This is a genomic window from Burkholderia sp. S171 (genome assembly GCF_009766085.1).
In the GTDB taxonomy this organism is placed as follows: Bacteria; Pseudomonadota; Gammaproteobacteria; order Burkholderiales; family Burkholderiaceae; genus Caballeronia.
The window spans coordinates 7835-62181 of record NZ_LMUF01000061.1; the positions used below are offsets into that span (position 1 = coordinate 7835).

At 59.1% G+C, this 54347-nt stretch carries 60 protein-coding genes and 1 pseudogene; 38 read left to right on the forward strand and 23 right to left on the reverse strand.

The window, feature by feature from the left end:
* Window positions 1-709, reverse strand: a 709-nt coding sequence (locus tag GSQ93_RS38460) for a DUF2891 domain-containing protein (RefSeq protein ID WP_254074200.1), incomplete at its 3' end; no start/stop codon positions are given.
* A 449-nt stretch (window positions 710-1158) separates the two neighbouring features.
* Between GSQ93_RS38460 and GSQ93_RS33295 the strand changes: the two genes are divergently transcribed.
* Window positions 1159-2454: an MFS family transporter gene (locus GSQ93_RS33295; RefSeq protein ID WP_158940184.1), complete on the forward strand. Its 1296-nt coding sequence runs from the start codon at window positions 1159-1161 to the stop codon at window positions 2452-2454.
* Between the two features lie 47 nt (window positions 2455-2501).
* Here the strand turns inward: GSQ93_RS33295 and GSQ93_RS33300 are convergent, their stop codons facing one another.
* Window positions 2502-3854: a type II toxin-antitoxin system HipA family toxin gene (locus tag GSQ93_RS33300; RefSeq protein ID WP_158940185.1), complete on the reverse strand. Its 1353-nt coding sequence runs from the start codon at window positions 3852-3854 to the stop codon at window positions 2502-2504.
* The gene (locus GSQ93_RS33305) at window positions 3854-4111 is read right to left on the reverse strand and encodes a helix-turn-helix domain-containing protein (RefSeq protein WP_158940186.1); all 258 of its coding nucleotides are present in this window, start codon (window positions 4109-4111) and stop codon (window positions 3854-3856) included. Before GSQ93_RS33305 ends, GSQ93_RS33300 begins: the two co-directional genes overlap by 1 nt.
* A 462-nt stretch (window positions 4112-4573) precedes the next feature.
* Here GSQ93_RS33305 and GSQ93_RS33310 point away from each other — a divergent pair, with 462 nt between their 5' ends.
* Window positions 4574-5230, forward strand: a complete 657-nt coding sequence (locus tag GSQ93_RS33310; protein WP_158940187.1) for a hypothetical protein — start codon at window positions 4574-4576, stop codon at window positions 5228-5230.
* Window positions 5231-5236: 6 nt separating this feature from the next.
* On the opposite strand, the gene GSQ93_RS33315 is transcribed toward GSQ93_RS33310, so the two are convergent.
* Both GSQ93_RS33315 and GSQ93_RS33320 read right to left on the reverse strand, forming a co-directional pair.
* On the reverse strand, window positions 5237-5434 hold the full coding sequence (locus tag GSQ93_RS33315) for a hypothetical protein (protein ID WP_158940188.1): 198 nt from the start codon (window positions 5432-5434) through the stop codon (window positions 5237-5239).
* 61 nt (window positions 5435-5495) lie between these two features.
* A complete protein-coding gene (locus tag GSQ93_RS33320) occupies window positions 5496-6605 on the reverse strand; it encodes an AraC family transcriptional regulator (protein WP_254074201.1) in 1110 nt (369 codons plus the stop codon).
* Window positions 6606-6840: 235 nt separating this feature from the next.
* Here GSQ93_RS33320 and GSQ93_RS33325 point away from each other — a divergent pair, with 235 nt between their 5' ends.
* The 13 genes and pseudogenes from GSQ93_RS33325 to hfq all read left to right on the forward strand — a co-directional run.
* Window positions 6841-7974, forward strand: a complete 1134-nt coding sequence (locus tag GSQ93_RS33325) for an acyl-CoA dehydrogenase family protein (protein ID WP_158940369.1) — start codon at window positions 6841-6843, stop codon at window positions 7972-7974.
* Window positions 7975-8444: 470 nt separating this feature from the next.
* Window positions 8445-9188 carry an IclR family transcriptional regulator gene (locus tag GSQ93_RS33330; RefSeq protein ID WP_158940190.1) on the forward strand — a complete coding sequence of 248 codons (744 nt, stop codon included), beginning with the start codon at window positions 8445-8447 and terminating at the stop codon, window positions 9186-9188.
* A 56-nt stretch (window positions 9189-9244) separates the two neighbouring features.
* Entirely contained in the window at window positions 9245-10321 is a 1077-nt protein-coding gene (locus tag GSQ93_RS33335) for a cyclase family protein (RefSeq protein WP_158940191.1), read from the forward strand.
* Window positions 10322-10339: 18 nt separating this feature from the next.
* The gene (locus GSQ93_RS33340) at window positions 10340-11041 is read left to right on the forward strand and encodes an SDR family oxidoreductase (protein WP_158940192.1); all 702 of its coding nucleotides are present in this window, start codon (window positions 10340-10342) and stop codon (window positions 11039-11041) included.
* Between the two features lies 1 nt (window position 11042).
* A complete protein-coding gene (locus GSQ93_RS33345; protein WP_158940193.1) occupies window positions 11043-12002 on the forward strand; it encodes a 3-hydroxyacyl-CoA dehydrogenase in 960 nt (319 codons plus the stop codon).
* A gap of 80 nt (window positions 12003-12082) precedes the next feature.
* Entirely contained in the window at window positions 12083-13417 is a 1335-nt protein-coding gene (locus GSQ93_RS33350; RefSeq protein ID WP_158940194.1) for a short-chain fatty acid transporter, read from the forward strand.
* 30 nt (window positions 13418-13447) lie between these two features.
* Complete coding sequence (gene catC / locus GSQ93_RS33355; RefSeq protein WP_158940195.1) at window positions 13448-13732, forward strand: muconolactone Delta-isomerase; 285 nt, start codon at window positions 13448-13450, stop codon at window positions 13730-13732.
* 19 nt (window positions 13733-13751) lie between these two features.
* Entirely contained in the window at window positions 13752-14048 is a 297-nt protein-coding gene (locus GSQ93_RS33360; protein WP_158940196.1) for a YciI family protein, read from the forward strand.
* A gap of 286 nt (window positions 14049-14334) precedes the next feature.
* Window positions 14335-14718, forward strand: a complete 384-nt coding sequence (locus GSQ93_RS33365; RefSeq protein WP_158940197.1) for a DUF427 domain-containing protein — start codon at window positions 14335-14337, stop codon at window positions 14716-14718.
* Between the two features lie 201 nt (window positions 14719-14919).
* On the forward strand, window positions 14920-16248 hold the full coding sequence (locus GSQ93_RS33370) for an LLM class flavin-dependent oxidoreductase (RefSeq protein WP_158940198.1): 1329 nt from the start codon (window positions 14920-14922) through the stop codon (window positions 16246-16248).
* A gap of 242 nt (window positions 16249-16490) precedes the next feature.
* Complete coding sequence (locus tag GSQ93_RS33375; RefSeq protein WP_158940199.1) at window positions 16491-17060, forward strand: TetR/AcrR family transcriptional regulator; 570 nt, start codon at window positions 16491-16493, stop codon at window positions 17058-17060.
* Window positions 17061-17249: 189 nt separating this feature from the next.
* Window positions 17250-17486 (forward strand): hypothetical protein, encoded by a 237-nt coding sequence (locus GSQ93_RS33380; protein WP_158940200.1) that lies wholly within the window; start codon window positions 17250-17252, stop codon window positions 17484-17486.
* Between the two features lie 612 nt (window positions 17487-18098).
* Window positions 18099-18305 (forward strand): annotated as a pseudogene (gene hfq / locus GSQ93_RS38465) (RNA chaperone Hfq); the annotation flags it as partial.
* Window positions 18306-18691: 386 nt separating this feature from the next.
* Here the strand turns inward: hfq and GSQ93_RS33390 are convergent.
* A complete protein-coding gene (locus GSQ93_RS33390; protein ID WP_158940202.1) occupies window positions 18692-19240 on the reverse strand; it encodes a DUF6572 domain-containing protein in 549 nt (182 codons plus the stop codon).
* A 324-nt stretch (window positions 19241-19564) separates the two neighbouring features.
* On the opposite strand from GSQ93_RS33390, the gene GSQ93_RS33395 reads away from it, so the two are divergent.
* The 5 genes from GSQ93_RS33395 to GSQ93_RS33415 all read left to right on the forward strand — a co-directional run bounded on the left by GSQ93_RS33395 (window position 19565) and on the right by GSQ93_RS33415 (window position 24272).
* Window positions 19565-20083: a hypothetical protein gene (locus tag GSQ93_RS33395; protein WP_158940203.1), complete on the forward strand. Its 519-nt coding sequence runs from the start codon at window positions 19565-19567 to the stop codon at window positions 20081-20083.
* 483 nt (window positions 20084-20566) lie between these two features.
* The gene (locus tag GSQ93_RS33400; RefSeq protein ID WP_158940204.1) at window positions 20567-21259 is read left to right on the forward strand and encodes a nitroreductase; all 693 of its coding nucleotides are present in this window, start codon (window positions 20567-20569) and stop codon (window positions 21257-21259) included.
* A 199-nt stretch (window positions 21260-21458) separates the two neighbouring features.
* Window positions 21459-21815, forward strand: a complete 357-nt coding sequence (locus GSQ93_RS33405; protein ID WP_367889798.1) for a DUF4148 domain-containing protein — start codon at window positions 21459-21461, stop codon at window positions 21813-21815.
* A gap of 397 nt (window positions 21816-22212) precedes the next feature.
* Window positions 22213-23385: a metallophosphoesterase gene (locus tag GSQ93_RS33410; RefSeq protein ID WP_158940205.1), complete on the forward strand. Its 1173-nt coding sequence runs from the start codon at window positions 22213-22215 to the stop codon at window positions 23383-23385.
* Between the two features lie 299 nt (window positions 23386-23684).
* The gene (locus GSQ93_RS33415) at window positions 23685-24272 is read left to right on the forward strand and encodes a hypothetical protein (RefSeq protein WP_158940206.1); all 588 of its coding nucleotides are present in this window, start codon (window positions 23685-23687) and stop codon (window positions 24270-24272) included.
* 35 nt (window positions 24273-24307) lie between these two features.
* On the opposite strand, the gene GSQ93_RS33420 is transcribed toward GSQ93_RS33415, so the two are convergent.
* The 3 genes from GSQ93_RS33420 to GSQ93_RS33430 all read right to left on the reverse strand — a co-directional run bounded on the left by GSQ93_RS33420 (window position 24308) and on the right by GSQ93_RS33430 (window position 26496).
* Complete coding sequence (locus GSQ93_RS33420) at window positions 24308-25144, reverse strand: DMT family transporter (RefSeq protein ID WP_158940371.1); 837 nt, start codon at window positions 25142-25144, stop codon at window positions 24308-24310.
* 499 nt (window positions 25145-25643) lie between these two features.
* The gene (locus GSQ93_RS33425; RefSeq protein WP_158940372.1) at window positions 25644-26111 is read right to left on the reverse strand and encodes a CBS domain-containing protein; all 468 of its coding nucleotides are present in this window, start codon (window positions 26109-26111) and stop codon (window positions 25644-25646) included.
* Window positions 26112-26175: 64 nt separating this feature from the next.
* On the reverse strand, window positions 26176-26496 hold the full coding sequence (locus tag GSQ93_RS33430) for a zf-TFIIB domain-containing protein (protein WP_158940207.1): 321 nt from the start codon (window positions 26494-26496) through the stop codon (window positions 26176-26178).
* 141 nt (window positions 26497-26637) lie between these two features.
* On the opposite strand from GSQ93_RS33430, the gene nhaR reads away from it, so the two are divergent.
* Complete coding sequence (gene nhaR, locus GSQ93_RS33435; RefSeq protein ID WP_158940208.1) at window positions 26638-27531, forward strand: transcriptional activator NhaR; 894 nt, start codon at window positions 26638-26640, stop codon at window positions 27529-27531.
* Window positions 27532-27885: 354 nt separating this feature from the next.
* Window positions 27886-29190 (forward strand): oxalate/formate MFS antiporter, encoded by a 1305-nt coding sequence (gene oxlT, locus GSQ93_RS33440; protein WP_158940209.1) that lies wholly within the window; start codon window positions 27886-27888, stop codon window positions 29188-29190.
* An 84-nt stretch (window positions 29191-29274) separates the two neighbouring features.
* On the opposite strand, the gene GSQ93_RS33445 is transcribed toward oxlT, so the two are convergent.
* From GSQ93_RS33445 to GSQ93_RS33455, 3 genes are all read right to left on the reverse strand, one after another.
* Window positions 29275-29541, reverse strand: coding sequence for a cupin domain-containing protein (locus GSQ93_RS33445; protein ID WP_158940210.1), 267 nt, complete (start codon window positions 29539-29541; stop codon window positions 29275-29277).
* A gap of 80 nt (window positions 29542-29621) precedes the next feature.
* Complete coding sequence (locus tag GSQ93_RS33450) at window positions 29622-30590, reverse strand: bile acid:sodium symporter family protein (RefSeq protein WP_158940211.1); 969 nt, start codon at window positions 30588-30590, stop codon at window positions 29622-29624.
* Between the two features lie 244 nt (window positions 30591-30834).
* The gene (locus tag GSQ93_RS33455) at window positions 30835-31257 is read right to left on the reverse strand and encodes a DUF1810 domain-containing protein (RefSeq protein ID WP_158940212.1); all 423 of its coding nucleotides are present in this window, start codon (window positions 31255-31257) and stop codon (window positions 30835-30837) included.
* Between the two features lie 157 nt (window positions 31258-31414).
* Between GSQ93_RS33455 and GSQ93_RS33460 the strand changes: the two genes are divergently transcribed.
* The 3 genes from GSQ93_RS33460 to GSQ93_RS33470 are packed head-to-tail and all read left to right on the forward strand — an operon-like array spanning window position 31415 to window position 33630.
* A complete protein-coding gene (locus GSQ93_RS33460) occupies window positions 31415-32341 on the forward strand; it encodes an ABC transporter ATP-binding protein (protein ID WP_158940373.1) in 927 nt (308 codons plus the stop codon).
* On the forward strand, window positions 32338-33099 hold the full coding sequence (locus GSQ93_RS33465; protein WP_158940213.1) for an ABC transporter permease: 762 nt from the start codon (window positions 32338-32340) through the stop codon (window positions 33097-33099). Before GSQ93_RS33460 ends, GSQ93_RS33465 begins: the two co-directional genes overlap by 4 nt.
* Window positions 33100-33111: 12 nt before the next feature.
* Window positions 33112-33630, forward strand: coding sequence for a cupin domain-containing protein (locus GSQ93_RS33470; protein ID WP_158940214.1), 519 nt, complete (start codon window positions 33112-33114; stop codon window positions 33628-33630).
* 98 nt (window positions 33631-33728) lie between these two features.
* Here GSQ93_RS33470 and GSQ93_RS33475 read toward each other — a convergent pair whose 3' ends face one another.
* Both GSQ93_RS33475 and GSQ93_RS33480 read right to left on the reverse strand, forming a co-directional pair.
* Window positions 33729-33932, reverse strand: coding sequence for a hypothetical protein (locus GSQ93_RS33475; protein WP_158940215.1), 204 nt, complete (start codon window positions 33930-33932; stop codon window positions 33729-33731).
* 497 nt (window positions 33933-34429) lie between these two features.
* Window positions 34430-34906: a DUF3331 domain-containing protein gene (locus tag GSQ93_RS33480; protein ID WP_158940216.1), complete on the reverse strand. Its 477-nt coding sequence runs from the start codon at window positions 34904-34906 to the stop codon at window positions 34430-34432.
* Window positions 34907-35253: 347 nt separating this feature from the next.
* Here GSQ93_RS33480 and GSQ93_RS33485 point away from each other — a divergent pair, with 347 nt between their 5' ends.
* Complete coding sequence (locus GSQ93_RS33485) at window positions 35254-35778, forward strand: RcnB family protein (protein WP_254074202.1); 525 nt, start codon at window positions 35254-35256, stop codon at window positions 35776-35778.
* Between the two features lie 150 nt (window positions 35779-35928).
* On the opposite strand, the gene GSQ93_RS33490 is transcribed toward GSQ93_RS33485, so the two are convergent.
* The gene (locus GSQ93_RS33490; RefSeq protein ID WP_158940217.1) at window positions 35929-36513 is read right to left on the reverse strand and encodes a TetR/AcrR family transcriptional regulator; all 585 of its coding nucleotides are present in this window, start codon (window positions 36511-36513) and stop codon (window positions 35929-35931) included.
* Window positions 36514-36658: 145 nt separating this feature from the next.
* Between GSQ93_RS33490 and GSQ93_RS33495 the strand changes: the two genes are divergently transcribed.
* On the forward strand, window positions 36659-37126 hold the full coding sequence (locus tag GSQ93_RS33495) for a nuclear transport factor 2 family protein (RefSeq protein ID WP_158940218.1): 468 nt from the start codon (window positions 36659-36661) through the stop codon (window positions 37124-37126).
* A gap of 54 nt (window positions 37127-37180) precedes the next feature.
* On the opposite strand, the gene GSQ93_RS33500 is transcribed toward GSQ93_RS33495, so the two are convergent.
* Window positions 37181-38224 (reverse strand): transporter, encoded by a 1044-nt coding sequence (locus GSQ93_RS33500; RefSeq protein WP_158940219.1) that lies wholly within the window; start codon window positions 38222-38224, stop codon window positions 37181-37183.
* Between the two features lie 227 nt (window positions 38225-38451).
* Here GSQ93_RS33500 and GSQ93_RS33505 point away from each other — a divergent pair, with 227 nt between their 5' ends.
* From GSQ93_RS33505 to GSQ93_RS33515, 3 genes are all read left to right on the forward strand, one after another.
* Entirely contained in the window at window positions 38452-38784 is a 333-nt protein-coding gene (locus GSQ93_RS33505) for a hypothetical protein (RefSeq protein WP_158940220.1), read from the forward strand.
* 177 nt (window positions 38785-38961) lie between these two features.
* The gene (locus GSQ93_RS33510) at window positions 38962-39399 is read left to right on the forward strand and encodes a response regulator (protein ID WP_158940221.1); all 438 of its coding nucleotides are present in this window, start codon (window positions 38962-38964) and stop codon (window positions 39397-39399) included.
* A gap of 303 nt (window positions 39400-39702) precedes the next feature.
* On the forward strand, window positions 39703-39969 hold the full coding sequence (locus tag GSQ93_RS33515) for a hypothetical protein (RefSeq protein ID WP_158940222.1): 267 nt from the start codon (window positions 39703-39705) through the stop codon (window positions 39967-39969).
* Between the two features lie 154 nt (window positions 39970-40123).
* On the opposite strand, the gene GSQ93_RS33520 is transcribed toward GSQ93_RS33515, so the two are convergent.
* Window positions 40124-41086, reverse strand: coding sequence for a chemotaxis protein (locus GSQ93_RS33520; protein WP_158940223.1), 963 nt, complete (start codon window positions 41084-41086; stop codon window positions 40124-40126).
* Window positions 41087-41470: 384 nt separating this feature from the next.
* Between GSQ93_RS33520 and GSQ93_RS33525 the strand changes: the two genes are divergently transcribed.
* The 5 genes from GSQ93_RS33525 (at window position 41471) to GSQ93_RS33545 (ending at window position 45463) form a co-directional block, all read left to right on the forward strand.
* On the forward strand, window positions 41471-41911 hold the full coding sequence (locus GSQ93_RS33525; protein ID WP_089160034.1) for a CBS domain-containing protein: 441 nt from the start codon (window positions 41471-41473) through the stop codon (window positions 41909-41911).
* A 165-nt stretch (window positions 41912-42076) separates the two neighbouring features.
* Window positions 42077-42961: a hypothetical protein gene (locus GSQ93_RS33530; protein ID WP_158940224.1), complete on the forward strand. Its 885-nt coding sequence runs from the start codon at window positions 42077-42079 to the stop codon at window positions 42959-42961.
* A 404-nt stretch (window positions 42962-43365) separates the two neighbouring features.
* Entirely contained in the window at window positions 43366-43566 is a 201-nt protein-coding gene (locus tag GSQ93_RS33535) for a hypothetical protein (RefSeq protein WP_158940225.1), read from the forward strand.
* Between the two features lie 209 nt (window positions 43567-43775).
* Complete coding sequence (locus tag GSQ93_RS33540) at window positions 43776-44630, forward strand: metallophosphoesterase (RefSeq protein WP_158940226.1); 855 nt, start codon at window positions 43776-43778, stop codon at window positions 44628-44630.
* On the forward strand, window positions 44627-45463 hold the full coding sequence (locus tag GSQ93_RS33545; protein WP_158940227.1) for a phosphatase PAP2 family protein: 837 nt from the start codon (window positions 44627-44629) through the stop codon (window positions 45461-45463). The genes GSQ93_RS33540 and GSQ93_RS33545 overlap by 4 nt, the downstream gene beginning before the upstream one ends.
* Here GSQ93_RS33545 and GSQ93_RS33550 read toward each other — a convergent pair.
* Window positions 45454-45855, reverse strand: coding sequence for a PPC domain-containing DNA-binding protein (locus GSQ93_RS33550; protein ID WP_158940228.1), 402 nt, complete (start codon window positions 45853-45855; stop codon window positions 45454-45456). The two genes, GSQ93_RS33545 and GSQ93_RS33550, sit on opposite strands and share 10 nt — an antisense overlap.
* 89 nt (window positions 45856-45944) lie before the next feature.
* Here GSQ93_RS33550 and GSQ93_RS33555 point away from each other — a divergent pair, with 89 nt between their 5' ends.
* Window positions 45945-46334 carry an MAPEG family protein gene (locus tag GSQ93_RS33555; protein WP_158940229.1) on the forward strand — a complete coding sequence of 130 codons (390 nt, stop codon included), beginning with the start codon at window positions 45945-45947 and terminating at the stop codon, window positions 46332-46334.
* A gap of 26 nt (window positions 46335-46360) precedes the next feature.
* Window positions 46361-47035: an alpha/beta hydrolase gene (locus GSQ93_RS33560; RefSeq protein ID WP_158940230.1), complete on the forward strand. Its 675-nt coding sequence runs from the start codon at window positions 46361-46363 to the stop codon at window positions 47033-47035.
* On the opposite strand, the gene GSQ93_RS33565 is transcribed toward GSQ93_RS33560, so the two are convergent.
* The 4 genes from GSQ93_RS33565 to GSQ93_RS33580 all read right to left on the reverse strand — a co-directional run bounded on the left by GSQ93_RS33565 (window position 47032) and on the right by GSQ93_RS33580 (window position 51355).
* Window positions 47032-47997 carry a nucleoside hydrolase gene (locus GSQ93_RS33565; RefSeq protein WP_158940231.1) on the reverse strand — a complete coding sequence of 322 codons (966 nt, stop codon included), beginning with the start codon at window positions 47995-47997 and terminating at the stop codon, window positions 47032-47034. The genes GSQ93_RS33560 and GSQ93_RS33565 overlap by 4 nt on opposite strands.
* Window positions 47994-48383, reverse strand: coding sequence for a cytidine deaminase (locus tag GSQ93_RS33570; RefSeq protein WP_158940232.1), 390 nt, complete (start codon window positions 48381-48383; stop codon window positions 47994-47996). Before GSQ93_RS33570 ends, GSQ93_RS33565 begins: the two co-directional genes overlap by 4 nt.
* A 10-nt stretch (window positions 48384-48393) precedes the next feature.
* Window positions 48394-49671, reverse strand: coding sequence for a NupC/NupG family nucleoside CNT transporter (locus tag GSQ93_RS33575; RefSeq protein WP_158940233.1), 1278 nt, complete (start codon window positions 49669-49671; stop codon window positions 48394-48396).
* Between the two features lie 1000 nt (window positions 49672-50671).
* Complete coding sequence (locus GSQ93_RS33580) at window positions 50672-51355, reverse strand: HAD family phosphatase (protein ID WP_158940234.1); 684 nt, start codon at window positions 51353-51355, stop codon at window positions 50672-50674.
* Between the two features lie 206 nt (window positions 51356-51561).
* On the opposite strand from GSQ93_RS33580, the gene GSQ93_RS33585 reads away from it, so the two are divergent.
* Entirely contained in the window at window positions 51562-53235 is a 1674-nt protein-coding gene (locus GSQ93_RS33585) for a Na/Pi cotransporter family protein (RefSeq protein WP_158940235.1), read from the forward strand.
* A gap of 4 nt (window positions 53236-53239) precedes the next feature.
* Here the strand turns inward: GSQ93_RS33585 and GSQ93_RS33590 are convergent, their stop codons facing one another.
* Window positions 53240-54010 carry a DeoR/GlpR family DNA-binding transcription regulator gene (locus GSQ93_RS33590; RefSeq protein ID WP_158940236.1) on the reverse strand — a complete coding sequence of 257 codons (771 nt, stop codon included), beginning with the start codon at window positions 54008-54010 and terminating at the stop codon, window positions 53240-53242.
* Between the last annotated feature and the right edge of the window lie 337 nt (window positions 54011-54347).

Sequence of the window (54347 nt, forward strand, 5' to 3'; positions counted from 1 at the left end):
GCCGCATCAACTCGGCTTCCATCAGCGACGACGATAAAAACTCATCGCCGCCCGGTTCCCACGCCTGACAAGCCGCGTCGTTCAGATACCAGCGGCGCGCGGTATCGGCGATCAGCGTTTCGAACGCCGTGTCACCCACCTGGCGCGCATAGCCGATAGCCAGCGTCAGCGCGAACGCCGTATTGAAATGCGTGCCCACGCGCAGCGGATACGTCAATTTCGGCAGGTACTCCGTGAACCGCTCGACAAACGCGTGCGCAAGCGGCGCCAATGCCACGGACCAGCGTTGGCCTTCGGTTGATTGCATCGAATGAAGCTGGCCAGCAAGCGAGAGCAGCCACGCCCAGCCGTACGGACGTTCGAAACCCCGTGCCTCTGGACGTTGCAGGTAGGCGACTTCCGCGGCGACATTGGCATTGGTGAAATGCGCGTCGATCAACGCGCGAATGTCCGAGGCTTCCGGCAACGTGGGGAAGCGGTCGACAAGCCGCGCGATCAGCCAGTATCCGTGAACGCACGAGTGCCAGTCGAAGCTGCCGTAGAAGATGGGGTGAAGGGCGCGCGGGCCTTGTGCATCGGCGGCGCTGCCCATTACGTGGTCAAGCTTGTTCGGGTATTCGCGCGTCAGGTGGCCAAGTGCGAGCCGGGCGAATTTCGATGCCAGGGCGGCGTCGAGCGTGTGATGCGTTTGATCGGACTGCGGGTTCATGCGGTTCTCCAGAAAAAACCAGGCGTCCGCAATTATGGCAAGACTTTGGCTCAGGGATCGCGTGAATAGAGAGGGCAAACGTGGGGGCAGGGGTTAGTTTTTTTTCCTCTCAGGGTAATTACTATGTGCTTTCAATTTTTATAATTGTAAGGTTTCATGCTAAGCGTTCTATTCTTTGCCCGGTCGTCCGCAAACCATTGATCTAGCGGGAATTCAAATATAAAAAGGCTTGTACGGAATTCCTCTCGATCCGCGTTCTAACAAAAAACTTTCCTATCAAGTCAATCTGTAAGCTGAATTTTTGCTGATCGTCATATTGCATCAACCTGATTCTCGTCGTATAAAGTTGCGCGCCAACGCCCCTCAGGGCGGATCGTCGCCGGCATCGGACCGGTGCAAGAGCGGCCACAAGCCGCCGTTTTCAACACGCGACAGGAGTTTCACCCAGCATGGCCGACACCGCCCTCTCAACTTCTGCAGATACCCGCCGGCGCGTTCTCGCGATCGTCGGCGCTTCATCGGGAAATCTCGTCGAGTGGTTCGACTTTTATATCTACTCGTTCCTCGCGCTCTATTTCGCGCCAGCGTTCTTTCCAAGCGGAAACCCGACCACGCAGTTGCTCAACACTGCGGGCGTATTCGCAGCGGGTTTCTTGATGCGGCCGATTGGCGGCTGGATGTTCGGCCGTATCGCCGACAAACACGGCCGCCGCACCTCAATGATGATTTCCGTGCTGATGATGTGCGCCGGCTCGCTCGTGATCTGCTTCTTGCCGACCTACGCGAGCATTGGCGCATGGGCGCCGTTCTTCCTGCTGATCGCGCGGTTGTTCCAGGGCTTGTCGGTGGGCGGCGAATACGGCACGAGCGCGACCTACATGAGCGAAGTGGCGCTGCAGGGGCGGCGCGGTTTCTTCGCGTCGTTCCAGTACGTGACGCTGATCGGCGGACAGCTTGCCGCATTGCTCGTACTAGTCGTGTTGCAGCAGTTATTGACCACGGAAGAATTGAGGGCGTGGGGCTGGCGTATTCCGTTCGGGATCGGCGCGCTCGCGGCGGTCGTGTCGCTGTATTTGCGGAAATCGCTCGATGAAACCACCACGGCCGAAACGCGCAAGGCGAAAGGGGCGGGCACGCTTCGCGGTCTCATGCAACATAAAGGCGCATTCCTCACCGTGGTGGGTTTCACGGCGGGCGGATCGCTGATCTTCTACACGTTCACCACGTACATGCAAAAGTATCTGGTGAACACTGCCGGCATGCATGCGAAGACGGCCAGTACCGTGATGACCGCGGCGTTGTTCATCTACATGATCATGCAGCCCGCATTCGGCGCGTTGTCGGACCGGATTGGCCGGCGCAAGTCGATGCTCTGGTTCGGCGGCCTCGCGACTTTCTGCACCGTGCCGATCCTGCACGCGTTGAAGGACGTCACGAGCCCGGTCATGGCGTTCGTGCTGGTGGTGATTGCGCTGGCCATCGTGAGTCTCTACACATCGATCAGCGGACTGATCAAGGCCGAAATGTTCCCCGCGCAAGTGCGCGCGCTGGGGGTGGGTTTGTCGTATGCGGTCGCGAACGCGGTGTTCGGCGGCTCGGCGGAATACGTGGCGCTTTTCCTGAAATCGATAGGCAGCGAGTCGACCTTCTACTGGTACGTGACGGCACTGTGCGCGATTTCGTGGGTCGTCTCGTGGCGGATGCGCGATTCGTCGAAGGAAGGGTACTTGCGCGACGTGCCTTGATGGCGTGATGGATGTGAGGCAAACCCGGCTCACGCCGGGTTTGCCGCTCAGGCAACTAATCGGGCGGGCATTGCGTCGAGTTCAGCCACGGTTCTGCGCAGTCCCTCGAAGATACGGTCTGCGACCCTGGCCGGAAAATCCTCCGGCAACTCGCCCGACACACGCTCGATCACGCTGGGCGTTTCTTCAATCAGCCGCTGGATGATCGGTTCCGCGTCCCTTCCATATGAGCATCGCGGTGCCATCGCGTTAAAGTGCCTGCGCTGGATATCGCGAAAAGCATAGTGACGGTTTTTGCCCGACACAGCCATAGCAAGTTTGGCCTTGTACCACGACCACTGGCTCGCCCCCTTCCCCTCGACCGGCCAGATAGACATGACGTCATAAAGCGGCGTCAGCCGATACTGTCCGCCCGCGAAGAGCCGGATGCTGAAGTTCTTTGCATGCCCGTCCGGGGCCGCCAGTAACCAGAAAAGTATCTGCGCGGTCAGCAATGTTTCAATGTCTTCCTTAGCCGTTCCGGACTGCTGAAGCACTTGTGCCAGATCGATGACCCCCGGGCCGCCTTCGTTTTCATACTTTTTGTGCGAGGGTAGCCCCATTACCTGACAAAAGTCCTCTTGCGGCAACCTCAATATCCACTTGCCGCTTGAGTGCATCTGGCGGTCGAAGCGTTTGACGCTCAGCACCCGTTGCCGGCCGAAAGTCTTGATCTCCGTTTCAGCGACCGGTACGCCGTAGGCCTGCAGGAGATGCATGCACAGCCATTCGTTCTCGACTGACTTCGTGAGGTCCGCACGCCGGTTACCCACCAGGCCGAGCGGAAGCTTCAGGATATGCGTAGTGGGCGTGGTGCCGTGGGGTTTCATCCACTGGCCCTCGTGCCAGAGAAGCGCTGTCTTTTCCTGCGCACCGGCGAGCGAAATCCGGAAGTCGTCTTCGTCGTCCTGGGGGCCGAAAGTGCCGCTCCCGGCCGTCTGGCTCAGGAGCGTTTCAATTTCCCCGTCACTGAGCGGAGTACCATCTATCTGTTCGACACCCGTGGGTTCCTCGTCGACACCCAGAAGTTGGACTGCGCCAACGCAGTCCCGGCCAATGGCTTGTAAAAGATCGAATGCATCCAGCGTGTCGGTGCGGAATCGCTGGCCGATTCGCTTTCGAATGGCTTCGCTGTCCGGCAGCAAGTTGTCGAAGTAGTTAAGTACCCGATCGCCTTTGAGCGGGGCGTTATCGAGCGGGATGGGTAACGACAGCGAGAGGGGGCGGCTGACGTCGGAGGCGGCCCACTCAGGGTCGTAGGCAAGTTCCATGGGGCCACGAGTGGGCATATGCCAGATGCCCACTCGTACGCCGTTGACCCATACCGACAGCGCTCGGGAATGTGGTTTGCGCCCAGCCATTACCACTCCAGCGCAGGCGCGGGGGTGGTTGGAGCGGATGAGCCTTTGTCCAGAACCTGAAGTTGCAGTTCGTATGCACCAAAGAGCGTCAGCAGTTGATTGAGTGTCAACGCACTGGAATCGGTCTCGAGTGCGGATATGCGACTTTGGCTAACGCCAAGCCTCGCAGCCGCTTCGGCTTGGGTGAGCCCCGCACGTCGACGGCCGGCCGCAAGAATCTGACCCATCTGGAACGGCGTTGCGATGGTCTGTTGCATGACAATTATCTCTCACACGAATAAACGCAATTTATTCCTTTGGCAGATAATTGTCAATTATGCGTGTGAGAGATATTCGACGATTATCTGTCACACGCATAATTTCCGTTTATTTGTGTGATTTGCTTTCTTGAGCGCAACATGCCGACATCAACGACGCCGGAGTATTGAGCGGATTGAATGGAGCCAATTTGCACCTCTACCCGCAATTTCGCGTCTATTTTCGCGCGGGTTGCCCTTAAACCACGCGCTTACCGTTGATTTTGCAGGTTTTTACCGCCTGCGCAGACAAAACGCGCATTATTGAGATAACGGTAAGATTGCGGTCAGATGCCCACTTAGGCGACGCCCGATCACGATCCGGCGCGTCGCCGTGATGACGGGCTCGCCAGGACCTAAGCGTCAAGCGCATGTGAATCAGCTGCGCCGGCGTTGCGAGTCCGTCTGCTTGGAGACTAGCCCATGGAAGATTTCGATGAAACGCTGTACCTCGTGTGGCAAGCCAACCTGAATGTGCTCGCAGGATCGCCGGCTGGCGGCGCGAGGATTGCCCGCATGATGAGTTTTTCCCCGTCGTACATGAAACTGATTCTGGCCGGAAGGCGTGATTTCAGTGAGGAATTCGTGCGCGGGGTGGAAACCGTTACCGGCTTGCCGCCGCGCTGGCTGGACGAGCGCCGCGACCGGCGTGACATTCCGCCCGAGACCCAGCGCGCAATGGATGAGGAAACGCCCGCGGCCGTGTTTCGCGGCAATGCACACCCGGCGCCCAAGCGGCCCGTCCTGCGTGGGCCGGAACCGCTCCTCTCTCAGACCGAAGCAACCCGGCGCGTGGCCGACCAGGCGCTCCAGCAAGTGGAGACGAATCGGCGCGACCAGATGTTCCGGCGCAACCGCGACCTGTTATTGACGGACCTGCGCCGCGTGGAGCGGCAGCTTTCGATGGTCCAGCTCGATGGTATTAATGCGAAGGCCGAGGATTTGCGCGTGTCGGGAAAACTGGACGATCCGGTGAAGGCCGATCTCGCCGGACGGATCGAGCAGATCGACAAACACCGGGCGATGCTGATGCAGCATGTGGAGAAGCTGGGCCTGCTGCTGACCGGTCTCGACGACTAGAGCGGGCTAGCGAGGCCGTTTGCTGCGGCTGTCGTGACTGGCATGACGCTTCGGCTCCGGGGCACGTTCATGATCGACCGAGATCGCGACCGGATCACTTGCGGGAAAACTCTCGTCCAGCGCTTCGTCCAGGGCGTCCTCGCGATGATTCGCGTCGACCGGCGCTTCACGCTTGCTGTGCGATGGTGTTTTCGGTTGCGGCATGGCAACGCTCCTTCAATAGACCGGCAGATTTCACTATAGCAGCGCGACGCGGCGATTGCTGTCATGCATCGGCGCTGATGTTGGCGTTGGCGTCGGCACGCATGCTGCGATACGCCGCCGGCCGCACCCCCGTCCACTTCCTGAATGCGCGATGAAATGCGCTGGACTCCGCGAACCCGAGCGCATGCGCTATCTCCGCGATGGTCTGCGTCGTGTCGGCAAGCCGCGCGATGGCGAGATCGCGCCGCAGCGCATCACGGATCGACTGATAGGTCGCGCCCTCTTGTTTCAGGCGGCGTCGTAGTGTGGCTTCGGCCATGTTCAGCGCCGCCGCGATGGCTTCGCTATCCGGCCAGTCGATAGGCGGTGCCTGGCGCAATTTGCGGCGAATCCGCGCGGCGAGCGAATCCGGATTGCGATATTTCACGATGAAATTGGCCGGCGCCTCGCGCAGGAAAACCTTCAGCGTCGCGGCCGTCTGAACGACCGGCAACGTGACGCAGTCCGGCGCGAGATCGACATACGACGCGGGTTGGTCGAAGAACATTGCGTCGCAGAACATCAGCCTGTATTCGGCAGTTGCCGCCGGCTCCGGGCAGCGCAAATACGCGGCCAGCACCGGGATGCGACGGCCGACCAGCCAGCACAACAAGCCGTAGATCATGATGAACGCGGTTGCGTAAGCGAACATCGGGCGGGGTGAGCGGGTTTCGGTAGCGGTGTCGACGAGGCGAATTCTTATGCGAGCAGTATCGGTATCGGTATCGGTATCGGTATCGGTGTCGATTTCGCATCGCAGGTCGTCCAGCACGAGCCGCAGGAAACCCGCGATGCGGGTCAGCGCCTGGCCTCCGTCGCGCGAACCTAGTGCCGCATGGCAAAGCAGGGCGAAGCTGCCACGGCGCATCGGATGGCTGTCCTGGCCGAAGAATTCATCATCGAGCACGTCTGCGATAGCGCTCCACAAGCGGCCGTATTGCGCCGCCGATACACGCGCGAGCGGTGCCGCGAGCGTGGCGGGGTTAATGCCCGCCTGCTCCAGTAACGCGGCGCGTGATACGCCGCGACGCTCGGCGCACCGCAGCGCTTCTTCGACGAAATCTCCCGCGATGGTCCCGCGCTCATTGCCTTGGCCGCGTGGTGTCCTGAAAGCGGTAGGGACCGCAGTCACCGCTGGCCGGGGCCGCTGATCACGCGAATTTTTCGGTGTTGGGGTAGTCACTAGGTGGCGCATTCGCTCAGGAAGCTTGATCGTTTCAGGCATCGGCAGACGGATGTGTCGCGCCTAAAATCTGGCGTGAGGCTATTTGCCATCCATTTCACTACTTCACCACTTAAGCGCAGCAGTGTAAGCCCAGTGCCTTCCTTGTGTTTTCCTTGTATTTCACACGAGCCAGACCATCATGATCGACAGCTTCCTCACCGATGACCAACGCATGATCCGTGACGCCGCGCGCGATTTCGCCACCGAAGTGCTGGCGCCGCACGCGGGCCAATGGGACCGCGATGCCGCCTTGCCGGACGAAGTCGTGCGGCAACTCGGCGAACTCGGCTTGCTTGGCATGATCGTGCCTGCGGAATGGGGCGGTACGTTCAGCGACTACGTGGCGTATGCGTTGGCTATCGAAGAAATCGCGGCGGGTTGTGCATCGTGTTCCACGCTGATGGCCGTGCACAATTCTGTCGGCTGCGGCCCGATTCTCGCGTTCGGCACTGAAGCGCAAAAGGCTGAATATCTGCCGAAACTGGCAACGGGCGAGATGATTGGCGCGTTCGCCCTGACCGAGCCGCAAGCCGGATCGGAGGCCAATAATTTGAAGACGCGCGCTATCGAACGCGACGGCCAGTGGGTGCTCTCAGGCGCGAAGCAGTTCACGACGAACGGCGCGCGCGCGGGCATGGCGATCGTGTTCGCCGTGACCGATCCGGAGTTGGGCAAGAAAGGCTTGTCGGCGTTCATCGTGCCGACGGATACACCGGGCTTCAACGTCGGGCGGCCCGAGCACAAGATGGGCATCCGCGCCTCCGATACCTGCCCGATTTCACTCGACGACTGCGCGATTCCTGCGGCCAATCTGCTCGGCGCGCGTGGCGAAGGATTGAAGATTGCGTTGGCTAACCTGGAGGGAGGGCGGATTGGTATCGCGGCGCAGGCGGTGGGCATTGCGCGCGCGGCCTTCGACGCCGCTCGCGCGTATTCGCATGAGCGCGTGCAGTTTGGCAAGCCAATCAAGGAGCATCAGTCGGTAGCCAACCTTCTCGCCGATATGCAAACCAACCTGAACGCGGCGCGTCTGCTTGTGTTGCACGCGGCGCGCATGCGCACCGAAGGTTTGCCATGCCTGAGCGAAGCGTCGCAGGCCAAGCTGTTTGCGTCGGAGATGGCGGAGCGCGTTTGCTCGCAGGCCATCCAGATTTACGGCGGTTATGGTTATCTGGAAGACTATCCGGTCGAGCGTCATTATCGCGACGCCCGCATCACGCAGATCTACGAAGGCACGAGCGAAGTGCAGCGTATGGTGATCGCGCGGCAGCTTTAGGGCGCACGGGGTCCGGGTGATGTCATTCTGATGAACACCTTCGGTTCAGGCGGTTCAAATGCGGCGAAGCCTTGCACATAGGCCTCGCCGCTTTTTTATGGCTCCCGGATCCCCTCACTTTCAGGTCCCGCAAAGGCTCACTGTGATTGCGGATCAGGCTCCCGAATAGACTCACCACTCTCATCCTGAAAGTTCTCACCGGTCGACGAACTTCGATCTCGGGGAGAAACGAATGTCTGGGGAGTGGGTGGCCAAATCCAGAACGAGGATATTTATAAGGATAGCTGACTAGTTAAGAATCGCCCATGCAATGAAAGAGGTTGATCGGATTCCCGTGACGGTCGGCGCCTGATTTCTCCAGGCTTCGTCCGAAGTCGGTTGAGACCCAAGAGCGGTGAACTGCGCCCATTTCTAGGTGTATACCCCCAAACCACTTGCGCTAGAGTTATCGATATACCGATAATGTTGTCATGGATGTGAAAACTGCAGTGCGCGTCTTTGACGTGATCAACCTGTTTGCCGAAGTCCGGCAGCCGATGATCTACAGCGAGATTGCGCGTCGAACCGAAATCCCTTTGTCGAGTTGTCATGCGCTTTTGCAGACGATGGTGGCGAAGGGTTATCTCTACGCGCCGGGCGTAAAAGCAGGTTATTACCCGACGCAGCGCTTGTTGCATGTCGCACGCGACATTTGCAGCGAGGACCCGCTGACGCTGCTGTTCCAGCCGTTGCTGACAGCGTTGCGGGACGCGACGGGGGAGACGGCCGCGCTTGCGACGCTCGCGGGCAATCGGGTGGTCTATCTGGATGTCATGGAATCGCGCCAGAAGATTCGCTACAGCGACGAACCCGGCGGTTTCATGTACGTCCACGCCAGCGCGGCCGGCAAGGCGTTGCTCGGTGCGTTGCCGTTGGTTGCGCGCCGGCGCCTGCTCGACAGTTGCGAGCCGCTGAGCGCATCAACGGACGGGTCGGTGATCGATCGCGCATCGCTCGAAGTGGAAGTGGAGCAAGGCGTGACGCTTGGCTGGCATCGTTCGACAGGAGAGAACGTCGAGGACGTTGCCGGCCTTGCGAAGGGATTCTCGATCCACGGCGAAGCGTTTGCGCTCGTTATCGGCGGCCCGAAGGCGCGCTTGCTAAAGAACCAGGAGCCCGCGGTCGCGGCGCTCCTCGATATTTTCGACCGGATACCGCAGACCTTGATCGGCTAGGGCAGTGGGGATTTTGGTCGGGCCGACGGTTCAAGACGTCGCGCAAGGAGAAGAACATGCAGGATCAGAGGCGCTGGAAAAATCGGCCTGACGGGTCGAACTGGGGTGATTTCGGCCACGACGATCAACTCGGACGACCGAACCTGATCACCGCGGAACAGGTGCTGAAAGGCGCTCGCGAGATTCGCGCGGGCTTAAGTTTTTGCCTGTCCCTGCCGCTCGATTATCCCGGCGACAGCAAGCTGAATGTGCGTCGTCACCCACCGGTTTTGCGGCCCACGATGAAGGACGGTTTGCCCTATGTGAACTTCCCGTTTGCGCGCATGGAGGAGCAGGCGACCGACGTGGTGAGCGACGATCAAGTCCTGATGAGCCTGCAATATTCCACTCAATGGGACTCGCTTGCGCATGTTGGCGCGCTCTTCGACGCCGATGGCGACGGCGTCGCGGAAAGCGTCTACTACAACGGTTACAAGGCGAACACGGACGTCGTCGGGCCAATGGAATACCGTCGCGATGACGCGTTCGCGCCGCACGCCTGCGGTAACGAGCATAGCCACGCGGACGCGCTCGGCATTGAGAATCTCGCGGTGAAGGGCATGCAGGGACGTGGCGTTCTTGTCGACCTGGTCGCACATTACGGGCGTGAGCATCGCACCGTGGGTTACGACGACCTGATGTTCGCGATTGACGCAGACAAGGTACAGATTGATCTCGGCGACATGCTGCTGCTGCGCACCGGCTTCGCTGAGCTTGTGCTGGAAATGAACCGTCATCCCGATGAAGCCGTGCTCAACAGTCAGTGCTGCGCACTCGACGGTCGCGATCAGCGGCTGTTGCAGTGGCTGACCGATTCGGGCATTGCCGCGCTGGTGGCGGACAACTATGCGGTCGAGCGTTATCCCGCGCGTCCGGCGGAAGGCCAGGACGGTCGGGACGGTCACTACCCGCTGATGCCGCTGCATCATCATTGTTTGTTCAAGCTCGGCTTACCGCTTGGCGAGCTCTGGTATCTGCGCGATCTGGCGGCGTGGCTACGCGCCAACGGGCGCTCGCATTTCATGCTCACGGCGCCGCCGCTGCGTCTGCCGGGCGCAATGGGTTCGCCCGTGACGCCGATCGCAACCGTCTGATTTCATAAAGCACACGACATGACACGAGAACGAGTTTTGATTACCGGCGGCGCGGCCGGGATCGGTGCGGCCTGCGCCGAGCGCTGTGAAGCGGACGGCTTTGAGGCCGTTGTGATTGACCGGGTGGGCAGTGGTTTTATCGCCGATCTTTCGGATGCCGAAGCAACGGCGAAAGCACTGGATCAGGCGCTTGCGGGCGGTCCGATCACGCGGCTGATCAACAACGTTGGCGTGGTGGTGCCGGCCGGTGCAGGTGAACAAAGTCTAGAAGAACTCGAGCTCGCGTGGTCCTTGAACGTGCGCTGCGCCATGCAGTGCATGCAGGCGCTCCTGCCGGGCATGCAGGCCGCAGGTTTCGGCCGCATCGTGAATATGTCTTCGCGTGCGGCGCTGGGCAAGGAACTACGTACGGCGTACTCGGCGACCAAGGCCGCGTTGATCGGCATGACACGCGTATGGGCCCTGGAACTCGGCCGTCATGGCATCACGGCGAACGCGATTGGCCCTGGCCCGATCCGCACTGAACTCTTCGATCGCGCGAACCCGCCGGATAGTCCGCGTACCCGTGCAATTGTGGAAAGCGTGCCGGTGAAACGCGTGGGCACGCCGGAAGATATCGCGCATGCCGTGTCCTATTTTCTCGATGCCCGCAGCGGTTTCGTCACCGGCCAGGTGCTCTATGTCTGCGGCGGCATGACGGTCGGCGTAGCGGGAGTCTGAGATGAGCACGACGGATATTCGGCGTGTGGCGATCGTGGGGGCGGGGAGTATTGGCGTCGCGTTTGCTGTGGTGTTTGCGCGCGCGGGGTGGCCCGTGCGCCTGTTCGATCCGGATGTGTCGCGCCGCGAAACCGCACCGGGAGAGATCAAGCAGCGCCTGGATGAGCTAGCGCGCTTTGGACTACTCGATGAAGCCGCTGATACGGTGGCAGCGCGGGTCCAGATGGCAGCGTCCATAGAAACAGCGGTCGCCGATGCGGATTTCGTGCAGGAGTGCGCCCCCGAGCGAGTGGACATCAAGCGTGAGCTGTTTGCGCAATTCGATGCCGCCGCGCCTGCGGACGCGATCTTCGCCAGCGCTTCATCGGCTTTGACGGCCTCGAGCTTTGTTGACGACTTGCCCGGAAGGCATCGTTGCTTGATTGCGCATCCGGGCAATCCACCGTACTTGATTCCCGTGATCGAGATTGTGCCCGCGCCTTTTACCGCGCCTGACGTCACGCAACGCACGCTGCAACTTTTCCGCGATGCCGGCCTGCAACCCGTGCTGGTATCGAAAGAAGTCGAGGGGTTCGTCTTCAACCGATTGCAGGGCGCCGTGCTGCGCGAAGCGTATTGCCTCGTGCGCGACGGCGTTGCGACTGTCGAGGACATCGACACGGTCATGCGTGACGGCCTTGGCTTTCGATGGTCCGTGATCGGACCATTTGAAACGGTGGATTTGAATACGCGCGGCGGCATCAGTTCGCACGCACAGAAGATGGGGCCTGCATACGAACGGATGGGCGCGGAACGCGGCCAGCACGATCCATGGACACCGGAGCTGGTCGAGAGGGTGGCTGCGGCAAGGCGTGCGGCGGTACCGCTTGAGCAATGGGAAGAACGCGTGGCATGGCGCGACCGCGCATTGATGGCGCTGGCCCGCCACCGACGGTCGGCGGAGTCAAGCAACGAATCCTGATAGTCGAGCCGTCGGCCTATTTCTGGCGCCGAAGTAATCAAACAATTCGCTAAACTAAATAATACTCAAGAGACAGTGCAATGCAGAAAATAACGGGATTCTTCACCGAACTGATGCGCAAGTATTTGCCCGATCCGTTTGTATTTGCTATCGGGCTGACCCTTCTCACCATGGTTCTTGCCGTATTGGTACAGGGCCAGGGAATCGTGGCGCTGACAACAAGCTGGGGCAAGGGCTTCTGGACGCTGCTGGCATTCACCACGCAAATGGCCGTGATCCTCGCGATGGGTTACGTGCTCGCGACGGCACCGCTGACCGAGCGATTCCTTGATCGCATCGTGATGCGGGTGCACGATCCGCGCATGGCGATCATTGTTGCAACGCTGGTGGGTGGTATCGGCAGTTATCTCAATTGGGGCTTCGGGCTGGTAATCGGCGGCATTGTCGCGCGCAAGTTGGCGCTCAGTGTGAAGGGCGTGCATTACCCGTTGATCATTGCATCGGCCTATAGCGGATTCACGCTTTACGGTCTCGGTTTGTCGGCAAGCATTCCCGTGCTCATCTCGACCAAAGGTCACCCTATGGAAGCGCAGATGGGCGTGATTCCGCTCTCGGAAACCATCTTTTCGCCGACCATGCTTATTACCAGCCTGGTCGTGCTGATCACGCTGCCGTTGCTGAATGCGTGGCTGCACCCGAAGCCGGGTCAGCCGGTGACTGAGATCGACCGTACACTTGAGGAACGCACGCGAGCAGCCCAAGCGGCCGTCCCCGCAGACGCCGACGACGAACGAACTTTCGCCAACCGCCTGAACAACAGCCGGCTGCTGAGCGGCTTGATCGGATTGATCGGCGTGATCTACGTGGTGCTGTATTTCCACGGCGGCGGCACGATGGACCTGAACCTGATCAACTTCATCATCCTGTTTCTCGGCATCATCTTGCTGGGCACGCCTATCCGTTACGTAGAGAAACTCAACGAAGGCATTCGTACGATCAGCGGCATCATCCTGCAATATCCGTTTTACGCGGGCATCATGGCGATCATGGCGTCGTCGGGACTGGTCAACACGTTTTCCGAGTTCTTCGTCAAGATCGCGACGCCGCATACCTTGCCGTTCTGGGGGCTTATCAGTTCGTTCTTCATCAATTTCTTCGCACCTTCAGGCGGCGGCCACTGGGTCATCCAGGGGCCGTTCATGATTGAGGCGGCGAAGGCGATTGGTGCTTCCGTAGGGCATACGGCCACCGCGGTCATGCTTGGCAACGCCTGGAACGACTTGATCCAGCCGTTCTGGATCCTGCCGGCGCTCGCGTTGTCGAAGCTCAAGCTGAAGGACATCATGGGTTATACCGTCATCATGATGTTCTGGATCGGTATCGTTTATACCGTCGCGATCCTGGCGTGGGGCTAAGCGGTTCAATCATCTTCCGGAGGTTCGATCATGTTGTTCCTGGTTCATATGGTGGTACAGATTCCTCTCGACGCCGACACCGAGCTCATCAATAGCCTGAAGGCGGACGAGAAAGCGTTCTCGCAAAAACTGCAGCAGGAAGGGACGTGGCGTCACTTGTGGCGCGTAGCAGGGCAGTACGCGAACTACAGCGTCCTCGATGTTGAGTCCAACGACGAGCTGCATACGTTGCTCAGCTCGCTGCCGCTCTTTCCTTACATGGCGATCCAGGTCACGCCGCTTGCGCAACATCCGTCGGCGATCGCGCAGAACTGAGTTCGATAAGAGGAGTGACATGGCGTTCATCATCGAAACGTGGGACAAGCCAGGTCATGCCCCGCTGCGCCTTCAGGAGCGCGATGTGCACCTGGCCTATCTTGAGGCGAACAAGGCACTGTTGCTTGCGTGCGGCGCGAAACTCCAGGACGACGGCAGTAACGCGGGTGGTGGCGTGTATGTGGTCGACCTCGACACGCGTGAGGAGGTCGAACGTTTCATTGCGAAGGACCCGTTCGCGCTTGCCGGTTTATTCGAGCGCGTAACGATTACACGCTGGCGCAAGGCGTATGTGGATGGCAAAGGTTATCTATAGGCCGCACTGCGTTGCTTTCATGCGGTTCGTCATTGTCAATTCGACAAGCGGCGTGGCGTTGGGCAAGCCTAACAATTCTTTCAATATCATTTGCGCTGACTGACTGTTCTCTCTTCCTTAACGGAACCGTCCCGTCCCAGGTCCGATCTCCGAGATCAAGTGCCGGCGCACAAACACGTGGGATCACGGCAGAAAAACGCGCTTTCCGATACCCTGCACTATTCGTAGGTAACGACTGTCTCACTACGCTGAGTCCGTTCACCCCCGCTTTAAGGAGCACGAAGCCATGCAGACCAAAACAGTCAGGATTCCCGGGCCCGATCATCCGATCACGATCGAGCCCAACCCGGCGCGCATCACGATCTCTATCGGTGGCCGCGTTCTTGCAGACACGCGCGAGGCGCTGACGTTGCGCGAAGCGTCGTACCCTGCGGTCCAATACATTCCGCGCAAGGACGTCGACATGTCCCTGTTGCAGCGCACGGATCACGCGACCTATTGCCCATACAAAGGGGACTGTTCGTACTACAGCATCCCGCTGGGTGGCGAACGTTCCGTGAACGCGGTGTGGACCTACGAAGACACCTATCCTGCGGTCGCTGAGATCAAGGACCATTTGGCGTTCTATACGGATCGCGTAGACAAGTTCGACGTGCAGCCGGCGGGCTGACGCGTGTAAATGGCGTTACCGGCGCAAACGCACGCGTCGGCGCCGCCGCATGCTTGCCCAAAGACGCCCGGCCCAACCGTTCCTGCATCGATTGCCGTTTTGAGCACGCTTTCGCCATTCGACGTATTTTATCGATGACGCCGCGAGCGAAGCGCTTGCCTCGCCGCCGAGGCATTCTTATCAACGCAGGAACGGAAACCCATGACCACGCAACGTCGCTTGCGGCTCGGTGCTTTCATGCGCCCGGCCACCATTCATACCGGAGCCTGGCGCTACCCCGGTGCATTCCCGGATGCCAACTTTAATTTTGCGCATCTCAAGCGTTTCGCGCAGACGCTGGAGCGCGGCCGTTTCGACGCCTTCTTCATGGCCGATCATCTCGCCGTGCTCAACATGTCTACCCAGGCGTTGAGGCGGAGCCACACAGCCACGTCATTTGAGCCGCTGACGTTGTTGTCGGCGCTCGCGGCGGTGACCGAGCACATCGGCCTGATCGCGACCGCATCCACTACGTTCGACGAGCCTTATCACGTCGCGCGCCGCTTCGCCTCGCTCGACCACCTGAGCGGCGGCCGCGCGGGCTGGAACCTGGTCACCACGGCCAACCCGGACGCAGCACTCAACTTCGGTCTGGAAGAACATGTGGAGCATGGCGAGCGATATCGACGGGGCCGGGAGTTCTTTGACGTCGTGACCGGTCTATGGGATAGCTGGGCTGACGACGCCTTTGTTCGCGACGTTGAAAGCGGCACGTTCTTCGAGCCAGACAAGATGCACGTGCTGAACCACAAGGGTGAGAGCCTGTCGGTGCGTGGGCCGCTCAATATTGCGCGACCCGTGCAGGGCTGGCCGGTCATCGTGCAGGCGGGGTCGTCGGAAGCGGGCCGGCAGATCGCGGCCGAGACGGCGGAAGCCGTATTTACCGCGCAAACCACGCTAGCAGACGGCCAACGGTTTTACGCCGATATCAAAGCACGCATGGCGAGACTCGGGCGAGATCCCGAGCATCTCAAGATTCTGCCGGCGGTGTTCGTGGTGGTTGGCGACTCCCTGGACGAGGCACTGGAAAAGCGGGCGCTTCTCGATAGCCTTGTTCATTACGACAGCGGCATCGCCTCGCTCTCAATCATGCTTGGTCACAATGTCTCGAGCTTCGATCCCGACGGGCCGTTGCCCGAGATACCTGAAACCAACGCAAGCAAAAGCAGCCGCGAGCGGGTGATCGAATGGGCGCGCCGCGACAATCTCACGATCCGCCAGCTTGCGCAGCGGGTCGGCGGTTATTCGGGGCTTGAAATGATCGGTACACCCACGATGATTGCGGATCAGATGGAACAATGGCTCGTGGAGAACGGATCTGATGGCTTCAATGTGATGTTCCCCTATCTGCCGGGCGGACTCGACGATTTCGTCGACAAGGTCGTTCCCGAACTGCAGGCGAGAGATATCTTTCGACGTGAATACGAAGGCGTGACCCTGCGAGAGAATCTCGGATTACCGAGGCCCCGGAACCGTTTTTTCGAGGCCTGAAGAACGGATGGCGCCGTCTGGTTGAAGCGTCATCAGAAAACAAAGATTTCTTTTCGTAAATTATTCTGTATTCCTGAATAACATAACATCGTAACGCGGGAAATGAGGCCAACAGGCAAGCAGCGATGAATACTGCGTCGAGCCAGCCCGCGTCTGTGCCATTCCAGTTCTGCATTAAGATTGATATCCCGGGGTGCCTATGATCACGCTATGGTCGCCCCATCACAGGACAAACGAAGGTCATGGGACATTCACAGGCAGAGAAGGCGGCAACGCATCAGCGGATTGTCGATGTGGCGGCGCGGCGCTTTCGGGAACTTGGGCTGGACGGCATTGGCGTTGCCGACGTCATGAAGGAAGCCGGCATGACAGTCGGCGGTTTCTACAAGCATTTTGAATCGCGTGACGAACTCGTGACCGAGGCGCTCGAGGTCGCATTCGAGAGCCTCGACGCATGGGAAGCACGTGCAGAAAATCTCGCGCAGGCGGTGCGCGATTACCTGAGTGAGGCGCATCGGGATGCCCCGGGCCAAGGCTGCGCGCTCGGTGCGTTGCTGGGTGATGTCGGGCGCAGCAACGACGCCACGCGAGACGTATTCACTGAGCGGGTCAAGCACAATCTCGCGTTCACCGAAGGGTTGCTCGACATCGCGGATCCGGCTGAACGCCGTGCCCGCGCCATGCTGCAACTGAGCGCCTGTCTCGGCGCAATCGGCTTGGCGCGAGCGGTCTCGGACCCGGTTTTGTCGAAGGAGATTCTGGACTGCGTTGCCGGGCAACTGATGCCCTTGCTGCCGGGACCGCCAGCTTGAAGAATATAGATCAACGCTAGCCGCGCTGCAGTCGAGCGGGGTGCCGGGTTAGTGGAAACAAGTCTTGAAGCAGTACCTGCAATACATTACATTCGACTCGTTGTATGCCTGTCGGTCATCGGCATGGATCTGGGTGGCCGGCAACCGAATGCTGAATTGTGCTCTTTGCGTCCCCTTTGGAGATTGACGATGAAAGTGGTTAACCTGATTTGCGTATCCGCAATCCTGCTCGGCGCGTCCGGCATGGCCGCGGCCCAGGGCAACGGCAACGGCGGCTCGGGTGGCGGCAACGCGCATGGCGCCGCAACGGCCGGTCCGACCATGGGTGGCGACAATAGCTCCACGCCAGGAAGTTCGAGAGGCAAGCCCCACCTCTTCAAGCACAAGCACAAGAAGCCGGAAACCCCCGTAACCCCCGCTCAATAACGCTGGACGGTGGAATCCAGGCGCCACTCGTGTTAGCCGGTGGCGAACGCAAAAGGCTGTTGCGATCCGGGAAACCGGGCGTGACGGCCTTTTTTGACCTCTTCCGTTGTTTGAATGGCGGATCGCCCGGGAAATCCTACGCTCCGGTCGATTCCATGTTCGACAGAACTCAGCCTGCGGGACTTTTCAGCAACCGCCTGGAAGTCGCTCGCTCCTCGCTGTTAGCCGTCGCATTGCGTGGCGCCAGTCGACAAGAGTTTGTCCGCGGTTAATCTTGTTCGTCGTCAACAGTCGCGCCCACGAGATATTCCAGCGGGTTAGTATCGAACATGCGCGGGCGTTTTTATCGGCTCGCGAATATTTGGAAACTGATTTTTCGCGCGAAGTTTGAACTCCCGGGAGCGGCATTGCTCGAACGGGGGCAAACGGTGCGCGGTGCCGCCATCTGGCATCATGGTGTTACCGAGCGGCAAGAAACGGTAGCATTCGGCAGCGCAAGTCGTTTCTCGGGACTCAATGGTGAGTCCGGCGACCGCGCATTGTGGAATGCATCAAGATTCTGGTGGATGTCTGCCGGAACAGTCTGAAATACTAACGTCAGGTCGAATGAGAATGGCTACAGAACCCCAGCAGCAAAGTCAGAGCGACGTGCTTAACGCCGCCCGCAAAGAGCGCAAGCGTGTCGCAATTTTCCTCGTGAACGGGGTACGGCTGGTTGGTCACATCGAATCGTTCGACCAGTATCTGGTGATGCTGAGTTCCGCCGCGGGTATCCAGGCGGTCTACAAGCACTCGATTTCGACCATCCAGGAAGACACCGGCAAAGCATTCAACGCCGGAGCGGCACGCACCGGCACGGGCGCTCCGCGGGATGCAGATTCAAAGCGTCCCGTCGCCATTTCCCATAAGCGGCGCTTGCCGACGAATATGGGCAACGAATGAAGTGTCTGGTTCATGGGCCAGGGTGAAACCGGCGTGTGAGCCACGGTATTGCGTGAAAGGTCGGTCACGGTGCGCTGTATCGATGAGCCGTAGAAGGCTTGGAACGGATGCGCGGGAGCAGGGGAAACGCTGCTGCGTCGGCCCGAATCCACCGCAGACAGATGAAAAAAGGCGAAGCCCAATTGGGCTTCGCCTTTTTCTATTGGTTTTCACCAATTTGTCACAATTCGCCCGAGGCCATTATTTGGCCGGTTCGCGCATTCTCATCGTCCAGAAGACGTTTTCTTGCGCATCACCAGCACTGCGCGCCTCCCAGCATGGACGATATCCTCACGATGCTTCTCTTCAGGCGCCGGCTGCGTTGCAAGATCGAGCGTATTCACGTTCGACTGAACCGACTGAACCGATTCCAGTCGTGTGTCTGCAGCAACTTCAGCGTCGCCCACCTTCGCCTGGGCATCCTCCGCATCCGCCGCCGGCGCATGACGCACGTCGACGGTACGGCACCGGACGTCGAAACCGCTCGCGCGGATAAGCGTCTCGCGCGTCTTCCAGAAGACCTCGGCGGAGCGGGTCATCGGTCGCATGGCGACATATTCAATAACCACCGGATAACCGCGCACCCGCGGGTAAGCCGCGAGTAACTGGCCCGAACGGATGTACTGCGTGTAACGATCGATTTTTTTGGTCAGCAGCGCAAAATGCATTGCTTCGTCGTCCCAGCCGAGGTCGTCGAAAATGCCGACGTACACGCGCTTGAACAAAATGTTCACGCCGACGTAATCGATTGTGTCCACGTCGAGAAGAGACATGGTATTTCCCCAGCGCCCGATGCCGGGCAAAAGATTGCAGGTGCCTATTGTAATGGACTGCGTCATCCTAAATAAGTACGCGGAGCATGATTGCAACAGTGTACGGCCTGCGTGCTTTACGACTTATAACAAGCTGCGAAATTGATTGTTTTGGTGCACAGCTCAAACCGCAGTCTTGAAATAGGAGGATACCTAAAAATAAGCCCGGTTGATTGACAGGTCCCATCTCGAAAAACAAACTGGATTCACGTTATTTGAACAGTTTGTGCGATTAGATCGGACAGCGCACGAGCGGAACCTCATTTGTCCGGCAGGAGTAAGAACATGAAATCGAAGTCAAAGAAGGCCCTTTGGTCATTCAAGTCCGCACTGATCGCGGCCGCATCGTCAATGGTAATGACGGGCGCGTTTGCCGCGACTATTGACGGCACGACGTCAGTGCATATTGGCGGGCGGGTACAGTCGGTGGATCTGAGCACGCACCAGGTTACGGTCATTAACGCACAGGGCCACACGGAAGCATTCCAGGTCGGCAATGACGTGCCGAACCTCGACAAACTGAAAGCTGGCACGAATGTGGTCGGCACGTCCCAGCGCGCGGTCAGGCTGACGGTGCTCGACGCGTCGTCGCTGGCAGCCCTGCCTACGGCGGACGGAAGCCAGATCGTGGCCAGCGTGGCACGCGTTGACGGCGGGTTGATGACGCTCAAGGACACGCAAGGCGCCGTACTGACGGTGCAGGCAAATTCGCCAGCGGATACAGCCTCGGTTATTCCGGGTACGCGCGTGCTGGTCAATCTTCCGAATCCGACTGCGCTGGGTTCTGGAAAAGCGCTTAAGTGAAGCAGTCGGATTTCTCCGATAGCCGGCGATTCGCCAAAACTTCATCATGTGTACATCGTTGGTGATCCAGATCCCCGCTGGATGACGAACGGCGAATTGCCCGGCTAAAACCGGTCGGTTTCGAGCTTCTACGGAAGCGCGGCAACGCGGCAATCAAGGTACCTCCGCGACCATGCGTTGTCGCAAAAAAGTCCATCCGGCGCAAGCCGGGTGGACTTTTTTTTAAGCCTTGCGCGTAGACAGCCGTTTGTTGAAAGCGGCCGGCGTGCAGCGTATCTGGGTGCGACGGGCGAAGGGTTTCAGTCTCTACATGTTGCGCGGTGTTGAACGCCCGCTCCGATGAAGTCGTCGAGCTGGCGACCACACACTTCAGATGAGCGCGCCGGGCGCGTTCGGCCGGGTCGCGATAAAGTATCCGGCGAACGCTTGGGCGCCAACAACCCAGTGCGCTCAAGGCATCTAATCCCGAGACGAGGGCTTTCAATGAACAACGATGCAGCCGTGACCGTGATGCAGGCGCTGATGTCGCGCCGTTCCATTCGCGCGTTCCTGCCCGACGCGGTCGACGAAACCACCTTGCACCAGATCTTCGATCACGCCCGACGCGCGCCGTCGGGCAGCAATACACAGCCGTGGAAGGCCTACGTGCTGAGCGGCGAAGCGCGCGACGCGCTCTCACGGAAAATCTTCGCCGTGTACAACGATCCCGAGGCGGACAAGCTGCACGAGGAAGAATTCGCTTACTACCCGCGCACGTGGACCTCACCGTTTATCGACAGAAGGCGCGAACTCGGCTGGTCGCTGTACGCGCTGCTCGGCATAACACGCGAAGATAAAACCCGTATGAAGGCCCAGCTCGGCCGCAATTTCGAATTCTTCGGTGCGCCGGTCGGCGTGATTTTCGTCACGGATCGCAGCATGGAGCAGGGTTCATGGCTCGACTACGGCATGTTCCTGCAAAGCGTCATGCTGATGGCGCGCGCGTTCGGGCTCGATACCTGTCCGCAGGCCGCGTTCAATCGATATCACCGGATCATCGCGGAACATCTTGCACTGCCAGACAACGAGATCGTGGTGTGCGGCATGAGCATCGGTTACGCGGATCTGTCGCAACCGGAGAACGCTCTCGTCAGCAGGCGCGAGGAGGTCGACGACTTTGTGCGGTTCTTGAGTTGAATGAGGTGACAAGCGTGGCCGGCATCGAAAAAAACGCGGTTTTGTGATTTAGTTCTTACGGATGTGCTACACGTTTTTACAAAGAGTTGGTTAAGATATCTCCGCGTGTCCGATGGCTCGCGAACAGGGTGGTAAGCGTGGGATTGTCTGGCACGTAGCGAAGCATGCAGGTCCAGCACGACAAACGCGGTGGACGCCAATGGCGCTGCCGCACCAAAAAAAACCGCTTTTCGTGGAGAATCTCGTTATGTACCGAATCCGCATGGCTGCAATGGCTCTTGTCGTATCAGTATCGATTGCCGGGTTGACTGCCCCTCTCGCAATGGCGCAAACCGCCTCCAGCGACACCGCCGCCGCTTCCACACCGAAGCAAGTGAAGAAGGCGCAAAACAAGGCCGCTCGCAAGGCTGCCCGCGCAAAGAAGAACGCAGAACTGAAGGATCTGGAAAAGAACGGCTACCAGCCAGGCGGTGACCAGACCAACTACCCGCAAAATATTCAAAATGCAGAGAAGAAGTCGGCGGCTGAAAAAGCCAAGGCAGCTTCGGCACCCTGAACGCGGGGTTTGCACGTAGTGTGATCGCATGAAAATAACCCGCTGAAAGCGGGTTATTTTTTCAATAAATCAATTCGCGGCAATTCAATTTGCCCGCGCAGGACTGCCGGCTAAGCACGATTCTGTTGCGGTTCCAGGCAGCGGTTTGCTACGCTTGCCGCCGTTTTCACGAAGTGCGAGCCTTGACGAATCCTTTATGGCATGCGCGTTGCGAGCCCCTTGTGAACCTTCCGGCAAGGGCCACGCACCGGCAGATTCTTCGTTGAACCGGTAGAATCGGATGCCGTTTCGGCCGGGCTTGATAACAGATGGACAGACGGTCAGACGTATCGACGTAGCGGGTCGCCAGTCTCAATCTCGGTTCAACCTACCGGCTTTATCTTCTACCAGGCGGTCTATGCGACGTTCCGCGTTTTTCATCCGCGTCATCGGTATCGGGATTCTGTTTCACGTATATATCGGCGTACGCCTGATTCTGGCTGCACCCGTTGGCGCGCCGCTGCGATGGCTCGCGGTGCTTGCACTCGTGGCTTCGTGCTTGCTGATTCCGCTCGGCATGGCCGCGCGCAACATCAGTCAGCAACCGCTGTCCGATCGTCTGGCGTGGATCGGCTTGCTCACCATGGGGTTCTTCTCCTCGCTGCTGGCGCTGACTTTTCTCCGCGATATCGTGTTGCTCGTCCTGCACCTGATCAGCAAAGCACAAAACGAGACGGGCGGCTGGCCGGGTTTTATCGCCTGGAGCGCGCTTGGTGTGCCGCTGCTCGCCGTGCTGGTCACGCTGCTCGGCATCTATAGCGCTCGGCGGCGTGCCGGGGTGAAGAACGTCGATGTGCCCATCGAGAACCTGCCTCCCGCGTTGAATGGTTTCACCATCGTGCAGATCAGCGATATTCACGTGGGCCCGACCATCAAGCGTCATTACGTCGAAAAGATCGTGGCTGCGGTCAACGCGTTGTCGCCAGACTTGATCGCGGTAACAGGCGACGTGGTGGATGGTTCGGTGCCGCATCTTGCCGCACATACGCGGCCACTGTCCGAGTTGAAGGCGCGGCATGGCGCGTTCCTGGTCACCGGCAATCACGAGTATTACGCCGGCGCGGACAAGTGGATTGCTGAATTCCGCCGGCTTGGCCTGAAGGTGCTGCTTAACGAACATGTGATTGTCGAGCACGACGGCGCGCGTGCAGTCGTGGCCGGCGTGACCGATTACGGCGCGGGCAGTTTCGACCCGGCCCATATAAGCGATCCGGCTAAAGCCATGCTCGGCGCACCGACTGACATCGCGTTTCGTCTGCTGCTGGCGCATCAGCCTCGCAGCGCACCGGCGGCATCGAAAGCGGGCTTTACGCTGCAATTGTCCGGTCACACGCATGGCGGTCAGTTCGTGCCGTGGAATTTCTTCGTCCGGTTACAGCAGCCCTTTGTGGCGGGACTCGAAAAGCTCAATGACCTGTGGGTGTATACCAGCCGCGGCACGGGCTACTGGGGACCGCCAATACGGATTGGCGCCCCGTCCGAAATCACGCGTTTGCGTCTGGTGAACGCGAGCGGCGCGCGTTCCGCCTAAGTCCCGATTACCAGCTAGTTTCAAAAATGCGAGCTTTGGCCGGTATCCTAAAAGGATGCCGGTTTTTTTGCGTCGAGTTTTAGTTGAATCAAATTGATTATTAAAAAAATAGAATTAATTCGTTTAAATAAATGCTTTATTCGATTGCGCGATAATGAGTAATTAATGCGGTTTCGTGGACAGAACTCCGGTGTGCGCTGTATAAATAGTGTTCGCAAATTACTGACACTACCAAATCGGGTCGAATTGATTATTCAATTCGATTCGCGATTTAATTGCCCTTCGCCCGGAGAAACTGCATGAACGCAAAATGGACTGTGGCTTTATCGATTGCCTTATTAACGGTGGCGGCGCACGTCAGCGCGCAATCCGATCAACAGCTTTCCAGCGCCGCAATTCAATCCGCGCTGAACGCCCCGCCGAAGCAGCTTCATGCGCAGATTGTCGGTATCGACACCGGCGCCAGGAGCTTGACGCTAAAAGGCGCGAAGGGCCGGGTGATAACGGTTGTGGTCGGCAAGGAGGTGACGAATTTCGATACCTTGAAGATAGGCGATCGTGTCGATGTGCAGGTCAGGGACTCAATGCTGGTCAGGGCAACAAAAGCGTCAGCGAAGGGCGATGAATTGCGAAAACGTGTTGATACCGAGGTTTATGCGCCCGCATCCGGTTCTCAGGGTTTCGGCGCAGTCCACGAAACCGAGATTGTTGCAACGGTGCAGAGTATCAACAGCAAGAAGCAAACAATCACCCTGCGTGGTCCATGGCATACCGAGACCTTCGATTTAAGCTCTGAAATTGCCGCATATAAATTGAAACCGGGCGACACCGTTCACGCCGTATTAATCTCAGCGACTGCGGTGGAGGTCACGCCCTCGGCGAAATAATGCGTGGACGTGGTTGAGAATTGGCACACCGCCGGTTAAATGCGGATCAAAACCGCGCCGGCGGTGACGAGCGCACAAGCCAGCACGCGCCGCGCGGTCAGTTTTTCGCGCATGAACAACCAGCCGATCAGCACGGCGAAGATTGAGCTGAGTTCGCGCAACGCCGAGACCATCGCAATGGGCAAGTAACGGAACGCAATGATCACAATGGTGTACGCGACCATCGCGATCGCGCCGCCGCCCAAGCCTTGCAGCGAACGTCGCGGGTCGTCGAGGAACAGGCGCCGCGGTCCGCCGTATCGATAGAAAGCCATCGCGGCGAGCGGCACGTTGAAGAGGATAAACGCCCACGCGATATATCCGAAGCTGCTGCCGGCTACGCGCACGCCGATGCCATCCACGATCGTATAAGCCGAGATGAACGCGCCCGTTACCAGCGCGGCCGGCACGCTCGCGGTGGCGAAGCGGCGCTTGCGGAATGCCAGTGAAATGATGCCGACCGACACCAATGCGACGCCCGCCAGAGCGAGCGGCCGAAGGTGTTCGCCCGCGAAGACGAACGCGCCCGCGAATACGAGCAGCGGCGAGAGGCCGCGTGCTATTGGGTAGATCTGCCCAAAGTCACCCGCTTTGTAGGCCTTGGCCAAGGCCACGCAATAACCGAGCTGCAAAGCGGCCGATGCCGCGATGTACGGCCAACTTTCGCGCGCTGGCGCGGGCACGAACAGCAACACGATCGCCGAGCACACGAGATAGGGAAAAGACATCATGCCGAACTGCCAGACACGGTCGCCGCTGGTGTGCAGGAAGGCGTTCCAGGTTGCGTGCAGCAGCGCGGAGAACAGGACGAGCAAGACGATGAAAGGCTGCATCAGGATCGCGGGAAGGGCGACGGCATGAGTGATCACATCGGTGACCACATGCGTGGCAAGGCAAGGCGTTTGATGGCAAAAAGTGGCAAACGGCGAAGCGCCATTATGGCAGAGAACGGGAGGCGCCGCTGGCCCCAGCGAGCCGTGGGGCAAGGCAGTACCGCTTGAGCAGGGCTTGCGCGCATTGCGTTCGATCGCATGGCGCTTTTCTCATTGACCCTCGCTGAAGCGCAGCCCATGCGCATCGGCCTTGTAGCAAAGTGATGACGGGGTCGAGCGTGGATTACCAGAAGCCGTTCATTTCAGCCTTCGACTGGATAGAAATGGAACGCATCTGCAGCGGACTCGCACTGGATAACCGGCCGATCACGCTAAGCTTGAAATTTAGGCGAGGGTTGTTGCTGGCGTTTTCGCGCCTGATGCAATGCAACCTCGCCACGAGATTCATTCGGTTTTATTTCGGTCCGGTAACGTTTTTCCCAACAACCGCAGCGCATGTCTAGCGCGTTTCGACATTCAACTCTGCTGCATGGCTGTTGCCGCGAATGTAGTGTTCCAACTGGTGGATCGTGAATTGTTGCTCGACGATCAAATTCCTGACGAGATCGCCGATCGACACCATGCCGATCAGCAGCCCACCGTCGATCACCGGAAGATGACGTATGCGGTTTTCAGTCATGATCGTCATGCACTCGTCTGTCGTTTGATTGAGACGAACGTATCGGATGGCTTTCGACATGACATCGCCCACCGGTGTCTCCTTTGACAACCTGTCGTGCAGCACGATTTTCCGGGCATAGTCGCGCTCCGTCACGATGCCAGTGATGTGCTCTCCGGACGTGACCACGAGCGCGCCGATTTGTTTATGCGCCATCAGCTTGATCGCGTCGAAGACACTTGCCGACGCCTCGATCGTGTGAAATGACTGATCTGTTTTCGAACTGAGCAGTTGTGCGACTGTTGCCATCATGTGCCTCGATTAAGAAATAGGTTTGAGCGGCTGCGCGGACATAAAAAATCGTCAACAATCGTCAGCCGAAGTCGAACAGCTCGCCGAGGAGCGACTTCTTCTTTTTGTACGGATACCGCCGGTCGCGATAATCATCGTCGCCGTAACCGTGGCGGCGATCGTGGTCGTTGTAATGACGGCCATCGTCATGCCGGCGCGCGACCGGTGCACTTGCTGCCGCCGCCTGCGCTTGGCTGACAGATTCGTCAGCGGCGCGCTCGATCAGTTTGTCGAGCTCACCCCGTTCCAGCCACACGCCGCGACATGTCGGGCAATAGTCGACCTCGATTCCCTGGCGGTCCGCCATCAGCAGATCCGGCGTCTTGCACACTGGACACTTCATTGCCTTGTCTCCTTCGTCAAACACCTTAGCGAAGCCTCAATGTAGCGGATGTAGGCTTATTGTAAAATTCGTATTTTAGGCGTTAATACCTCGAGAAAACCGATGTATCCGAACACCTTGAGCGTCGCCACGGAGGCATGAATGAACTTCAAGCATTTGTATTATTTCTGGGCTGCGGCGCACGCGGGCGGCATTGCGCGTGCCGGCACGCAGTTGCACATCACGCCTCAAACGCTGAGTGGCCAGATCAAACTGCTTGAAGACGCGCTCAATAAAAAGCTTTTCAAAAAGAGCGGCCGCAACCTTGAACTGACGGATGCGGGCCGGCTTGCACTTGACTACGCCGATGAAATCTTCTCGCTTGGCGCCGAGCTGGAAAGCGCGGTCAGGCAGGAGAAGGAAGCCGCGCGGGCGCAACTGCGCGTGGGCGTGGCGGATTCGGTTCCGAAGACGGTGGCCTACCGGCTGCTTGAGCCGGCATTGAACCTGTCGGACTCACTGCGGCTGATCTGTCATGAAGGCAAGCTGCACGCGCTGCTTTCGCAATTAGCCGTGCATAGGCTGGACCTGATCATTGCCGATGCACCCATTCCGCCCGATGTGAATGTCAAGGCGTTCAATCATTCGCTTGGCCGCTCGACGCTCAGTTGCTTCGCCTCCAAAGCCTTGGCGGCACGCGCCGCAAAAGCTTTTCCTGCGTCGCTGAGCGACATGCCGGTACTGCTGCCCGGCACAGACTCAGCAGTCCGAAGAAAACTCGATCACTGGCTGAAGTCACGCACGATCTCGCCGCGCGTTGTAGGAGAGTTCGACGACAGCGCACTGACGCTCGCCTTTGGCCGCGAGGGGAGGGGCGTGCTGTTTGCACCGACGGTCCTGGCGGCACAACTCAAACGAGAACACGGTTTGATTGCGGTTGGACACATCGACACGATTGTTGAGGAGTTCTTCGCCATCTCCATTGAACGTCGGATCAGCCATCCCGCTATATCGTCGATCATGAGTACGGCGCGCAGTGAGCTGTTCAATGTTTAGATGACGCCCGAGTCGCGTGGCTTTCTTCAATTCGTGAATAAAAACACTTACATTACATTTAACTTTCTACTATAACTGTCACACGTGTTGCGGACAGCCATGTCACGCATCATGTCTCGGCCCGCCAGGCATGCCTGCGGGCCTTTTTTTATCGCACGAAACAATCGGAGAAATACTTTCATATTTCTTTCGGTATTAACCCGATCTGGTAAAAACCCTGTCAATTCTTTCATTGTACTTACTTGATATATTACATATTGTGTATTCCATCGCCATCAAAACCAAGGTCGGGCGATGACGGAGACGTCCATTCGGCGTCCCGAATACAAGGCAGCAAATGCCAAGGAGACAGTGATGGAAACGAATCGCCAGGAAAGTACGTCGCGGCTAGCGTCGCCATGGATGCAGCTCGTGTTTGGCGTGATCTGCATGGCCATGATCGCGAATATGCAGTACGGCTGGACCTTGTTTGTGAATCCAATCGATGAAAAGCATCACTGGGGTCGAGCAGCGATTCAAGTCGCGTTCACGATCTTCGTGGTCACGGAAACCTGGCTGGTTCCTATCGAAGGTTATCTCGTCGACAAGTACGGCCCGCGTCCGGTCGTCGTTGCTGGTGGGCTGCTTTGTGCGATCGCCTGGGCGCTTAACTCGGTGGCTTCGTCGTTGCCGTTGCTGTATTTTGCGGCGGCCGTGGGCGGCGTCGGCGCGGGCGCCGTGTATGGCACGTGCGTCGGCAATGCGCTGAAGTGGTTCCCCACTCGCCGGGGTCTGGCGGCCGGGATCACCGCCGCCGGCTTCGGTGCGGGATCGGCCGCAACCGTCGTGCCGATCGCGCACATGATCAAGAGCAGCGGCTACGAAGCCACCTTCCTGTGGTTCGGCCTCGGCCAGGGGCTGGTGGTGTTCCTGCTCGGGATGGCGCTGTATGCGCCGCCCGCAAGCCTGCTGGCATCGGTTAAAAGCGCCTTGAAGAGCGCCGTTTATAACGCGACGCCAAGGCAGGTCGTAAGCTCACCGATCTTCTGGGTGATGTACCTGATGTTCGTCATGATGGCAGCCGGCGGCTTGATGGCGACCGCGCAGCTTGGGCCTATCGCGAAGGACTTCGGCCTGCATGACTCGCCCGTCTCGTTGCTTGGTCTGACGTTGCCCGCGCTCACATTCGCATTGACGATTGACCGTGTTCTCAATGGCCTGACCCGGCCTTTCTTCGGCTGGATCTCGGACCGCATCGGCCGCGAGAACACCATGTTCATGGCGTTCGCGATTGAGGCGGTCGGCATCTTGCTGCTGTCGAAATACGGGCAGAGTCCGGTAGCATTCGTTGTGCTGACGGGTATTGTCTTCTTCGCTTGGGGTGAGATCTACAGCCTCTTCCCCGCGACTTGCGGCGATACATTCGGGCCAAAGTTTGCAGCCACCAATGCGGGCCTGCTCTACACGGCGAAGGGGACGGCGGCCTTGCTCGTGCCGTTCAGCAGCGTGATTACGGCCGCGACCGGCAGTTGGCATGCGGTCTTCATGCTGGCTTCGGGAATGGCTGCGGCGTCGGCGCTGCTGGCGCTCTTTGTGCTCAAGCCAATGCGGCAGGCGCACAAGGAGAAGCATGCATCGGCGGTCGCCAACATGCCGTTTGGTTCGGCCCTGAAGGAGTGACCCTGCTGCGGGGCGAAGCCGATGTGTTCTCCGGCTTCGCTCGTTTCCATTGAAGGAATGGCCGGTGTTATTCCGGCCACTTTCCTATTTTCTGCCCACCAGATAGCAGACGCCTTCGGGACCGTAACGCTCGCTATGCGTTTCGTTTGCCCTCAAATGGAAGACGTCGCCTGACAGGTAGCGCGTGTCTTTATCCTCGACGCGTAGCGTCAGCTCACCTTCGAGAATCAGCGCCTTGGCTTCGAACGCATGCGCGTGGTCGTCGAGAGACGCGCCGGCTTCGCGCTCCACTAGCACGGTGGTCTGAAAACCCTCGCGCGCGAGCATTTCGATGAAATCGTCGCGTTCCATGATCGTTCCCTTTCTAGCCGGTGTTTGTTCACCTACTAATATAAGTTGAAACGAGACGGCGCAGACGAGGATGCTTTGCGTCAGCTCTCCAGCCGCGAACCTTCCGCCAACTGCATCGCTTCAAGATCACGCGTCGAGCCCTTGGCGGGACGTCCGGCCCAGTACCCTGCCAGCAATGATCCCGACAAGTTGTGCCACACCGAAAACAGCGCACCCGGGAGCGCTGCGATTGGCGTGAAATACAGCTTGCCCAGCGTGGCAGCGAGTCCTGAATTCTGCATGCCGACTTCGATTGCCAGCGTGCGGCACACGGCTTCATCGAAACCAAGCAGGCGGCCGCCCCAATATCCGCCAAGCAAGCCGATACCGTTATGCAGGATCACGCCCAGCATGACCAGCAAGCCGACCGACGCAATACTTTTCTGCGTTCCCGCCACCACGGCCGAGATAATCAGCAGGATCGCGATCATCGAAATGATGGGCAACGCGGGTTCGATCGCGCGCACGGTCTTGTTGAACAACTGGTTGATAATCAGCCCGGCCACGATAGGCAGCGCGACGATCTGGAGAATGCTCATGAGCATGCCGTGGACATCGACGGCAATCGACGCGTCCACGTAAAGGCGCGTGAGCAGCGGCGTAGCGAACACGCCGACCAGCGTGGACAGCGCACTGATGGTGACGGACAGCGCCACGTCGCCGCGCGCGAGATAGATCATCACGTTCGATGCCGTGCCGCTGGCAACGCTGCCGACCAGCACCATGCCCGCGGTCAGGTCGGGCGGCATGCGCAGCAATTTGGCTATTGCCCAGGCTGCGAGCGGCATGACCAGATAATGCAAACCGATCCCCGCGATAACCGGTGCCGGCCGGGTGAAAACGCGCCGGAAGTCGGCGAACGAAAGCGTCACGCCCATCGCGAACATGATGATGGTGAGTAGCAGGGTAACGTGCGGCGCAATGCCTGTGAACGTTGTCGGCGAGAAGTATGCGACGACCGAAATGAGAACGGCCCAAAGAGGGAACAAGCGGGTAACGCGCGAAAGCATGGAGAGACAATTCTGGCTGATTGATAGGGGCCTCGCCCAGAGCGTCCGGGTGCAGAGGGCACACGGTGCCGGGCAAATAACGATAAAGCGAAGGGTGTTCCAAGCTTGGCTGACCGTACTATCGATAAATGCGGCCAGTGACGCAAGCCGTCACGGATCCTTGTGGGACCGGCAGGCGGCGAATGTGCGTCGAGGCGAATTGTAACGTTTCGTCGGAAGAGACCTGCCCGAGAGAATTTCTCGTCTACTTCAGGCGCGCTACTGTTGCTGCGTCCGGCTCGCCGCCGAAATAGGTATTCAGTGCCAGTTCGAACGGCGCCTTGTTGCTGGCGGCGTGGGCGAAGAGGGTCATCGATGAATGGAATTTCAGGTCGTCGGGGTAACCGAAAATTTGCTCCACCGAGCGCCCGTCGAGCGCGTTCACGATTTGCGTGAGGATCAGCAGGCGCTCGCCAAGCACGGGATGAGCGAGGTAGGCCCGCGCCTCGTCCACCGATGAAATCGCGTAGCGGCGCGCCATTTCGCTATGGCCCAGTCCCTGGATCTGCGGAAACACGAACCACATCCAGTGTGTGCGTTTCTTGCCGGCCTCGAGCTCGGCGGTCACCGTCTGGAACAGCGGATCCTGGGCATCGATAAAACGCTGCAAGTCAAAAGGATCGGTCATGCGCGCCTCCGTTCTTGGCCGATGTTCCCGAATATTGCCGCGGACCGTGCCGCAAACCACGTTCCCGGCGTTTTTTCGTGGTCATCCGACCACGCGGTCCCGTATCCAATCCCGGCCATTTGCGAACGATATTCCGCTTTCTGATATCTTCACGGCCATGCAAAACATCATCGAAATTTCGAACCTGTCGAAGAGCTATGCGTCCGGCTTCAAGGCGCTGAAAAACGTCACGCTGAATATCCGCCGTGGCGAAATCTTCGCATTGCTGGGGCCGAACGGCGCCGGTAAAACCACCCTGATCAGCATTGTGTGCGGCATTGTGAATGCCACGGAAGGCACGATCCGGGTCAACGGTCACGGCATTATCTCCGACTACCGCGCCTCCCGCGCGATGATCGGCCTCGTACCGCAGGAGCTGACTACCGACGCCTTCGAGTCCGTCTGGGCGACCGTTTCATTCAGCCGCGGCCTGTTCGGCAAGCCGCCGAATCCGGCGCACATAGAAAAGGTGCTGAAGTCGCTGTCGCTTTGGGACAAGAAGGACAACAAGCTGGTCACGCTGTCCGGCGGCATGAAACGGCGCGTGCTGATTGCCAAGGCGCTCTCGCACGAACCGGAAATCCTGTTCCTGGACGAACCGACCGCAGGCGTTGACGTCGAACTGCGCCGCGATATGTGGAATCTCGTGCGCGGCCTGAAAGCGAGCGGCGTGACGATCATCCTGACGACGCACTACATCGATGAAGCCGAGGAAATGGCCGACCGGATTGGTGTGATCAACGGCGGCGAGATCATCCTGGTCGAGGAAAAAGCCGAACTGATGCGCAAACTCGGCCAGAAGAAACTCGCGCTGCAACTGGAAGACGAGATCGAGCACGTTCCCGCCGGCCTGAGTGCTTACCGGCTCCATCTGTCCGCCGACGGGAGTGAGCTGACCTACACCTACGACGCGCAGGATGAGCCGGGCCGCATCATTACGCTGCTGAAAGACCTCGCCGATAACGGCGTCAAATTCAAGGACCTGCACACGACGCAAAGCTCGCTGGAAGATATTTTCGTGAGCCTGGTCGGAGAGAAAAAATGAATATTCATGCAGTCCGCGCAATCTATGTATTCGAAATGGCGCGCACCTGGCGCACCATCATGGGCAGCATCATCTCGCCGGTGATTTCCACGTCGCTCTATTTCGTCGTGTTCGGCGCGGCGATCGGTTCACGCATTCCCGAAGTGAACGGCGTGAGTTACGGTGCGTTCATCGTGCCAGGGCTTGTCATGTTGTCGCTGCTCACGCAGAGCGTGTCCAACGCGTCATTCGGCATCTATTTCCCCAGATTTACGGGGACTATCTACGAACTGCTGTCAGCGCCGATCTCGTATATGGAGATCGTGCTGAGCTATGTTGGCGCGGCCGCCACCAAGTCGATCATCCTTGGCCTCATCATTCTTGCAACCGCGCGGTTGTTCGTGCCGTTGCACGTCGATCACCCGTTCTGGATGATCGTGTTCCTGCTGCTGACAGCAGTGACGTTCAGCCTGCTTGGATTCATCATTGGCATCTGGGCGGACGGGTTCGAGAAGCTGCAGGTGATTCCGCTGCTGATCATTACGCCGCTGACCTTCCTGGGCGGGAGTTTTTATTCCATCGACATCCTGCCGCCATTCTGGAAAGCCGTCGCGCTGTTCAACCCGGTGGTCTATCTGATCAGCGGGTTTCGCTGGAGTTTCTACGGCACCGCCGATGTCAGCGTCGAGATCAGCCTCGTTATGACGCTGGTCTTCCTCGCGGTGTTTATCGGCGTGGTCGCGTGGATCTTCAAGACGGGTTACCGGCTGAAATCATAGGGAGCGTGGCTGATGCGTGACGTGCTGATCGAACGATTCGGGCTCCAGCCGCACCCTGAAGGCGGCTATTTTCGCGAGACATTTCGTGGTGCGGACCGGGTAGTACGCGAGTCGACGCGCGATGCGGTACCGAGCGAAACGCGCTCCGCATCGACGGCGATTTACTACATGCTTTGCGATGGCGCACATTCGGCGTGGCATCGAATCCGCTCGGACGAGGTGTGGCACTTCTATGCAGGAGAGCCAATCGATGTTCATGTGATCGATACCGCCGGGCAGTTGCTCACGCATCGCCTGGGCAACGCGCTGACGCATCACGACGCCGTCTTCCAGGCGGTCGTACCAGCAGGGCAGTGGTTTGCGGCAGAGTTGTGTGATCCGGCGGCGTTTGCGTTGGTGGGCTGCACGGTGGCGCCCGGTTTCGAGTTCAGCGAGTTCGAACTCGCTGAAGTAGCCGCTTTAACAAAAGCGTATCCGCAGCACGAGGCCGTGATTGCGAGGTTGGGTCCGGCGGTAAAAGCGAAGCGCTGAGCGCGTGCCGGTCCACGGCACAACGCGTACAACGTAAAAGCAGAACGAAAAAAAAAGCGGCGCGCTCATTTCTGAGGCGCCGCTTTTTCATGCTTCTATTATAGGTTGGCCCTGACTGCGTCGCGGACGGCGTCCATCATGCCGCCGTGATTCAGCGGTATGTCGAGTGAATCGCCATAGACGTCCTGATCCGCTTGTGCACGCGCTTCTTGCGATTCGCGGCGTACCGGCGATTCGTAAGCTGTGTCACCTGAACGAATAGGGTCTATGACTTCGACGCGCTGCGCTTGATAACTCTTCACGATGAACTCCTTGCAGTGATGGAGCGGCGGGAGACTGCGATGCTACGGAACTGCCATGACAGATTTACGACGCTTGACGCTTTTCGGTGCACGACTGTAACGGCGGCGGACCATTCGCCTCTGGCCGTGTTGCGCACCCTGCAATGAAAGCGCGGCTTTACAGTTTAATGGCGTTGCGATATGAGATTCGTACTTCTGGCTTATGAAACGATGCCGGCATTATCAGCATCCAGCGCGACTTTGGGCGTGAAACTTGCCTTTGTCGCAAGCGTTTGCGCGGGCGGTTCGAACGCGCTCGAGAGGTCAGCAGAGGTGTCGGGGCAACGGTGGGAATCGCTCGGCACTGCACTTATCCGCGTGTGCATTACCATCGCCGGAAACAGTTAAAGCTGTTTCTCAGAATGGGCATGCTGGATGCGAATGTTCCACATGACGGAAAGCACGACCGCATGATGCAGTCGTGCTTTCAGGCCATTTAAACGCATCCGGCGACGCGTTCAGGCGTGCTGGTCCTGCAAATCGGCGTCACTGGTCTCGTCCTGTGGCATGGAAGCCGCAAGAATCATCGCCGATGCGTTCTGTGGTTTCGGGTCGCGCTGTGACGGCCGATACACCGAGTCGCCTCGATGAATGGCTGCGCCGGTCAGTGCGCAGGCGCCGTCAGCCGTGGCCGTGGTCACGCGCCACCCCTGGTAGCCATAGTGGCAGGTTGCCGCGTCGGACCAATATACGATCGCCGTCGCGCTGCTTGGCCGCTCGATCACGCGCACCACCGCCTCAGGAAACGGCCGCGGCGATTGCGGCGATGGCGACGGGACGCGCGGATGATCACGCTCCCACGCTCGCGTAAGCCGCTCTAAAAACGGGTGCACGGCCCTTTGCTGCGGGGCAGGTTCTGCCGCGCGGTTGTGGGTCGCTGTCAATGAGCGGACCGTTTGCAGCCACGGGTCCGCGCTTCTCGCTAACGCTGTCATGGTTCGTTCCTGGCATGGTTCATGGTCGAACTTACGCAATCAGCCTGCTCGGATAAATACCATTAAGGTGAATACACTGTCTTGTTAGCGCGAATAATCACAACGACGCTTTATGCAATAAGGCTTTGCCCGATAGTGCGACGCCGCGCGAACAAGGTGTTCGCTTCATTGAACGTTTTAATGGGATCGATAGTGGCGCCGGTCAGCGAGTGTTTCGCGAACCAGGCAGTGCCAATCCCGACAATTTGTATGCAATGCGTAAGGTGTCAAGTTTCGGCGCATGCCGTGGAATGCGACTTGCGTAGGTCATACTAGCTACATACTTACAACGTTTGAACGAGGTGTTCGTGAAGAAAAGTCATATTGCTGCTGCGGTGCTGTTTGCAAGTTTGGGCCTGACGGCCACGGCGTTTGCCCAAAATGGTCCTGGCGGCCCGGGTGAGCAAGGTGGACAACAACAGCGTCCGGGCGGCCCCGCCATGCAAGGCCACAACGGCGGCGGTTATCAGGACCAACGTCAGGACCAACGTCAGGACCAACGTCAGGCTCAGAACCAACCTCACGGCCCGCAAGGCGGTCCAGGGGCTCAGGATCACAACAATGGCCGTCCGCCCATGCCAATGCATGCGGACAATGGCCCGGGACGCAACGGTCCCGGTGGTCCGCGCAGCGAAGGTCCACGTGATTGGCACCGCGGCGACCGCTTGCCGAGCGACTATCGTGATCGCCAGTACGTGGTCGACGACTATCGCGGGTACGGATTGCGTCAGCCTCCGCGCGGGTATCGCTGGGTGGGTGTGAACGGCGATTACGTGCTTGCCGCGATTGCAACCGGCGTGATCGCGCAGATCGTGCTGAGCAACGGGCACTAAGCCTTTAACCGCGGACCATTGCCGTAGCGAACGTGGTCCACATAGCCGCGAGCTAAATCGACAAGGCCGGTCCAGACGTGAGTCTGGACCGGCCTTGTTTTATGTGGACGGCGTGGTCTCTTCAACGCCGCCGCCGCGTTACAGGCCGCGTTACAGCTTTGCGGTATCGGTCATCGCTTTCACCACGCGCGCCAGCGACTTCAATGCCACGTCGGGCGATTCTTCAAACTGCGCGCCCACTATGGCGCCATCCACCGCCATCGCCAATGCCCGCGCATCGGCCTTCGCGGTCCTCGACGATGCCGGCAGCAGCGTCCTGATGACCGTGGCCATATCCAGCTTGTGACGCCGTGAAATCTCGACCGCCTCGGGTAAGGTTCCGCCCACTTCCACCACCGCGTTAATGAAAGCGCAGCCGCGATACACATCGCTCTCGAACCATTCTGCCAGCGCCGGCACCAGCGCATTCGCGTCTGCGCCATGACGCTTCACCGCATCTTCGAACCAGGTCATCCAGTTGCGGTGCCTATACTCCAGGAACGCAACGATCAGATCGTTTTTCGCCGGATAGTAGCGATAAAACGTCTTCTTCGCGACACCCGATTCCGCGATCACACGGTCGATTCCGGTCGCTCGAATGCCATCCCGATAGAACAGCGCGTGGGCCGTGACAAGAATGCGCTCGGCTGGCGAGAGGTCTGCCGCAAGAGCAGGGTTTGATGAATGATTGTTCATAGCGGATCATTGTAGACAGGTCTGTCTCCCTGCGCTAGAGTGAGGAGGTAGACAGACCTGTCTGCTGCTGATCATCTTACCGGTCGACAACACAATCGACGATACATCACCCGCCAATTAACGCTCCACGATCAAAGGAAACGTCATGGAAAGCAAACCTCCGCTGCCGCCATTCGATGCCGACACCGCCCGGCAAAAGGTCCGTCTCGCGGAAGACGGCTGGAATTCCCGCGACCCGAAGCGGGTTGCCCTTGCTTATAGCGAAGACACACGCTGGCGCAACCGCGCAGAGTTTGTGTCGGGACGCGCTGAAGTGGAGGCGTTCCTGGCGCGCAAATGGGCACGTGAACTGGACTACCGGCTGATCAAGGAGTTGTGGGCGTTTACCGGATCACGGATTGCGGTGCGCTTTGCTTACGAGTGGCACGATGATTCCAAAAACTGGTTTCGCAGCTACGGCAATGAAAACTGGGAGTTCAACGAAGCTGGCTTGATGACGCATCGGCACGCGTGCATCAACGACTTGCCGATCAAGGAGTCCGAGCGTAAATATCATTGGCCGCTCGGACGTCGTCCCGACGATCATCCCGGCTTGAGCGACCTGGGCTTTTGATTGAAGTTTGACCGGCAGTCTCTTCGATCATCGCATCGGTTGACCGCCAGCGTTTTACCGGCCTCGCCGACGGTAAAACGCCCACCATCCCGCGAGCACGGTGAAGGTAGCAACGATCGCCACCATCAGCCAGAACCCGTGTTTGTTGTCGGCCAGCGGCACGCCGCCAACATTCATGCCGAAAATTCCCGCGACTATATTGATTGGCAGCGCCAGTACGGTAACCAGCGTCAGCGTGAAAAGCGTGCGGTTGCTTTGCTCGTCCGTGCGTGCGGCGATCTCTTCCTGCAACAGCCTGATGCGTTCCACCAGCCCCGCCAGATCGCCCAGCACGAGCGAAAATTCTTCGGTGGCATCGCGCAGATCCTGCAGATCGAGCGTGTGCAGCCAGCGCGGCGGCCGTGCGAGCAGCCGGAAAACAGATCCCGGTTCGGGCGCGAGCAAACGCTGCAACCTGACCAGCACGCGTCGCGATGCACCGAGTTCCGAGCGTGTGGCGGGGGACCGCATCGAAAGAAACCGGTCTTCTATCTGGTCGATATCAATGCTCGTCCGCCGGACGATTTGTACCAGCAGATCGGCCTGGTCGCGCAACAGATGAATGAGCAGTTCGGCCGTCGACCGGAAGACCTCGCCGTTGCGCACCGATTCGCGCAGCGTATCGATGGATCGCAGTGGTTTCAGCCGCGCGGTGATGAGCAGTTTTTCGTGCGTGTAGACCCATAACGTTGCAATTTCGGATGGTGTTACGTCGAAGTTGAACATCACGTCGTTGATGACGGCGAGCAGCGCGCCCTCCTGATGTTCAATCCGCGTGGAATGCGAGCCGTCGCGCAGGTTCTCGAAGAAGGCGTCCGGCAGGTCGAGATGCGTGCGTATCCAGCGCTCGCTTGCGCTGTTCGCGAGGTCGAAGTGCAGCCAGATGAAGTCGCCTGGAGAGTCGCTCAAAGCGGGCTCGGCGCTGCATTGCGCCAGCCACTCCAGCGTACCGGCGGAATCGATGGGCACGCCGGCCGCGTCCGGGGTGAAACGAAAGCCGCACACGATGCCGGAGAAATCGGAGGCGTAGGGTAGGGCGGCGGTACGTAGTTCAGTCATTGTGCGTGGGTCATCGGCCAGGGCAATTGAAAGGTAATTTGGATTTCGATTGTCCCTGCCGCGCAAGTCGAATCAAGCAACGTTCGCCTGGATTTGCGTTATTGTTGGGCAAATGCCGCGTGACACGGAAAGTACTTATGGCTGTCACGCCCTGTGGGTAAACTCGCGCGGTGCAAGAAGGCCGTCGGGCGCAGCCCGACCCTTTTCGCTTCATCGGGGAAACACAAATGGAAGATCGCGTCGAGCAGGACGAACCTACGCAAACCACGGCAGACGGACTGGCGCGGCTCGCAACGAGCATCGTCGAATTGCTGGGCGAGCAAGCCATCGACAGTCGTCTGGGAGCCAAATTGCTCAAACGGCTGGAAAAAGAAGCGAAGTTGGTGGAGGAATCGGGACCGCAGCCGTTGAACAAGACTCAAAAACGCGGTTTGCGCGAGGCGCTCGACGGGCTCGAACATGCAGTGCGTCAGGTCGATGCCAATCTGTTGGTATTGGCGAACGCAAAACTACGCTCAACGGACGAATCTTCCAACAAAAAGGCCAAAACGAAATCCTGAAGCCGGGTTGGCCGTCGCCCTGTCAACCGGGCGCGGCGCCAGTTTTAAGCGCGTCTGGCTTTATCGGACAAGTGATCTGGCGGTTTTTTCATCGCCTCGACACAAACCGTTCGCAACAAATGAGCAGGATGGCGCGGAAAATGCTGCGTTTGCTGCAATGCATAAATCTGAGCGGTCATGGTTTCAGTCTCTTCTACCCCAAGCTGCGTGTTATGGACCGATCGGAATGTCGACGCGGACGCCGAACGTTGGCGCATTCTGGTTGTCGACGATAACGCCGCAAGCGCCGAAGGCCTTGCTGCGGCGCTGAGCGCGGACGGTTGCGACGCGCGTTACGTGCTGAGCGGCGTTGACGCGCTGCAGGCTATTGACGGCTGGGTACCGCATGTCGTGGTCCTCGACATCAGCATGCCGGAACACGATGGTTTTGCGACTGCGCGGGTCCTACGCAGGATTTCTCCCACTCGAAACGCCGGGATCATTGCATTTACGGCGCTCGGCGAGGATTACGTGCGCTCGAAGGGCCTCCACGCAGGGTTCGACGGCTATTGCCAGAAGGGTAACGCGCCCGGTGTGCTGGTCGACCTGATCAGCCGGCTGGTTCAAGTTCACTGAGCGTTTGGCGGGGCATATGAGCCTCCGATTGAAACCGTCCTAGTTTTATCGGTCCGCCCCCAAAATCTTCTTACCGCCGCTCCCGGGCGAGCCTTGTCCTAGCTTGCTCGCGCCGGTTTTCTCCGATCCAACCCCCAATCCATTATTGGCATATTGCGAAAAGTGTATTGAAGTTTATGGGGATAAAAAACTGATAGTAGGGGTATACACTGCATTTCATTGACGAAGCAGCCACCGAAACAAAGTTTGACCGCTGCGACGCCTTCTGAACCAGTCGAAAGCCAACGTATATCGGAGCTCACCATGAAAAAGAATCTTCTCGCATCGCTACTCATCGCCGCTACTGCTTCTATCGCTGTTCCGGCATTTGCCAGCGGCTACGGTCCGGCACCTTCGTATCGCCCGTCGGTCGGCGCTCCGGTTTCGCAACAAGGCCTGAACACGCAAACCATCGCTGCGCAAAACAATGCTGAAGCGAACGCCTACGGTGGCGCACGCAACACGGTGTCGCAATCGGGTTCGAGCAGCGACCGGACGAACAAAGCGCAATCCGTTTTCTTCGGTCAGTAATACAGTAGCTCTCGGGCTCCTACGCGCACGGCCGGCACCAAGCGTGCCGCCGTGATCGCGCCAAGCTTGATGGCTAGGTAATACAGAAACGCACAAACGCCCGCTAAACGAAAGTTCAGCGGGCGTTTGTGTTTGTGCGTGAACAACGACCGCTTCAGGTGCCTGTCATCTTGAGCGCATCGCGCATCACCGTCGCCAGTTCTCCCGCGGCAAACTTGGCTACATAGGCGTTCGCGCCCACTTTGCGCACATGCTCCTCGTTTGCCGAGCCAGATAACGATGAGTGGATCACGACCGGAATGGCCTGCATGCCGGCGTTTGCCTTGATACGGCGTGTCAGCGTGAATCCGTCCATTTCCGGCATTTCGAGGTCGGTCAGGACGAGCGCGATTTCATCCGCGGCACAGCCGCCGTGTTTTTCCGCCTTGCTCTGCAAGTCTTCCAGCACGTTCCACGCTTCCTGGCCGCTCTTGGTCATGATGAACTGCACGCCCATCGCGGTCAGGCTTTGTTCGATCAGGCTTCGCGCGACGCCGGAGTCGTCAGCGGCGAGGACCTTGGTACCCGGTTTCAGGACTATTCGGCCGGTGCTCGATTCATTGATTTCCACTTCCGTCGACGGCAGCACGTCTCGCAGAATCTGTTCGACATCGAGTACCTGCGCAAGCCGCGAGCCGTCCACGTTGCCATCCAGGCGCGCGAAGCTGGTCACGGTCCGCCCGCTCGAATGCGATTCCGCAGACAAAACCTGATTCCACTCCAGACGCACGATGTCGTCGACTTCCTCGACGGCAAAACCTTGCGTCGTGCGCGCGAATTCGGTGACCAGCAGGATCTTGAGACCGTTCTTCGGCTTGCATCCCGTGACCTGCGCCAGGTCGATGACGGGGATGATCTGGCCGCGGATGTCGGCGACGCCAAGAATCTCGGGGTTTGCCCCCGCGACCACGGTGATCGGTGGCATCGCGAGGATTTCGCGCACCTTGAACACGTTGATGCCGTATAGCTCGCGCTGTTCGGAGTCCGGCGCTTCGCCCAGGCGAAACAGGAGCAGTTCGAACATGTTGTTGCCGGCGAGCCGAACCCGCTGTTCGATGTCGTGTTGTGAACTGCTCAAGGTGGTTCTCCTGATCGATTTATGCCGGGCTTCTAAATAGCCGGTTCCTGATTAGCGGCGCGGCGCGGGGAAACTGAAGCACTTTTCGGCGCATTGTGACGGGACTATTTCATGCCGGTCGGGTCGCGAGCGCGGCAGCATCGGGATAGACCCTCGGACGCTTGAAAAGCAGTGTTTTCCAGCGTTCACGCAGCAGGTGTCTGGCCTATACTTTTTGAATGGGCTGGGTAATATGAATGTAAGGCGCTGGATGCAAGGCGAATGGTTCAACGCGGCGGGCTGGGGAGTGTCAGCCAACGTGCCGCGCTCCGGGCGCCAGCGACCCCATCCCTGTGGAACGGCCCGCCATTCGGCGGGCGTCGCGCGGTTTAACGGAGGCGTTCGATGGCAACAGTCGCACAAGTTCTTAATTCGAAACCCGATCACACCATCTTCACGATCGCCGACACGGCATCGGTCTACGAGGCCATCGCGATGATGGCGGAGAAGCACATTGGCGCGTTGATCGTGACCCATGGCGAAGCGATCGTCGGCATCATGACCGAGCGCGATTACGCGCGAAAAGTGGTGCTGATGGATCGTGTCTCGCGACAGACGCCCGTGCGCGAGATCATGACCTCGCAAGTGCGCTTCGTGCGTCCCGACCAGACCACAGACGACTGCATGGCGTTGATGACCGAGCGCCGCATGCGGCACTTGCCGGTAATCGATGGCGAAAAATTGGTGGGCATGATTTCTATCGGCGATCTGGTGGCGAATATTATCTCCGAGCAGCAACTCACGATTCACCAGCTCGAGGGATATATACGAGGCGAGCACATGTAGCTCGCCCGGGAGGGATGCAGCGCGGCGTGAAGACGCCGCGCTGTGTTTTATTGGTGTTGCCGCTGCATGTGCATTTCATCATTTAAGAATCATCTGATTCCACCCGCCACAACACGCTTGCCATCATAAAGAGCGGCATACGCCGCCCTACAAGCGAGGGTGTGAATGAACAAGAAATTAAAGTGGTCCCTGGTCGCAGGCGCAGTCCTGATAGTTATCGGGGTGATCGGTGGAAAGCACAAACCCGACCCAAGCAACGTCGACTCGACGACCGGCGGCGCGCCGGCTGGAACTTCGCGCGGCGCAAACCCTAGGCCCGAGATCAACCAGCTCGGCCTGGCCTTTGCCCAGGCACTGCTGTCGGATGACATAGCGGACGCCCTCAACGGAGGAAAGTCCAACATTGGGCTGCCGAGTCTGGGCATCGACTACTCCGTTTCCTCGTTGCAGTTGGCAAGGGAATATAGCGACAACGAAGTCGCCGCCGACGCCAAATACAAACGGAAGCTTCTGTTGATCAGTGGGCGAATCAAGTCGATTAACAAGGACTTTTCTGACTCCGCCTACCTGTCGCTTCCCGGAATTGATGATTTTTCCCAGGTCCAGGCCCACCTCGACGATGAGGGAGCGACCGATGCAGCCTCATATAAGCGGAACGCGAGCGTGATGCTCGTATGCACCGGCGCTGGCATGATCATCCAATCTCCCATGCTCCGCGATTGCACGCCGGCTAACCGGTACGCGGCGAGGATAGACAAAGAGTGGCGCAAAAAGCTGGCAACGTGGTTCGCAGACGGCGGGAAGTGGCCTGGCGACGATAAGAGCGGAACTGCACTAGCGGCTATGTACGTCGCCCGAACGGCGATGCCGGACGCGTCGGCGTGCGATCAAAACGTTGGCGGCGCTGCTTGCCGTGCCGATTTGCAGCGTGCGATGAAAACCGGCGGTCCCGCAATGCTTGCTGAATACAGCCGGATCAGGCTGTGGTTGGACTTGCCCGAGTCGCTGCCGTTACCGGGCAATGCCAGCAATAAAAAATCGGCGGGCTGAGCGATGCCTCAAACCGATGTATTACCGACGGCGCCGCGCTACGCTGATTTTTTGCGTTACCTGGTAGCTCACGATGTAAATAATGTGTGCAATTCGTGCAGCCGACCAAACTGGGCCATCGGTCTACTGGCAGAGGGTGGGCCAACCTACCAATGGTTCGGCACTTACGGATGGGACGCAAAGGCGCGGCTAGAGCCGCTCAACGTGATTGCGATGGAATGTACACATTGCGGTTACATGCGGTTTTACAGCACCAATAAGGTAGCATTTTGGATTGCGCAGAATCCAGTACGGACGTCGTCAATATGAGTCGAAATAAGATTTTAGAATGGACCGGCAGTAACGCGGGACCTAAACCGCCAGTCAGTATTGACGATTCAAGCGGTGGCGGCGATGATGGCGGCATGGAACCTCGAATCGCAAAACTGGAAGCAGGGCAGGAATTTATCCAACGGGACATTAGGGACCTGAAGGACGACGTTCGCGCGATCTACGGAGAGATCAACGGTATCCGCACCACTGACTTTCGCCTCCTGTTTGGGGCCATCATTGGCGTGGCCGTTGGACTGGCGGGCCTGATGGCACGAGGATTTCACTGGATTTAGGTGGTCCGGCTACGTTTTTCTCGCCCCGCTGCGTGCGGGGTTTTTTGTGCTCGCGCAGTTCGTGTGTCCTCGCGTGCGACACGTTCTTGCCGTCAAGCTCGTGACCGATGGCGAGATAAACTGAACACTATCCCGCTCGAATTTCCCGTCGCCCCGGAGCCGTTGTTCCTGCTCAAACCCGAGGCCGATGTGTCCAATGCCAATCGCTCATGACCCTGTTGCTTCAGATTTCAGATCCGCACTTCGGCACCGAACAACCGCCTGTCGTGGCCGCGTTACTGCGTCTCGCCAATACGTTGCAGCCCGATCTCGTTGTCATCTCCGGCGACATTACACAGCGCGCCAGGCGGGCGCAATTCAACGCCGCGAGGGCGTTCATCAAGTCATTTGGTACGTTCAGTGCAACGCCTTTCATTGTCGTGCCGGGCAATCATGACATTCCGCTGTACAACCTCTATGCGCGCGTTGTCGACCCCTACGCCAATTATCAGCGCGTGTTCGGGAATGACCTCGAACCCGTGTTCGAATCGGACGCGCTGTTGGTGATCGGCGTGAATACTACGCGGGCGTACCGTCATAAGGATGGCGAAGTATCGGCGCAGCAGGTAGAACGCGTGGTCCGCCGGCTCGGCCATGCGACGGCGCGGCAACTGCGGGTTGTCGTGACGCATCAGCCTGTTGCGGCTGCGCGCGCCAATGACATCCGCAACCTGTTGCATGGCCGCGAACACGCGATTGAACGCTGGTCGCAAGTGGGCGTGGACCTGATCCTGGGCGGTCACATTCATCTTCCCTATGTAACGCCGCTGCACGTTGCGTACAAGAACTTGCCGCGTCCGATGTGGGCCGTGCAGGCGGGAACCTCGTTGTCGTCGCGTGTGCGCGGGAGCGTGCCCAATTCGGTGAACGTGATTGACTACGATGCGTCGCATACGGGCACACGGCGTGCGGCTGTTGCGCGCTGGGATTTCAATCAGGCGAGCGCATCGTTTGAACGCAATATGCAGCACGAACTTGATCTGGATAGCGAGTCACTCAAGGCTCCGTTAGCAACGCATTTATGAAACAAATCGAAGGGCAATACGCCGGCTTGTTCGAGGTGGCGCACATGGCTGGCGAGCACGCACTGATGCTGTTTGCGGTGTCTCTCGTTCTTGCGATGGTCGTGGTATTGGGGGCATGGCAGCTTGTGCAGCGCTACGGTTTGCCGCGGGAAAACGGCGGCCCGTCGGCCAGGTTCCTGCTGATCATCAATTTGGCTGTGAGCTTTGCAATCATCGTCGGCGCGGCGGCTTTGTTCGCTGCGATCGCCGACGAGATCGGCGCGGGCGAGACACTCGGCCGCGCCGATCAGGCCTTTGCCGACGGCATCGCGAGCGCTGTTCCCATCGGCGTGATCCGCGCGTTCGCACTCGTCACGCATCTGGGCGACGCATGGGTCCTCGGCGTCTGGTGCGTGCTAGGCGCATCCATTTTGACGCTGCGTCGAAGGTTCGCGCTCGCGATTGGCTTCGCGCTGGCGATAGTCGGAAACGGCCTGCTTAACAGCACCATCAAACATATTTTCGAACGTGTGCGGCCAGTGCATGATCAATCGATCGCCACCGCTACCGGATGGAGCTTCCCGAGTGGCCATTCATCGGGGTCGCTCGTCACCTACGGCATCATTGCGTATGTGCTCGTGCGGGTCTTGCCGGACCGCTGGCGCTTGGCCGTTATCGTGGGGGCCACGCTTATTGCTGTCACCACGGCAAGCAGCCGCGTATTTCTGCGCGTGCATTTTGCAAGCGACGTGCTGGCAGGCTTTGCGCTGGGAACGGTCTGGCTGGCGGCGTGTATCTTGAGTATCGAGTTGACGCGTAGGTACTGGCCGAGGCCGACGCAGCGTCAGTCCTGATGGCGGTGTATCGATAGTTCGGGAAAGCCGGTGCGCAGATCTGCATCGCGTGAGAAGCGCACGCCTTCCAGACAAACGATCAGGATCTCCGCGGTCGTCCGCACAATGCATCCCGCCGATACATGGCCGCCGATCACGCGGCCTTCGGCATTCGAGACGGCCATATGAAGATGCGCGCCGTCGGCTGACAGTGAGCCGGCCAGCGTCAGGATTTCGAGGTCACCGTCAAGCCGGGTCGGCTGGTCGAGGCCCGCGTAACGCAGGTTTGCCACGCTCAGGCTGCCGATGCCCTGCATCACGAACGCGGCGCCCATGGCCTGGCCCCGCGCGATTGTTTCAAGCGCGGCACGGAGGTCGTCACCGGGCACAAGGCGCACCGGAAGTGTCTGCATAAGTAAAGTCCCAAGGCTACGCGGTGCATCAATGATGGCATGATGATTCCGGTTTCGCGCATCGCCCTCCAATCAAACCGACATTGCCCATGACAACCGAACTTCATATCCTCGCCTGGACGCTTGTCCTTGCCCTTATTCAGGTGCTGCTGCCTTCGGTGGTACGTAGCCGCGAAACCGGCTTGGGATATAACGGCGGGCCGCGTGACAAGGCAGGGCCGCCGGTCGGGAAGCTGACTGGCCGCCTGATGCGCGCCCAGAACAACCTGTTCGAGACCTTGCCCGTGTTCGCCATCGCCATCCTGATCGCGCACCTGGCCGGCCGCGAAGGGACGCTGACGCTTTACGGCGCGTGGTTGTATATCGTCGCCCGCGTGGTCTACCTGCCCTTGTACGCGGCAGGGATTCCGTTTCTGCGTTCGCTTGTATGGCTCGTCTCGCTTTTCGGCATCATTCTTGTTCTCGTCCCTATTATCTGAAACCATTTGAAACCGGAGTCCAGTCAATGACCGCTTTGCTCACCACCATCGACGTGGAAACCGCGCCGAATCCCGAGTTCGCCGTGATCCTGATGCACGGCCTGGGCGCCGACGCGAACGACTTCATCCCGCTGGTGCCTGAGCTGCGCCTGGGCGACTTACCCGCTGTGCGATTCGTGTTTCCGAACGCCACCGAAATGCCGGTGACCGGCAACAACGGTTATGTGATGCGGGCGTGGTACGACATTTTGTCATTCGAAGGTGTGAACCGCCGGGTCGATGAAGCCGGATTGAAGGCATCGTGCGAACGGATTCGCGACCTGATCGCGCGGGAGAACGAGCGCGGTATTCCGACTTCGAAGATCTTCCTGGCGGGGTTTTCGCAAGGCGGCGCAATGACCTACACCGCGGGGCTCACGCATCCCGACAAACTGGCGGGAATGATCGTGCTGTCCGGTTACGTGCCGTCGACTGGTTTGATCGATGCGGCGTTCAGCGAAGCGAACCGCGACACGCCGATCTTCGCCGCGCATGGCACGCAGGACCCCGTGTTGCCGATCGAGTTGGCTGTTCAAGGCCGCGACTTCGCGCTCGCGCATGGTTGCAAGCTGGAATGGCATACCTACCCGATGCAGCACTCGGTCTGTGCCGAAGAAATCGAGGCCTTGCGCGTGTGGCTAGGCGCAAGACTCTCTGATTAAACAGCCTTGAACAAGGTGTTTTTATACAAATCGAGCATGCCGGCTGCATCCACGCCGATGCAGACCGACTGCGCCGGACGGTCATCCCAGTCGGGCGCCGGGACGCGCATGGTCGAGGGTTTCTGTATCGTCTGACCGGTCGCGATGCCGCTGGTCAGCACCCGCACGGGACCCTTGCGCACCGTATAGAGATGCGGAGCCAGCACGTACGCCACGGCAGATGCATCGTGGACATAGATGCCTTTGAGTCCGGCGCTGTCATGGTGGAACTGCGCGTAATGCCGCGATACATCCCAGACAAAACGGCCGGCCTCGCCCGCGCCATCGCGAATCGATGCAAGCCATTCGTTGGGCATGATCGTGTTTTGCGTGACGTCGAGGCCGACGAGCGTGACCGGCCACGCCGCGCCGAGCACGAGATCCGCTGCATCGGGATCGCCCATGATGTTGGCTTCCGCGGCCGGCGAAACGTTGCCCAGCACGCCCGCAATTCCGAATGCCCCGCCCATGATGACAACCTGCTTCACCAGCCCGGCAATACCCGGGTCGGCTTTCAGCGCGAGGGCCAGATTCGTCAATGGACCGACCGCGATCAGCGTCACTTCGCCGGGAAACGCGCGAACCGTATCGATCACGAATTGATGCGCGGGACGCGCGTCGAGCGTTGTATCGTCGGGCTGGTCCAGTTCGATATTGCCGAGACCGTTGTCGCCGTGAATCCAGCCGAGCGGCGCGGGTGGCGCGCGATGCAAGGGCGCCGCCGCGCCGCGCGCCACCGGCACGCCGGGGGCAAAACGCGAGCGCAGGTAGAGCGCGTTAGCCGTGGTCGTTTCTATGGTCGCGTTGCCGAACACGCTTGTGATGCCAAGCAGTTCGATCTCGGGATGCAGCGCCTGGAACACTAGGGCCATGGCGTCGTCGACACCCGGGTCGGTATCGTAGATAACCTTATGCGTTGTCATAAATAGAACGCGTCCGGGAGTTGTTCGCGAGCGGTGGTGTCTCGGATCGCGCCAGTGAGATTGCCGAGGCGAATGGTCAACTCGGGTCCACCTAGTTCGATGATCACCTGACGGCACGCGCCACAGGGCGCAATGGGCCCGTCGGTGTCACCGATCACGGCGAGCGCTGCGAATTGATCGCGGGCGTAACCTGCGGCAATCGCGCTGAAAAACGCCGTGCGTTCCGCACAATTGCATAAACCATACGATGCATTCTCGACGTTGCAGCCATCGAATACGCTGCCATCTTTTGTGAGCAAGGCCGCGCCGACCTTGAACCTGGAATAGGGTGCGTAAGCGTGCTCGCGCGCGTGCTTCGCGCGTTCGAGCAATTCGTCCATCGTCATGATTTTCTCCTCAGTTCAGCGTCAGGAACATGCCCGCGATCGTCGCGCTCATCAGGTTCGAGAGCGTGGCGGCGAGCACGACGCGCAGGCCGTAACGTGCCACTTCCGCGCGACGCTCCGGCGCAACCGCGCTGAAGCCGCCGGTCAGCACGGCGATCGACGAAAAATTCGCGAAGCCGCACAGCGCGAAAGACAAGATCGCTATGGTACGCGGATCAAGCACCTGCAAGCCAGCCGCGGCGACGCTGGCGGAGTCCTTCAAATACGGAGACAGCGACGCGTAGGCCACGAACTCGTTGAGGATGAGTTTCTGACCGAGGAAGTTGCCCGCGAGTGCGGCCTGGTCCCAGGGCACGCCAATCAGATACGCGAGCGGCGCGAACACAGCGCCGAGCACGGATTGCATCGATACATTGGGGTCGCCGAACCAGCCGCCGATGCCGCCCACGATCCCGTTGAGCATCGCGATCAGGCCGACGAACGCGATCAGCATGGCGCCGACCATGACCGCGATCTTCAGGCCGACGGTTGCGCCGGAACTGGCCGCTTCGATTACGTTCGCCGGGCGTTTTTCGTCGAAGTTGAGGTTTTCGAGCGTGACGCGGCTGGCTTCGCTCGTGGGGTGGATGATCTTGGCGAACAGCAGTCCGCCCGGCACGGCCATGAACGACGCAGCGAGCAGGTACTCGACCTTCACGCCAAGGCCCGCGTAACCGGCAAGCACTGAACCGGCGACTGCCGCCATGCCGCTCGACATCACGGCGAACAGTTCCGCGCTGGTCATGTCACGCACGAACGGCTTCACGACCGCCGGCATTTCACTTTGGCCGAGGAAGATGGTGGTGACGGCCGAAAACGATTCGATCTTCGATACCCCGAGCAGCTTCTGGAAGATCGTGCCGAGCACGATCACGATCCAGCGCATGATGCCGAGGTAATAGAGTACCGAGATCAACGCGGTCACGAAGATGATGGCCGGCAGCACGCGAACGGCGAAGACAAAACCGCCGTTGCCGAAGAGTTCGAACATCTTCGATTGAACGAGACCGCCGAACAGGAATTCGATGCCTGCGTTGCCGTAGCCGAGTACATGATTGACGCCCGCGGCCGCCGCGGAGAGCACGCTTTTGCCGAAGGGCACGAACAGGATGAAGGCGCCGATGCCGACCTGCGCCAGCAACGCGGGCACGACGGTGCGCAGGCGAATGCCGCGGCGATTGGTGGAGAAGATGAAAGCGATGAGCAGCAGGACGGCGATGCCAAGCAGATTGCGTGCGATCAGGGCCATGTCTCGTTATTTATGTTTATCAGAGGAATGGGCGGATGCTACGCCATGTGCAGCGTTTAGAGAATAGTGCGGGGGGCGTTCGCACTCGGGTTTCGCTTTGGGTTTGCTGGCGCGGTGGGTTGGGTTTATGTTGGGGTTGGGGTTCCAGGGATAGCGGTCGGGGTCAGTGCCGGGTTGCTGCTTTCGGTGTTGGTGGCCTGCCTGAGTTGGCTAATTTTTTTATCACTGTTAGCCACTGCGCGTGGCGGCGCGTCATTTCTTTGTCCAAAGCGACAAAGAAACGAAGCAAAGAAAACGCTTTCAACCACGCTACCCTAAGTGTCCACAGCGTGCAGTTTTGATTCATAGGTGCCCCAAAAGCACGGTGCTCGCCAGAACCACCAATGTTTGAAACCCTCCTTCTCCGAACTCAGGTTCTGACACGCTTCGCCACCAGTGATTGAACCTGCCAAAGGTTTACCCCGCGCTATCCGCGGACAACCATCCATAAATTGGTAGGCATAACGAACCTCGTAGCCAACCCACCAGGAAGCGAGGTTGCAAATACGCGTGAGACCGAGCTGGTTCCTGGGCAATCGTGCTCGCCCGAGAGCACTGGTGGCGAAGCGTGTCTATGTCAGGATTCGCGAGAAGGGGGGTTCACAGATTGGTGGTTCTGGCGAGCACCGTGCTTTTGGGGCACCCATGAATAGAAACTGCACGCTGTGGACACTTAGGGTAGTGCGGTTGAAAGCGTTTTCTTTGCTTCGTTTCTTTGTCGCTAAGGACCAAGAAATGACGTGCTGCCACGCACAGTGGCTAACAGTGATAAAGAGAAAATCCGACTCTCGCAGACCACTAACGCCGGAAGCACCACCCCGGCATAGACCCCAACCGCTAACCCCAGAACCTGGCAACTCCGCACTAACCCCGACCGCCCAAGCCCGGCCCTGAGCCCCACCCGCAAACCCAAAACCCGAAACCCGAAACCCAAACCCCGAGTGCGAACGAAAACCAAGCCCTATGCGAACAACTCGATGACCGGCCAGTTACGCTCGGCTGCAATGACTCGCAATTTCGCATCGGGATTGGTTGCAACCGGATGGGTGACGCGCTCCATCAACGGCACGTCATTGACGGAATCGCTATAGAAATAGCTTGCTTCGAAATCCGTCAGTTTCAATCCCTGGGACGCCAACCATTGCTCAGTGCGAACAATCTTGCCTTCCCGGAAAGTCACCACACCCACCGAGCGGCCGGTGTAACGCCCGAGCGGATCATCGCCTTCAGTGCCCAGGTCGATAGCCAGCAAATGCTCAACGCCAAGCGCTTTCGCAATGGGCGCCGTGATGAACGCATTGGTCGCGGTCACGATGCAGCACAAGTGCCCCGCGTCCAGATGGCGGCGCAGCAGCGCAAGCGCTTCAGGGCGGATGGCCGGTTCGATCACCGTCTTCATGAAGGTTGCATGCCACGCGTCAAGTTGCGCGCGCGGATGACGGGCGAGTGGCGCGAGCGTCAGGCCCAGATACTCGTCCATGTCGAGGGTGCCGGCGACGTATTGCTGATAGTACGCGTCGATTTCCACTGCATGGTCCGCACCGCCCTCGAAACCCAGCGTGGCGTAGAACCGTGCCCACGATTGATCGCTATCGAGCGGCAGCAATGTGTGATCCAGATCGAACAGCGCCAGAGTACGACTCATCCGTATAGCCCTTGATTAACGGTAAAAGCGGGTAAAAAGCGGGTACAAAGCGCGCCAGACCATGCCGGCTGGCGCAGGTCGCCCAATACGATCGGATCGTAGCTTTAAATACCCAAAACTACAACAAAGCAAAATTGTACAACTCATTTGCGTGGCATCATGGCACGAATGGCAGTACAGTCGGAACGAACAACGGACGTAGCCTCATGTTGATTCTCTTGAATATTTTGTCGGGCGTGGCGTTGCTGGTATGGGGCACGCATATTGTCCGGACCGGCATCCTGCGGGTATTCGGCGCTGAGTTGCGGCGCGTGCTGGGACGCAGTGCGAACAGCCGTTTCCGGGCGTTCGGCGCGGGCTTGTGCGTAACAAGCCTGGTCCAGAGCAGCAACGCGACCGCCGTTCTGGCTTCGTCGTTCGCGGCGCAAGGCCTGCTGCCGCTCGCGCCAGGACTGGCAATCATGCTCGGCGCGGATGTTGGCACGGCGCTGATGTCGCGTGTGCTTACGCTCGATCTCTCGTGGCTGTCGCCCGTTCTGTTGCTGGGCGGCGTGATCGCGTTCCTGTCGTTCAAACAGACCCGCACGGGCCAGGTGGGGCGCACAGTCATCGGGCTGGGGCTGATCTTGCTGGCGCTGCACCTGATTGTGGAGGCCGCGCAGCCGGTCATGCAGGGCGAGGGCGTGAAGATCATGTTCGGCGCGCTGACGGGCGACTCCATGCTCGACACGCTGGTAGGCGCGGCCTTCGCCATGATCTCCTACTCCAGTCTTGCAGCGGTCCTGCTGACCGCGACGCTGGCATCGTCGGGCGTGATTTCGCTGAAGGTAGCGGTGTGCCTCGTGATTGGTGCGAACCTGGGCAGCGGCCTGCTGGCCGTGATCGGCACGCTGGGACAAAACCCCGCGGGCCGGCGCCTTGCGCTCGGTAATGTTCTGTTCAAGCTTGCTGGCGCGGTGATCGTGTTGCCGTTCGCTCCGTGGATTGCGCAGGGAATCGGCGCGTTGATCCCGTATCCACGCGAAGCGGTGATCACATTTCATCTCGTCTACAACATGGTGCGCTGTGTCGCGTGCATGCCGCTGATCGATCCGGTCTCGCGCCTGTGCTACCGGTTGCTGCCGGACCGGCCCGAAGCGAACCCGGAACTCCGGCCGCTGTATCTTGATCCTGTCGCGCTCTCCACGCCTACGCTCGCACTGGCAAATGCTGCACGCGAAGCGCTGAGGATCGGCGACATCATCCGCACGATGCTCGACAACCTGCTCGACCTGATGCGGGCCAACGACCCCGCCAAGGCGCGCTCGACCATCCGCATGGACGACGACGTCGATCAGCTCTACGCGGCTGTAAAGACCTATCTGGCGCGCATCTCACGCGAGCAACTCGACGAAGCGGATAGCCGGCGCTGGACCGACATCATTACGTTGACGATCAACCTGGAGCATGCGGGGGACATCATCGAGCGCGTGGTGACCAACATCCAGGAGAAGAAGATCATGCACCGGCTGGCGTTTTCGCCGGAGGGCTTAAGCGAGTTGGAGGACCTCCACTCACGCGTGATCCTCAATCTTCAACTGGGCCTGAGCGTATTTCTCAACAGCGACTTGCGCAGCGCCGAGCGCTTGCTGGCAGAGAAGGAGCGATTCCGTGATCTTGAGCGCAGCTATTCCTATGCGCACCTGGATCGGCTGGCCGGGCAAAGCGCGCGCAGCATTGAGACCAGTGCGTTGCATCTCGACATCATTAGCGACCTGAAGCGCCTCAACTCGCTGTTCTGCTCGACGGCTTACCCGGTGCTCGACGCTGCCGGTGCACTGCGCGACACACGGCTGCGCCGCCGTGTGCTCGACGCCACTTACGGCAACGACAGCGTTTAAAACGCTAGGCGAGAATGACTTGCGGCAGTTTCTTGCACAATGACAGCAGCGCCGGACCTTCGGCGCCTTTCTTGTTGGTAATCAATATGTCCACACGATTGATCGGGCAGAACGCAATCCTGCTGCACTGCCCGATCTTGCTGTAGTCGGCCAGGATCACTACCCGGTCAGCATGCGCGACCATGGCGCGGGCCACCTCGGTTTCGGCGTGATCGAAGTTGGTCGCGCCGTGCCGGTGGTCGATGGCGACGGGCGAGAGCAAGGCCACGTCGGCGCGGTACCTGAGAATCTCGGAGACGGTCGTGCCGCCCACAGTGGCGAACGCGCGGTCGCTGATCGAGCCGCCGAGCAGGATGATCTCGTTACTTGAGTCGGTCTTTTCGCCCGTCGCCCGCATCTTCTGGGCGACGTCGATGGAGTTCGTGATGATGGTCAGGTTGGCCAGCTTGGCGAGTTCTTCAGCCAGGATGGCGGTGGTCGTACCGGCATCGATGAACAAGGTTTGTCCACTGCTGACCAGCGCGGTAGCTGCCCGTGCAATGGCGTTCTTCGACTTGACGTGCGTATGGCTGCGCTCGGCGATCGGTGCTTCGTCGGCCGGACGCGTCACGCCGCCATGCACGCGCCGCAATTCACCTAATGCTTCCAGATCCACCAGATCGCGCCGGACCGTCTCGCGCGATACGCCGAGTTCGGCCATGATGCGCTCGGTCGACACGCGTTCAAGCGTGGCAAGCAGCGCGCGAATTCTCTGATGACGATCTTCCTGCCACATGCTTTATTCCCGAGCGTTGAAGTCGAACGAGTACTAGTGAAAACGATTAGAAGCTGCTCGGCCGCCGATCCACTTTGGCAGCTTAAAGTCTTGTGGACGGACTATGTGTCGCCCGTCTGTCGCCAATATTAATTGGCTGCCGAGCACCGCATGTTTCTTCGGTTACTGGAAAATCCAGCTGAAAGATTAACAAGAACTGGCGCTGCCGATGTTGTATTTTTTTGGATACTTGCGAATTTGGGTATTTGAACTTAGTCTCTTCGTCACACTCGCAGATAGTTCCCTTGGACCATCCGCAGTGCCTGAAAATAGTCCTGAATTGCTGTCTTTTTCACCG

What these genes read in the sequence shown, in the direction of transcription:
- GSQ93_RS33505 (WP_158940220.1), top strand. Translation starts at nt 38,452, where the DNA reads ATGGAAGATCGCGTCGAGCAGGACGAACCTACGCAAACCACGGCAGAC.
- nhaR (WP_158940208.1), top strand. Translation starts at nt 26,638, where the DNA reads ATGAACTTCAAGCATTTGTATTATTTCTGGGCTGCGGCGCACGCGGGC.
- GSQ93_RS33415 (WP_158940206.1), top strand. Translation starts at nt 23,685, where the DNA reads ATGAACGCAAAATGGACTGTGGCTTTATCGATTGCCTTATTAACGGTG.
- GSQ93_RS33495 (WP_158940218.1), top strand. Translation starts at nt 36,659, where the DNA reads ATGGAAAGCAAACCTCCGCTGCCGCCATTCGATGCCGACACCGCCCGG.
- GSQ93_RS33545 (WP_158940227.1), top strand. Translation starts at nt 44,627, where the DNA reads ATGAAACAAATCGAAGGGCAATACGCCGGCTTGTTCGAGGTGGCGCAC.
- GSQ93_RS33580 (WP_158940234.1), bottom strand. Translation starts at nt 51,355, where the DNA reads ATGAGTCGTACTCTGGCGCTGTTCGATCTGGATCACACATTGCTGCCG.
- GSQ93_RS33510 (WP_158940221.1), top strand. Translation starts at nt 38,962, where the DNA reads ATGGTTTCAGTCTCTTCTACCCCAAGCTGCGTGTTATGGACCGATCGG.
- GSQ93_RS33470 (WP_158940214.1), top strand. Translation starts at nt 33,112, where the DNA reads ATGCGTGACGTGCTGATCGAACGATTCGGGCTCCAGCCGCACCCTGAA.
- GSQ93_RS33460 (WP_158940373.1), top strand. Translation starts at nt 31,415, where the DNA reads ATGCAAAACATCATCGAAATTTCGAACCTGTCGAAGAGCTATGCGTCC.
- GSQ93_RS33525 (WP_089160034.1), top strand. Translation starts at nt 41,471, where the DNA reads ATGGCAACAGTCGCACAAGTTCTTAATTCGAAACCCGATCACACCATC.
- GSQ93_RS33420 (WP_158940371.1), bottom strand. Translation starts at nt 25,144, where the DNA reads ATGCAGCCTTTCATCGTCTTGCTCGTCCTGTTCTCCGCGCTGCTGCAC.
- GSQ93_RS33310 (WP_158940187.1), top strand. Translation starts at nt 4,574, where the DNA reads ATGGAAGATTTCGATGAAACGCTGTACCTCGTGTGGCAAGCCAACCTG.
- GSQ93_RS33335 (WP_158940191.1), top strand. Translation starts at nt 9,245, where the DNA reads ATGCAGGATCAGAGGCGCTGGAAAAATCGGCCTGACGGGTCGAACTGG.
- GSQ93_RS33575 (WP_158940233.1), bottom strand. Translation starts at nt 49,671, where the DNA reads ATGGCCCTGATCGCACGCAATCTGCTTGGCATCGCCGTCCTGCTGCTC.
- GSQ93_RS33315 (WP_158940188.1), bottom strand. Translation starts at nt 5,434, where the DNA reads ATGCCGCAACCGAAAACACCATCGCACAGCAAGCGTGAAGCGCCGGTC.
- oxlT (WP_158940209.1), top strand. Translation starts at nt 27,886, where the DNA reads ATGGAAACGAATCGCCAGGAAAGTACGTCGCGGCTAGCGTCGCCATGG.
- GSQ93_RS33540 (WP_158940226.1), top strand. Translation starts at nt 43,776, where the DNA reads ATGACCCTGTTGCTTCAGATTTCAGATCCGCACTTCGGCACCGAACAA.
- GSQ93_RS33455 (WP_158940212.1), bottom strand. Translation starts at nt 31,257, where the DNA reads ATGACCGATCCTTTTGACTTGCAGCGTTTTATCGATGCCCAGGATCCG.
- GSQ93_RS33445 (WP_158940210.1), bottom strand. Translation starts at nt 29,541, where the DNA reads ATGGAACGCGACGATTTCATCGAAATGCTCGCGCGCGAGGGTTTTCAG.
- GSQ93_RS33450 (WP_158940211.1), bottom strand. Translation starts at nt 30,590, where the DNA reads ATGCTTTCGCGCGTTACCCGCTTGTTCCCTCTTTGGGCCGTTCTCATT.
- GSQ93_RS33515 (WP_158940222.1), top strand. Translation starts at nt 39,703, where the DNA reads ATGAAAAAGAATCTTCTCGCATCGCTACTCATCGCCGCTACTGCTTCT.
- GSQ93_RS33490 (WP_158940217.1), bottom strand. Translation starts at nt 36,513, where the DNA reads ATGAACAATCATTCATCAAACCCTGCTCTTGCGGCAGACCTCTCGCCA.
- GSQ93_RS33400 (WP_158940204.1), top strand. Translation starts at nt 20,567, where the DNA reads ATGAACAACGATGCAGCCGTGACCGTGATGCAGGCGCTGATGTCGCGC.
- GSQ93_RS33380 (WP_158940200.1), top strand. Translation starts at nt 17,250, where the DNA reads ATGAAAGTGGTTAACCTGATTTGCGTATCCGCAATCCTGCTCGGCGCG.
- GSQ93_RS33390 (WP_158940202.1), bottom strand. Translation starts at nt 19,240, where the DNA reads ATGTCTCTTCTCGACGTGGACACAATCGATTACGTCGGCGTGAACATT.
- GSQ93_RS33480 (WP_158940216.1), bottom strand. Translation starts at nt 34,906, where the DNA reads ATGACAGCGTTAGCGAGAAGCGCGGACCCGTGGCTGCAAACGGTCCGC.
- GSQ93_RS33530 (WP_158940224.1), top strand. Translation starts at nt 42,077, where the DNA reads ATGAACAAGAAATTAAAGTGGTCCCTGGTCGCAGGCGCAGTCCTGATA.
- GSQ93_RS33585 (WP_158940235.1), top strand. Translation starts at nt 51,562, where the DNA reads ATGTTGATTCTCTTGAATATTTTGTCGGGCGTGGCGTTGCTGGTATGG.
- GSQ93_RS33550 (WP_158940228.1), bottom strand. Translation starts at nt 45,855, where the DNA reads ATGCAGACACTTCCGGTGCGCCTTGTGCCCGGTGACGACCTCCGTGCC.
- GSQ93_RS33500 (WP_158940219.1), bottom strand. Translation starts at nt 38,224, where the DNA reads ATGACTGAACTACGTACCGCCGCCCTACCCTACGCCTCCGATTTCTCC.
- GSQ93_RS33365 (WP_158940197.1), top strand. Translation starts at nt 14,335, where the DNA reads ATGCAGACCAAAACAGTCAGGATTCCCGGGCCCGATCATCCGATCACG.
- GSQ93_RS33555 (WP_158940229.1), top strand. Translation starts at nt 45,945, where the DNA reads ATGACAACCGAACTTCATATCCTCGCCTGGACGCTTGTCCTTGCCCTT.
- GSQ93_RS33565 (WP_158940231.1), bottom strand. Translation starts at nt 47,997, where the DNA reads ATGACAACGCATAAGGTTATCTACGATACCGACCCGGGTGTCGACGAC.
- GSQ93_RS33305 (WP_158940186.1), bottom strand. Translation starts at nt 4,111, where the DNA reads ATGCAACAGACCATCGCAACGCCGTTCCAGATGGGTCAGATTCTTGCG.
- GSQ93_RS33370 (WP_158940198.1), top strand. Translation starts at nt 14,920, where the DNA reads ATGACCACGCAACGTCGCTTGCGGCTCGGTGCTTTCATGCGCCCGGCC.
- GSQ93_RS33425 (WP_158940372.1), bottom strand. Translation starts at nt 26,111, where the DNA reads ATGGCAACAGTCGCACAACTGCTCAGTTCGAAAACAGATCAGTCATTT.
- GSQ93_RS33430 (WP_158940207.1), bottom strand. Translation starts at nt 26,496, where the DNA reads ATGAAGTGTCCAGTGTGCAAGACGCCGGATCTGCTGATGGCGGACCGC.
- GSQ93_RS33345 (WP_158940193.1), top strand. Translation starts at nt 11,043, where the DNA reads ATGAGCACGACGGATATTCGGCGTGTGGCGATCGTGGGGGCGGGGAGT.
- GSQ93_RS33535 (WP_158940225.1), top strand. Translation starts at nt 43,366, where the DNA reads ATGGAACCTCGAATCGCAAAACTGGAAGCAGGGCAGGAATTTATCCAA.
- GSQ93_RS33405 (WP_367889798.1), top strand. Translation starts at nt 21,459, where the DNA reads ATGGCGCTGCCGCACCAAAAAAAACCGCTTTTCGTGGAGAATCTCGTT.
- GSQ93_RS33560 (WP_158940230.1), top strand. Translation starts at nt 46,361, where the DNA reads ATGACCGCTTTGCTCACCACCATCGACGTGGAAACCGCGCCGAATCCC.
- GSQ93_RS33360 (WP_158940196.1), top strand. Translation starts at nt 13,752, where the DNA reads ATGGCGTTCATCATCGAAACGTGGGACAAGCCAGGTCATGCCCCGCTG.
- GSQ93_RS33295 (WP_158940184.1), top strand. Translation starts at nt 1,159, where the DNA reads ATGGCCGACACCGCCCTCTCAACTTCTGCAGATACCCGCCGGCGCGTT.
- GSQ93_RS33330 (WP_158940190.1), top strand. Translation starts at nt 8,445, where the DNA reads ATGGATGTGAAAACTGCAGTGCGCGTCTTTGACGTGATCAACCTGTTT.
- GSQ93_RS33340 (WP_158940192.1), top strand. Translation starts at nt 10,340, where the DNA reads ATGACACGAGAACGAGTTTTGATTACCGGCGGCGCGGCCGGGATCGGT.
- GSQ93_RS33410 (WP_158940205.1), top strand. Translation starts at nt 22,213, where the DNA reads ATGCGACGTTCCGCGTTTTTCATCCGCGTCATCGGTATCGGGATTCTG.
- GSQ93_RS33590 (WP_158940236.1), bottom strand. Translation starts at nt 54,010, where the DNA reads ATGTGGCAGGAAGATCGTCATCAGAGAATTCGCGCGCTGCTTGCCACG.
- GSQ93_RS33350 (WP_158940194.1), top strand. Translation starts at nt 12,083, where the DNA reads ATGCAGAAAATAACGGGATTCTTCACCGAACTGATGCGCAAGTATTTG.
- GSQ93_RS33375 (WP_158940199.1), top strand. Translation starts at nt 16,491, where the DNA reads ATGGGACATTCACAGGCAGAGAAGGCGGCAACGCATCAGCGGATTGTC.
- GSQ93_RS33300 (WP_158940185.1), bottom strand. Translation starts at nt 3,854, where the DNA reads ATGGCTGGGCGCAAACCACATTCCCGAGCGCTGTCGGTATGGGTCAAC.
- catC (WP_158940195.1), top strand. Translation starts at nt 13,448, where the DNA reads ATGTTGTTCCTGGTTCATATGGTGGTACAGATTCCTCTCGACGCCGAC.
- GSQ93_RS33395 (WP_158940203.1), top strand. Translation starts at nt 19,565, where the DNA reads ATGAAATCGAAGTCAAAGAAGGCCCTTTGGTCATTCAAGTCCGCACTG.
- GSQ93_RS33570 (WP_158940232.1), bottom strand. Translation starts at nt 48,383, where the DNA reads ATGACGATGGACGAATTGCTCGAACGCGCGAAGCACGCGCGCGAGCAC.
- GSQ93_RS33465 (WP_158940213.1), top strand. Translation starts at nt 32,338, where the DNA reads ATGAATATTCATGCAGTCCGCGCAATCTATGTATTCGAAATGGCGCGC.